The following is a 40703-nucleotide window of genomic DNA, read 5'->3' on the forward strand; positions in this document are numbered from 1 at the left end:
CCCCCGACATCACCGCCCCACCGGCCGAGCCGCACGTCGGCGACGAGGCCGAGACACCGCGCGACGAAGAGCGCCGGACCATAGAGGAGGTGGACCTTCCCGACGGCTCGACCGGGGTCGCCGTCGAGGAACCGCCCGTCGTCGAAGAGCTCCCGCCGACCGAGATCGAGGTCCCGGAGCCCACCGCCGGCCGCCTGATCCGCCTGCGCGCCCGGCTCTCCCGCTCGCAGACCGCCCTCGGCAAGGGGCTGCTCACGCTCCTGTCGCGGGAGCACCTCGACGAGGACACCTGGGAGGAGATCGAGGACACGCTGCTCACCGCCGACGTCGGCGTGGCCCCCACCCAGGAGCTCGTCGACGGCCTGCGCGAGCGCGTGAAGGTCCTCGGCACCCGCACCCCCGAGGAGCTGCGCGGCCTGCTGCGCGAGGAGCTGCTCAAGCTGGTCGGGACGGACATGGACCGTGTGGTCAAGACCGAACCCGAGACCAGCAAGCCCGGCATCGTGATGGTCGTCGGCGTCAACGGCACCGGCAAGACCACCACCACCGGCAAGCTCGCCCGCGTCCTCGTCGCCGACGGCCGCAGCGTCGTCCTCGGTGCCGCGGACACCTTCCGTGCCGCCGCCGCCGACCAGCTCCAGACCTGGGGCGAGCGCGTCGGCGCCTACACCGTGCGCGGACCGGAGGGCGGCGATCCCGCCTCCGTCGCCTTCGACGCGGTGAAGGAGGGCAAGGAGATGGGCTCCGACGTCGTCCTCATCGACACCGCGGGCCGGCTCCACACCAAGACCGGGCTCATGGACGAGCTCGGCAAGGTCAAGCGGGTCGTCGAGAAGCATGCTCCGCTGGACGAGGTACTGCTCGTGCTGGACGCGACGACCGGGCAGAACGGCCTGGTCCAGGCCCGTGTCTTCGCCGAGGTCGTCGACATCACCGGAATCGTCCTCACCAAGCTCGACGGCACGGCCAAGGGCGGCATCGTCGTCGCGGTCCAGCGCGAGCTGGGCGTGCCGGTGAAGCTGATCGGCCTGGGCGAGGGCGCCGACGATCTGGCGCCGTTCGAGCCGGAGGCGTTCGTTGACGCCCTTATCGGAGAGTGAGGACAGCACCTACGAAATTTCGTATGTGCTTCCGTTCGAAGAAGCGCCCGCCTCCCAAGGTGCAGTTGGGGGACGGGCGCTTCGCTGTGTACGTCTGTGACGGATGGGTCCCGCGTTACGCCCGCGACCGATGTGCCACGTACGCCAACGTCCCCAGCAGTAACCGTGCCGCCGGCGGCCTCGAAGCCGTGTCCAGCTCCGGTGGCCTCAGCCAGCGCACGGGGCCGAGGCCGCCCCGGTCGGAGGGCGGGGCGGTGATGGACGTGCCGGGGCCGAGGCCGCGCAGGTCGAGGTGGGTGGGGTCGTCCCAGCCCAGGCGGTAGAGGAGCTCGGGGAGCTCGGCGGCGGCGCCCGGGGCGACGAAGAAGTGGGCGCGGCCCTCGGGGGTGGCGATGACCGGGCCGAGGGGGAGTCCCATGCGTTCGAGCCGGGCCAGCGCGCGGCGCCCGGCGGGTTCGGCCACGTCGATCACATCGAACGCCTGCCCGACCGGCAGCATCACCGAGGCGCCCGGGAACTCCGACCACGCCTTGCTGACGTCATCGAGCGTGGCCCCGGCGGGGACGTGGGGTGCGAAGTCGAGGGGGTGTGCGCCGGGCGCGTCGCAGTCGGAGCGGCCGCACGAACAGGCGCCCGCCGCGGCCCGCGCGCCGGGCACCACGTCCCAGCCCCACAGTCCGGTGAACTCGGCGACGGCGGTGCACTCCGAGGAGCGGCCGCGTCGACGCGCGCCGGATCGGATCTCCCGGATGCCGCCGATCGTGAAGCCCATGCCCCCTCCAACGGGTCCAGCGCGCGGGTGGTTACGGCGCGGATGCGAGTCGTGACCCTGTGTGTTCCTGGGTGGCCGGTTACCCTCTGACGCCGCTCGGCTCACGCGGCGTTCGGAAGCACCCGGGGTTGTGGGCTCGGCGACACGCGCCTCTGAGTGCTTCGCTCCGCCCACTTCCGGCCGTCCTATGTCAAGTGAATCGCGCGGAGGCGGCCGTTAGTTCATCCGAAGGGGTGGCGAATGGTGGCGTTTCCGGGATCGCCATGGCTGGAGGCGTGATCGTAGGATTACCGTGTGTGCACGAACCCTCGGGGCACATGCGCTTGTGGGTATGCCGGGGGCAAGTCGGCTTTCCGTTCGAAGGGTGACAAGTGCCGGACGAGCGACCGTATTTACCGGCATTCTGATAGGGCTTGGCGCACTCGGTGACAAGTGGTCCAAGGGATGGGGGCGTTCCAGTGAGCGGCAACAGCGGAAGCGGTACGAGTGCTGGTGGCGCATCGCACGCTGACAAGCGCCCGAACGAGCTGCTCACGTCCTGGTTCGTGCGCAGCGGCTGGTCGAAGGGCGAACTCGCCCGCCAAGTCAACCGCCGCGCACGCCAGTTGGGCGCCAACCACATCTCGACCGACACCTCCCGGGTGCGCCGCTGGCTCGACGGTGAGAACCCCCGCGAGCCGATCCCGCGGATCCTGTCCGAGCTGTTCTCCGAGCGGTTCGGCTGTGTCGTATCCGTCGAGGACCTCGGTCTGCGCGCCGCCCGGCAGTCACCCTCCGTGTCCGGCATCGACCTGCCCTGGACGGGCCCGCAGGCGGTGGCCCTGCTCAGCGAGTTCTCGCGCAGCGACCTGATGCTGGCGCGGCGCGGCTTCCTCGGGAGCTCGCTGAGCCTGTCCGCGGGCCCGGCGCTCATCGAACCGATGCAGCGCTGGCTGGTCCCCGCTCCGCCCGCCCCGTACCAGGAGCCCCGGCCCGTCCCGTCCTCACGCGCGCGCGGCCGGCTGTCCAAGCCCGAGCTGGACCTGCTGGAGTCCACCACCGTGATGTTCCGGCAGTGGGACGCCCAGTGCGGCGGCGGCCTGCGCCGCAAGGCCGTCGTCGGCCAGCTGCACGAGGTGACCGATCTGCTCCAGGAGCCCCATCCCGAGGCCACCACCAGGAAGCTGTTCAAGGTCGCCGCCGAGCTGGCGGAGCTGGCCGGCTGGATGTCGTACGACGTGGGGCTCCAGCCCACCGCGCAGAAGTACTTCGTCCTCGCGCTGCACGCCGCCAAGGAGGCGGGCGACCGGCCGCTCGGCTCGTACGTCCTGTCCAGCATGAGCCGCCAGATGATCCACCTCGGCCGGCCCGACGACGCTCTGGAGCTGATCCACCTCGCGCAGTACGGCAGCCGGGACTGCGCCAGTCCGCGCACCCAGTCCATGCTGTATGCGATGGAGGCCCGCGCCTACGCCAACATGGGCCAGCCCGGCAAGTGCAAGCGGGCCGTCCGGATGGCCGAGGACACCTTCGCCGAGGCCGACGACTGGGACGAGCCGGACCCCGACTGGATCCGTTTCTTCTCCGAGGCCGAGCTCTACGGCGAGAACTCCCACTCCTACCGTGACCTCGCCTATGTCGCCGGCCGCAGCCCCACGTACGCCTCCCTCGCCGAGCCGCTGATGCAGCAGGCCGTCGACCTGTTCGCGAAGGACGGCGAGCACCAGCGGTCGTACGCGCTGAACCTCATCGGCATGGCCACGGTGCATCTGCTCCGGCAGGAGCCCGAGCAGAGCGCCGTCTATGCCGAGGACGCCATGCGCGTCGCCAAGAAGGTGCGCTCCGAGCGTGTCAACACTCGTATTCGAAAGACGGTCGACACGGCGGCACGCGACTTCGGGGAGCTCGCCGAGGTCGTGGACCTGACGGACAAGCTCGCCGTGGAGCTGCCGGAGACCGCGGAGGCGGTCTGAGCTTCGCATGCCATCGCGGGGCAACCCCTGAACCCCGGCCGCGGCCGGCCCTCCCGAACTGCCCGACTCGGCTCCCCCATGCCAGGTCATCGGAAGGCCCGCCGCGGCCGGCTCTGTGTCCCCCCATCGAAGGTTGCGCCAAGATAACGATCAGCCCGGCCGCAATCCGGCAGTTCATCGAGGCGTAACACACGAGGCGCCTTCGTCACGGCGGCGAAACAACGAGGGGCTTTCACCGAAACGGCGCTGCGCCAATCTCTTGGCGCATAACCGGCCCACCCCTCAATCCGCTCAGGCTTCGCCCGCACGGGGCCGTACCAATGACGAGGAGACGCCGATGGCTCCAGCCATCACGCTCGCGGCAGATGCTCCCGAGCTGTCCGCCGCCAACACAGGTTTCATGCTCATCTGTTCCGCCCTGGTGATGCTCATGACCCCGGGCCTGGCCTTCTTCTACGGAGGCATGGTCCGCGTCAAGAGCACCCTGAACATGCTGATGATGAGCTTCATCAGCCTGGGGATCGTCACCATCCTGTGGGTGTTGTACGGCTTCTCCATGGCGTTCGGCACCGACTCCGGCAGCCTCATCGGCTGGAACTCCGACTGGGTCGGCCTCAGCAACATCGGCCTCACGGAGCTGTGGGACGGCTACACCGTCCCGATCTTCGTGTTCCTGGTCTTCCAGCTGATGTTCGCGATCATCACGCCTGCCCTGATCAGCGGTGCGCTGGCCGACCGCGTGAAGTTCACCGCGTGGGCGCTGTTCGTCGCGCTGTGGGCCACGGTCGTCTACTTCCCGGTCGCGCACTGGGTCTGGGGCTCCGGTGGCTGGGCCTTCGAACTGGGCGTGATCGACTTCGCCGGCGGTACGGCGGTCCACATCAACGCCGGTGCCGCGGCGCTCGGCGTGATCCTCGTCATCGGCAAGCGCGTGGGCTTCAAGAAGGACCCGATGCGTCCGCACAGCCTGCCGCTGGTCATGCTCGGCGCGGGCCTGCTGTGGTTCGGCTGGTTCGGGTTCAACGCCGGTTCCTGGCTGGGCAACGACGACGGCGTCGGTGCGCTGATGTTCGTCAACACGCAGGTCGCCACCGCCGCCGCCATGCTGGCCTGGCTCATCTACGAGAAGATCCGCCACGGCGCGTTCACCACGCTGGGCGCCGCCTCCGGCGCGGTCGCCGGTCTGGTCGCCATCACCCCGTCCGGTGGTGCGGTCACCCCGGTCGGCGCCATCGCCGTCGGCGCCATCGCCGGTCTGCTGTGCGCCATGGCCGTGGGCCTGAAGTACAAGCTCGGCTACGACGACTCGCTCGACGTCGTCGGCGTCCACCTGGTCGGCGGTGTGATCGGCTCCCTGCTCGTCGGCTTCTTCGCCAGCGGTGAGGGCCAGTCCAAGGTCGAGGGCCTCTTCTACGGCGGCGGCATGACCCAGTTCTGGAAGCAGTGCGCCGGTGTCTTCGCGGTCCTGGCCTACTCCCTGGTGGTCTCCGCGCTCCTCGCCTTCATCCTCGACAAGACCATCGGCATGAGGGTCACGGAGGACGAGGAGGTGGCCGGTATCGACCAGGCCGAGCACGCCGAGACCGCATACGACTTCAGCGGCGCCGGCGGCGGTGCCGCCCGGACCGCAGCCCCGGCCCCGGTCGCGGCGGCCGCGAGCAAGAAGGTGGACGCATGAAGCTCATCACCGCAGTCGTCAAGCCCCACCGGCTCGACGAGATCAAGGAAGCCCTCCAGGCCTTCGGGGTCCACGGACTGACGGTCACCGAGGCGAGCGGCTACGGTCGTCAGCGGGGCCACACCGAGGTCTACCGCGGTGCCGAGTACACCGTCGACCTGGTCCCGAAGATCCGCATCGAGGTCCTGGCCGAGGACGACGACGCCGAGCAGCTGATCGACGTCATCGTCAAGGCCGCCCGCACCGGCAAGATCGGTGACGGCAAGGTCTGGTCCCTGCCGGTCGAGACGGCCGTACGGGTCCGGACCGGCGAGCGCGGGCCCGACGCGCTCTGAGGCAGGGAAACAGAACAGGAGTCGCTGGGTGACGAGCACGGACGTTTCCAAGGATGCAGAGGACTCGGGACCCAGCGGCTATGCGGCGGCCCGGCTGCGTCTCCTCACCGAGGAGGCGCGGTCCGGGCCGCCGCGCCGTTCCGCCCTCGCGGAACTGACCGACGAGTGGCTGACCGGCCTGTTCGCCGCCGGCGCCGAGGGGCTGCGCGGAGTTTCCCTGGTGGCCGTCGGCGGCTACGGCCGTGGCGAGCTGTCCCCGCGCAGCGACCTGGACCTGCTCCTGCTGCACGACAGCGGTGACCCCGGTGCGGTGGCCGCCCTGGCCGACCGCATCTGGTACCCGGTCTGGGACCTCGGCCTCGCCCTCGACCACTCCGTGCGCACGCCCGCCGAGGCCCGCAAGACCGCAGGCGAGGACCTCAAGGTCCAGCTCGGCCTGCTGGACGCCCGGCACATCGCGGGCGACCTCGGACTCACCGCCGGATTGCGTACGGCGGTGCTGGCCGACTGGCGCAACCAGGCGCCCAAGCGGCTGCCCGAACTGCAGGAGCTGTCCGCCGAGCGCGCCGAGCGCCAGGGCGAGCTGCAGTACCTCCTCGAACCCGACCTGAAGGAAGCGCGCGGCGGCCTGCGCGACGCCACCATCCTGCGCGCCGTCGCCGCCTCCTGGCTGGCCGACGCCCCGCGCGAGGGCCTCGACGACGCCCGGCGCCGGCTGCTCGACGTACGCGACGCCCTGCACCTGACCACCGGGCGCGCCACCGACCGGCTCTCGCTCCAGGAACAGGACCAGGTCGCCGCCGAGCTCGGCCTGCTCGACGCGGACACACTGCTGCGGCAGGTGTACGAGGCGGCGCGGGTCATCTCGTACGCCAGCGATGTCACCTGGCGTGAAGTGGGGCGCGTACTGCGCTCGCGCGCCGTGCGGCCGAGGCTGCGCGCCATGCTGGGCGGCGGGAAGCCCACTGCTGAAAGGTCCCCTCTCGCCGAGGGCGTGGTCGAGCAGGACGGCGAGGTGGTGCTCGCCCGCGCCGCGCGCCCCGAACGCGACCCCGTGCTCCCCTTGCGTGCCGCGGCCGCCGCCGCGCAGGCCGGGCTCCCGCTCTCCCTGCACGCCGTACGGCGCATGGCGGCCACCGTGCGCCCGCTGCCCACGCCCTGGCCCGCCGAGGCGCGCGAGCAGCTCGTGACCCTGCTCGGCTCCGGCCGCCCCACGGTCGACGTGTGGGAGGCGCTGGAGGCCGAAGGCCTGATCACGCGCCTCCTGCCCGACTGGGAGCGGGTCCGCTGCCGCCCGCAGCGCAACGCCGTGCACATCTGGACCGTCGACCGGCACCTGATCGAGACGGCCGTGCGCGCCTCCGAGTTCACCCGCCGCGTCCACCGCCCCGACCTCCTCCTGGTCGCCGCCCTGCTGCACGACATCGGCAAGGGCTGGCCCGGGGACCACTCGGTGGCCGGCGAGATCATCGCCAAGGACGTCGCCGCGCGGATCGGCTTCGACCGCGACGACGTGGCCGTGCTCTCCGCGCTCGTACGCCATCACCTGCTGCTCGTCGACACGGCCACCCGGCGCGACCTGGAGGACCCCGCCACCGTGCGCGCGGTCGCCGAGGCCGTCGGCTCGCAGGGCACGCTGGAGCTGCTGCACGCCCTGACCGAGGCCGACGCGCTGGCCACCGGACCGGCAGCCTGGTCGTCCTGGCGCGGTTCCCTCGTCGCCGACCTGGTGAAACGGGTCGCGGCCGTGCTCGCCGGGGACGATCTCGACGAGCCCGAGGCCGCCGCGCCCACCGCCGAGCAGGAGCGGCTCGCCATCGAGGCCATGGCGACCGGCAGCCCGGTGCTGTCCCTGCGCGCGCAGACCGAGCCACCGACCGAGGAGCACTCCGGCGATCCCGAGCCGCTCGGCGTGGAGCTCCTCATCGCCGTACCGGACCAGCCGGGCGTGCTGCCCGCGGTGGCCGGTGTCCTGGCGATGCACCGCCTGACCGTCCGCACCGCGGAACTGAGCGCCCTGGACCTCCCCGACGGCGTCGAGGGTTCCGTCCTGCTGCTGAACTGGCGGGTCGCCGCCGAGTACGGCTCCCTGCCGCAGGCCACCCGGCTGCGCGCCGACCTCGTACGCGCCCTGGACGGCACCCTGGACATCGCCGGCCGCCTCGCCGAGCGGGACGCGGCCTATCCGCGCCGCCGGGGTGTCGTGCCCCCGCCGCCCAGGGTGTCCGTCCATCCGGCCGCGTCCAGGCTGGCCACGGTCATCGAGGTCCGCGCCCAGGACGCCCCGGGGCTGCTGTTCCGGATCGGCCGGGCGCTGGAGGACGCGGCCGTGCGGATGCGTAGTGCGCATGTCAGCACGCTGGGCGCCAACGCCGTCGACGCGTTCTATGTCACAGGGCCCGAGGGAGCACCGCTGCCCAGCGAGGAGGCGGCCGCCGTGGCACGCAAGGTGGAGGAGACGTTGCGCGGCTGAGACCCTGTTCAAAGGCTCTGAACCGAGGGATCCCGGCAACCTGCACGGCCGGGATACCCTTGAGGGCGATTCCCAGCTGCCACCGACCCCGAGGACCGCGAGCGCCGTGTTCGATACTCTCTCCGATCGCCTCTCAGCGACTTTCAAGAACCTGCGCGGCAAGGGACGGCTCTCCGAGGCGGACATCGACGCCACCGCGCGCGAGATCCGTATCGCGCTCCTCGAAGCGGACGTGGCGCTCCCTGTCGTCCGGACGTTCATCAAGAACGTCAAGGAGCGTGCCCTCGGCGCCGAGGTCTCCAAGGCGCTGAACCCGGCCCAGCAGGTCCTGAAGATCGTCAACGACGAGCTCGTGACGATCCTCGGCGGCGAGACCCGGCGGCTGCGGTTCGCCAAGCAGCCGCCGACCGTGATCATGCTGGCGGGTCTGCAGGGTGCCGGTAAGACCACCCTCGCGGGCAAGCTCGGCGCCTGGCTGAAGGAGCAGGGCCACTCGCCGCTGCTGGTCGCCGCCGACCTCCAGCGCCCGAACGCGGTGAACCAGCTGAGCGTCGTCGCCGAGCGCGCGGGCGTGGCCGTGTACGCGCCCGAGCCGGGCAACGGCGTCGGTGACCCGGTCAAGGTCGCCAAGGACTCCATCGAGCACGCCAAGGCCAAGGTCCACGACATCGTGATCGTGGACACCGCCGGCCGCCTGGGCATCGACCAGGAGATGATGCAGCAGGCCGCGGACATCCGGGACGCGGTCTCGCCGGACGAGATCCTCTTCGTCGTCGACGCGATGATCGGTCAGGACGCCGTCAACACCGCGGAGGCCTTCCGCGACGGCGTCGGCTTCGACGGCGTGGTGCTCTCCAAGCTCGACGGTGACGCCCGCGGTGGCGCGGCCCTGTCGATCCGGCAGATCACCGGCAAGCCGATCATGTTCGCGTCGAACGGCGAGAAGCTCGACGACTTCGACGCCTTCCACCCGGACCGGATGGCCTCCCGCATCCTCGACATGGGTGACCTGCTCACCCTGATCGAGCAGGCGGAGAAGACCTTCGACCAGGCCGAGGCCGAGAAGATGGCCTCCAAGCTGGCGTCGAAGAAGGGCCAGGACTTCACCCTGGACGACTTCCTGTCCCAGATGGAGCAGGTCAGGAAGATGGGCTCCATCTCCAAGCTGCTCGGCATGCTCCCGGGCATGGGCCAGATCAAGGACCAGATCAACAACCTCGACGAGCGCGACGTCGACCGCACCGCCGCGATCATCAAGTCGATGACCCCGGCCGAGCGCCAGGAGCCGACGATCATCAACGGCTCGCGGCGCGCCCGTATCGCCCGCGGTTCCGGTGTCGAGGTCAGCGCGGTCAAGAACCTCGTCGAGCGGTTCTTCGAGGCCCGCAAGATGATGTCCCGCATGGCTCAGGGCGGCGGCATGCCCGGTATGCCGGGGATGCCGGGCATGGGTGGCGGTCCGGGCCGTACGAAGAAGCAGCCGAAGAAGGCCAAGGGCAAGCAGCGCTCCGGCAACCCGATGAAGCGCAAGCAGCAGGAGCAGGAGGAGGCCGCCCGTCGGGCCGCCGCGGCTCAGGCCGGCGGCGCCTTCGGGGTGCCGGGCCAGCAGTCCGGGCAGGACTTCGAGCTGCCGGACGAGTTCAAGAAGTTCATGGGCTGACGGTCCATCGCGTACGCCATCGAGGGCGCCCCCTTCCCCGGAGGGCGCCCTCAGCGCATGCCAGGGTCCGGCATCTGCCGTAACGTCCAGATATGAGCAATGCCGCGCCACCACGCAAGGCCCCTGACCAGCCGTGGCGCACCGAGGGCACACCGGACGAGCCGCCCGGGCGGCCCCGTGGCCGACGGATGCGCGGCCGCTGGTGGAGCCTGCTCCTCACCGCGGTGATCGTGTTCCTGCTCGCCTACGTGGGGCTGACTTACCTCGACCGGGGCAACGAGCCGACGATCTCCTACACGGAGTTCAGCAGACAGGTCGACGCCGGCAACGTCGACAAGATCTACTCCAAGGGCGACGCGATCCAGGGCGAGCTCAAGAGCGCCCGGGACAACCCCGAGGGCGACGGCGACTACACCCGGTTCAAGACCCAGCGGCCCGCCTTCGCGGACGACGACCTCTGGCGGCAACTGGACCGCCATGACGTGACCGTGACCGCCCAGCCGGTCGTACGGGAGCGCGGTGTCCTGTCGAACCTGCTGTTCTCCCTGATCCCGATCGTGCTCCTGCTCGCGGTCTGGATCTTCGTCGCCCGGCGAATGGGCGGAGGGCTCGGCGGCGCGGGCGGCATGCTCGGCCGCAAGGCACCCCCCAAGCCGGTCGAGCTCCAGCCCGGCAAGCAGCGCACGACATTCGCCGACGTGGCCGGCATCGACGAGGTCAAGGGCGAGCTGGACGACGTCGTCGACTTCCTGGAGCATCCCGACGCCTACCGCAGGATGGGCGCCAAGATGCCGCGCGGCGTGCTGCTCGCCGGTTCGCCCGGCACCGGCAAGACCCTGCTGGCGCGCGCGGTGGCGGGCGAGGCGGACGTGCCGTTCTTCTCCGCCTCCGCCTCCGAGTTCATCGAGATGATCGTCGGCGTCGGCGCCTCCCGCGTCCGGGAGCTGTTCGCCGAGGCGCGCAAAGTGGCACCCTCGATCATCTTCATCGACGAGATCGACACCATCGGACGAGCCCGCGGCGGCGGCGCCTCGGTGAGCGGCCACGACGAGCGCGAGCAGACGCTCAACCAGATCCTCACCGAGATGGACGGCTTCTCCGGCTCGGAGGGCGTGATCGTCATCGCGGCCACGAACCGCGCCGACATCCTGGACCCGGCCCTGACCCGCCCCGGCCGCTTCGACCGGGTCGTCAACGTCTCCCCGCCGGACCGCGGCGGCCGCGAGGCCATCCTGCGCATCCACACCCGCGCGATCCCGCTCGCCGAGGACGTGGACCTCACCCAGGTGGCCCGCACCACCCCGGGCATGACAGGTGCGGATCTGGCCAATCTCGCCAACGAGGCCGCCCTGCTCGCGGTCAAGCGCAAGCAGGACCAGGTCACCAACGCCGACCTGTCCGAGGCACTGGAGAAGGTCCAGCTCGGCGCCGAGCGCACCCTCGTGATGCCCGAGGAAGACCGCCGGCGCACCGCCTACCACGAGAGCGGACACGCCCTCCTCGGCATGCTCCAGCCGGGCGCCGACCCCGTACGCAAGATCACCATCGTGCCGCGCGGCCGCGCCCTGGGCGTGACGATGTCGACCCCAGAGGTCGAGCGGTACGCGCACTCCGAGGGCTATCTGCGCGGCCGCATCATCGGCGCCCTGGGCGGCATGGCGGCGGAACAGGTGGTCTACGGGGTCGTCACCACGGGCGCCGAGAACGACCTCGAACAGGTCAGCAACATCGCGCGCGCCATGGTCGCCCGCTGGGGCATGAGCGAGCGGGTGGGCCGGCTGTCCGCCCTGCCGAGCGACACCCAGCAGGCGTACGGGCTCGCGGCCGCCCCGCAGACCCTCGACGTGATCGACGCCGAGATGCGCCGGATCGTCGACGAGTGCTACGAGGAGGCCTGCCGCAAACTCCAGGACCACCGGGGGCAGTTGAACGCCCTCGCCGAGGCACTCCTGGAGAACGAGACGCTGGAGGAGGCGGACGCGTACCGCATCGCGGGGATCACGCGGCTGACGAAGGACGACGCCTAGACCCCGGCCTCACGGCACCCGGGCGATCAGGTACCGGAACACGTTCGGCATCCACACCGTCCCGTCCGGTCGCAGGTGCGGATGCAGGGCCTCCGCCACCTCCTTGTCGACCTGGGCCTGATCGGTCGCCGTGATCGCCGCGTCGAACAACCCCGTCGACAGCAGCCCCCGTACGGCACTGTCCACGTCCGCGTACCCGAACGGACAGGCCACCCGCCCCGAGCCGTCGGGCCTGAGCCCCGCGCGCTGGGCGACCTCCTCCAGGTCGTCGCGCAGCGCCGGACGCCAACTGCCCGCAGTGCGCAGGGGATCGGCCAGCTTCGTGGCGACCCGCAGCACGGACGAGGTGGCACAGCGCTCCGGCGGACCCCAGCCGGCCAGCACCACCGGCGCCCCCCGCTCGGCGAGCGGTGTCGCGGCCGCGAGCGCCTCGCCGAGCCCCTCCGAGTCGCCGGCGAGGCACCCGATGGGCTCGAACGCGGTCACCAGCGTGTACGCGGGTGCCTGCGGGTCGGCCGCGTCCCCGGGCGGGCCGTCGACGAGCCGCGTGCCGGCACGCGCGCGCGTGTCCCAGCTCTCGGGCAGCAGCCGCCGCCGGGCCAGGGCCAGCCGTTCGGGGGAGCAGGACTCGACTCCGGTGACGGCCGCGCCTCTGGACGCCGCCATCAGCAGGGCGAGCCCGCTGCCGCAGCCGAGGCCCAGCAGCCGGGTTCCCGGGCCGACCTCCACTCGTTCGTAGACGGCCTCGTAGAGCGGAACCAGCATCCGCTCCTGGATCTCGGACCAGTCACGCGCGCGTGCACACAGGTCCACACGGGCAGCAGCGCCCGCGTGAGGCAGGTGCTGCCGCACGAGCGTAGGTGTCATCTAAAGCGCCCCAATCCGCAGAGAGTTGCCTCTGAGTCCGATTCCGTGGCCCCCGTGACATGCGCTCACATCCCCACGTATGCCAGGAAACTCCGCACCCGACGTCGCGTCCAGGGGTCTCGGAGCCCCGCTTGAGGCTTCCCTGTGTCCATGGCCAAAATTCACATTCCGGCAACGTGGGCCCGTACCATCGCGCCATGGCAAAGGCACCCGTTCTGACGCCGCAGGCGGAGGACTTCCCGCGCTGGTACCAGGACCTGATCACCAAGGCCGAGCTGGCCGACAACGGTCCGGTGCGCGGCACGATGGTCATCCGGCCGTACGGGTACGGGCTGTGGGAGCGGATGCAGGCCGAGATGGACACCCGGATCAAGGAGACGGGCACGCAGAACGCGTACTTCCCGCTCCTGATCCCGCAGTCCTACCTCACGCGCGAGGCGGACCACGTCGAGGGCTTCGCTCCCGAGCTCGCGGTCGTCACGCACGGCGGCGGCAAGGAGCTGGAGGAGCCGGCGGTGGTCCGCCCCACCTCCGAGATGATCATCAACGACTACTTCTCGAAGTGGGTGCAGAGCTACCGCGACCTGCCGCTGCTGATCAACCAGTGGGCCAACGTGGTCCGTTGGGAACTCAGGCCGCGCCTGTTCCTGCGTACGACGGAATTCCTCTGGCAGGAGGGCCACACCGCGCACGCCACCTACGAGGACGCCCGGGACTTTGCCGCGCACATCCACCGCGAGGTCTACGAGGACTTCATGGTGAACGTCCTCGCCATGGACGTCGTCCCCGGCCGCAAGACCGCCGAGGAGCGCTTCGCCGGAGCCGTCAACACCCTCACGCTCGAAGGGATGATGGGCGACGGCAAGGCCCTGCAGATGGCCACCAGCCATGAGCTGGGCCAGAACTTCGCCAAGGCCTTCAACACCTCGTACCTGTCGAAGGACGGCACCCAGGAACTGGTCTGGCAGACCTCCTGGGGCTCGACCACCCGCATGATCGGCGCCCTCGTGATGATGCACGGCGACGACGACGGCCTGAGGGTCCCGCCGCGCCTGGCGCAGATCCAGGTCGTCGTCCTCGCCATCAAGGGCGACGAAGCGGTTCTGGCCAAGGTTCGCGAGATCGGCGACCAGCTCAAGGCGGCCGGCATCCGCGTCCACGTCGACGACCGCACCGACACCCCGTTCGGCCGCCGCGCCGTCGACTGGGAGCTCAAGGGCGTGCCCGTCCGCATCGAGGTCGGCCCCCGTGACCTGGAGAACGGCACCGCGATGCTGGCCCGCCGCATCCCCGGCGGCAAGGAACCGGTGCCCGTCGAGTCCCTCGTACGACTGCTGCCCACGGTTCTCGAAGAGGACCAGGCGCTGCTGCTGACCCAGGCGCGCGAGCGCCGCGAGTCCCGTACCGCCGACGTGACGACCATCGACGAGGCCGTCGAAGCGGCCGTCGGCGGCGGCTGGGCGCGCATCCCGTGGGCGACGCTCGGCGAAGAAGGCGAGGCCAGGCTGGCCGAGCACGCGGTGACCGTACGGTGTCTGGTCGCCGAGGACGGGTCGGTGCCGGACGCCGACGACGCGCCCGGTAACGTCGCGGTCGTGGCGCGCGCTTACTGAGTGGACGCGCGTGGGGAACGAGAGCGACCGAATCGCCTCTTGCGCATCCGCGAACCACAGCCGCACCGGCGCGTGGACAAGGCGTACGCGCCGGCGCGTACGTCAGACTACGCACCGGTTGGGTATGAGCTGTGAGGCTTCTCCGCAGATCGGCGCACCCGCCCTCGTCAGGGCGCATCATTCGCAACTGACGGGTACGTGCAAATTATTTGGGATGGCCCGGAATCGGAACACAGCGGCACTCCGGCTCGTTGTCATTACGTGAGCACGACACAGACACCACCTGTTCTCGCCGCAGAACTGGCGCAGGCGTGGGCCGACATTCAGCGGTACCACCCCGAGCTGCCGGATCTCGCCGCGCCAGAGTCCCTGATCGGGGAGTCGTCGTCCGCCTGCGGTCACGAGCTCTCCTTCGAGCGACTGCTTCATGAGGCAGTCCATGGCATCGCCGCCGCCCGCGGCGTTCGCGACACCTCCCGGGCCGGCCGCTACCACAACCGCAGATTCCTCGCCATCGCCGAGGAGCTGGGCCTGGACCACCCCGAGGAACCGCACCCGAGCAGCGGTTTCTCCCTGGTCACGCTCAACCCCGAGGCCAAGCGCCGCTACCGCCCGACCATCGAACGCCTCCAGCGCGCCCTGAAGGCCCACACCGCGGCCACCTCCGCCGACACCAGCCGGACCTTCCGGGGCCCGGCCGCCCGCCACGGCTCCTCCGGAGGCGGCGTCCGCGTCAAGGCGGTCTGCGACTGCGGCCGCAACGTCCGGGTCGTCCCGTCGGTCCTGGCCCAGGCCCCGATCGTGTGCGGCGGCTGCGGGAAGCCGTTCCGGATTCCCGAGGTGGTCGGAGCGGCGTAACGGCGCCACGTCGAGCACCGGCATCTCGTGGCTGCCGGTCGGGACGTAGGCGCGTCGGGCGCGTCGCATGTCGGTCGGCGTGACGCGCCGGTATGCGTGGCGCCGGGGTGCCGCTGTGGCCCGCGCAGGCGGCACCCCGCAGCGCCGGGCTGCACAACGCCGTGACGGCACCTGAAGCGCCCGGCGCCTCTCGGGCATGCCCAGCCCCGGTACCCTCACCGCCCCCGGCCGGAGGCGACCCGCGGGGTGTGGCACAATGGCTAGCTGTACTCGACAGCCGCACAGGACCCCTCTCTCCTCCGGCTGACGCGTCCATCGGGCACTCGGGTACCGCAACCCCACGCGGCTCTCTCGCCGTGCCCAACCACGTCAAATCCAGGAGAACCCACTCCCGTGGCAGTCAAGATCAAGCTGAAGCGTCTGGGCAAGATCCGTTCGCCTCACTACCGCATCGTCGTCGCCGACTCCCGTACCCGTCGTGACGGTCGTGCGATCGAGGAGATCGGCAAGTACCACCCGACGTACAACCCGTCGGTCATCGAGGTCGACGCGGACCGTGTCGCGTACTGGCTGGGTGTCGGCGCGCAGCCGACCGAGCCCGTGCTCGCCATCCTGAAGAAGACCGGCGACTGGCAGAAGTTCAAGGGCGAGCCCGCCCCGGCGCCCCTGCTCGTCGCCGAGCCGAAGAAGGCGCGCCCGTCGTTCGAGGCCCTCGGTGGCGACGACGAGGGCAAGGGTGAGGCGATCACCCAGAAGAAGAAGGCTGACAAGAAGGACGAGGCTGCGGCCGAGTCCGAGTCGACCGAGGCCTGAGCATGCTCGAGGAGGCTCTCGAGCACCTCGTGAAGGGCATCGTCGACAACCCGGACGATGTGCAGGTCGCCTCGCGCAACCTGCGTCGCGGACGCGTGCTCGAGGTCCGGGTCCACCCCGACGACCTCGGCAAGGTGATCGGCCGTAACGGCCGCACCGCACGCGCTCTGCGCACCGTCGTGGGCGCCATCGGCGGCCGCGGTGTCCGCGTCGACCTCGTCGACGTCGACCACGTCCGCTGACGCCGAACGCAGCACCGGCTCGGGCCGGGGAGGGCCACTGGGCCGTCCCCGGCCCGTAGTCGTATACGAAGTCATGCCGTAGGCACACGACAGGAGATCTGAACTCGTGCAGCTGGTAGTCGCACGGATCGGCCGCGCCCACGGCATCAAGGGCGAGGTCACCGTCGAGGTGCGTACCGACGAGCCCGAACTGCGGCTCGCCCCCGGCGCCGTCCTGGCCACCGACCCGGCCGCCACCGGGCCGCTCACCATCGAGACCGGCCGCGTCCACAGCGGCCGGCTCCTCCTGCGCTTCGAGGGGGTCAAGGACCGCACCGGCGCCGAGGCGCTGCGCAACACCCTCCTCATCGCCGAGATCGACCCGGACGAGCTGCCCGAGGAGGAGGACGAGTACTACGACCACCAGCTCATGGACCTCGACGTGGTCACCGCTGACGGGGTCGAGGTCGGTCGTATCACCGAGATCTCGCACCTGCCCTCCCAGGACCTCTTCATCGTCGAGCGGCCTGACGGGAGCGAGGTGATGATCCCGTTCGTCTCGGAGATCGTCACCGAGATCGACCTGGAGGAGCAGCGCGCGGTCATCACGCCGCCGCCGGGTCTGATCGACGACCGCGCGGAGGTCGCCTCGACGCGCGACACGGAGGCCGAGAGCTGATGCGGCTCGACGTCGTCACGATCTTCCCCGAGTACCTGGAGCCCCTGAACGTCTCCCTCGTCGGCAAGGCACGCGCGCGTGGACAGCTGAACGTCCATGTGCACGACCTGCGCGGCTGGACGTACGACCGCCACAACACGGTCGACGACACGCCGTACGGCGGCGGTCCGGGCATGGTCATGAAGACCGACCCCTGGGGAGACGCCCTGGACTCCGTGCTGGCGGACGGCTACGAGACGGGCTCCGGCACGCCCGCCCTGATCGTCCCCACCCCCAGCGGACGCCCCTTCACCCAGGAACTCGCCGTCGAACTCTCCGAGCGGCCCTGGCTGATCTTCACGCCGGCCCGCTACGAGGGCATCGACCGCCGGGTCATCGACGAGTACGCGACCCGGATGCCCGTGTACGAGGTGTCCATCGGCGACTACGTCCTCGCCGGCGGCGAGGCGGCCGTACTGGTCATCACGGAGGCCGTGGCCCGGCTGCTGCCCGGCGTCCTGGGCAACGCCGAGTCCCACCGGGACGACTCCTTCGCGCCCGGCGCGATGGCGAGCCTCCTGGAGGGCCCCGTCTACACCAAGCCGCCCGAGTGGCGCGGCCGGGACATCCCCGACGTGCTGCTCAGCGGCCATCACGGCAAGATCGCCCGCTGGCGCAGGGACGAGGCGCTACGGCGTACGACAGCCAACCGGCCCGACCTGATCGAGCGCTGCGACCCCAAGGCCTTCGACAAGAAGGACCGCGAGATGCTCTCCATCCTGGGCTGGATGCCCGACCCGGAGGGGGAGCGGTTCGGTCGATTTTGGCGCAGGACAGAGAGCGTGGAAGAATAGACCGCTGTTGTGCGTCGTCCGGCGTGCGCCCCTGCCACAGGGGGACACGACGCCCGCCCCGACACGGACAGCATCCTCACGAAGCACCTAGCTCCCGCCTATGACCTGTGGCATGGGCGAAGAAAGCAGACGAAATGTCTCACCTGCTCGACTCCGTCGACGCCGCGTCGCTGCGCAGCGACGTCCCGGCCTTCCGCCCGGGCGACACCGTCAACGTCCACGTCCGCGTCATCGAGGGCAACCGCTCCCGTGTGCAGCAGTTCAAGGGCGTTGTGATCCGCCGCCAGGGCGCCGGTGTCCGCGAGACCTTCACGGTCCGCAAGGTCTCGTTCTCCGTCGGCGTCGAGCGCACCTTCCCGGTGCACACCCCGATCGTCGAGAAGATCGAGCTCGTCACCAAGGGTGATGTCCGCCGCGCCAAGCTGTACTACCTGCGCGACCTGCGCGGCAAGGCGGCGAAGATCAAGGAGAAGCGCGAGAACTGAGCGCTTTCGGGGGCTCGCCCCCGCGGGGTCCGAAGCGGGGCCGGATAACATCTGGCCCCGATGGACACCGAAGCACAGCAGACGGAGCGCGACCGCTCCTCCCGCCCTTCCGACTCCGAGGACATCTCGGACACCGAGGGACAGGAGGGACGGTCGCGTTTCGCGTTGGTGTCGCGGATCACCGAGTGGCTCCCGGGCGGGCGGATCAGTCTGACCCTGCTGGTCTTCCTGGTCTTTCTGCTGCTGCTCAACACGTTCGTACTACGGCCGTTCGAGATTCCCAGCGGATCCATGGAGTCCGGATTGAGGATCGGCGACCGCGTTCTCGTAAATAAGTTGGCGTACCGTTTCGGTGCCGAACCGCGCCGCGGTGATGTTGTCGTGTTCGACGGAACTGGGTATTTCGGGGATGCCGACTACATCAAACGCGTTGTGGGTGTGGGGGGAGACCGCGTGGTCTGCTGTGACAAGGAGGGGAGGATCCAGGTGAACGGCCGGTCGGTCGACGAGTCGACGTTCCTGTTCGCCGGAGACAGCCCGTCCACGGTGCGCTTCGACGTCGTCGTGCCCGACGGCAGGCTGTTCGTCCTCGGTGACCACCGCAGCGCGTCCAGCGACTCCCGCGACCACCTGGGCTCGCCCGGCGGCGGGATGGTCCCGGTCGACGACGTCATCGGCCGCGCCGACTGGATCGTATGGCCGACCGCCCACTGGACCCGGCTGCACCGTCCGGACGCCTACGCGCGCGTGCCCGCAGCCGCAGCGGAGGGCACGCATGGGTAATCGTGGCAAGCCGCGTGGCGTACCCAGCAGTGCCGCCGACAATCTGCTGCCCACCGGATCCCGGCGTGCCGCCAGCCCCGCCGGCGGGCGCACCCGCGCGGAGCGGCGCAAGCTCCAGCGCAAGGTCAAGCGGCGCCGCAGGCGCTCGGCGATGAAGGAGATACCCCTCCTCGTCGGCGTCGCCGTGCTCATAGCGCTCGTCCTGAAGACGTTCCTCGTCCAGGCCTTCGTGATCCCGTCCGGCTCCATGGAGCAGACGATCCAGATCGGCGACCGCGTCCTGGTCGACAAGCTCACCCCCTGGTTCGGCTCCAAGCCGCAGCGCGGGGACGTCGTCGTCTTCAAGGACCCCGGCGGCTGGCTCCAGGACGAGCAGACGACGGTGAAGAAGGAGGACCCCGTCGTCATCAAGCAGGTCAAGGAGGCACTCACCTTCATCGGCCTGCTGCCGTCCGACGACGAGAAGGACCTCATCAAGCGCGTCGTCGGCGTCGGCGGGGACCGCGTCAAGTGCTGTGACACGCAGGGCAGGGTCACCGTCAACGGCGTTCCCCTGAACGAGGACTATCTGTATCCCGGCAACGCCCCCTCGAACGCCCAGTTCGACATCACCGTCCCGCAGGGCCGGCTCTGGGTGATGGGCGACCACCGGGCCAACTCCGCGGACTCCCGGGCCCATCAGGACCAGGACTACGGCGGCACGGTCTCCGAGGAGGAGGTGGTCGGCCGCGCCATGTGGATCGCCTGGCCGTTCGGCCACTGGAGCTCCCTGGACGAGCCGAACACCTACGCTTCCGTGTCCGACTCGGCCACCGGGTCGACCGCCTCCGACCCGCTGTCGCATAGGGTTGCTTCCGACGATTCGAACGGAACGATCCAACTCCCGACCCCTGCGGAACTCCCGCTCGTTATGGGAGTGGTGGGCCTGCGCCGCGCATGGGGCAGGCAGCGGCACAGAGTGAGGAGTTGGCGTGGGGGATGTGGCGGTTGGCGCACGGTCGGGGCACGACGGCGAGGAGCACCGCGGACGCCCCGTGGACGCAGCCGACCCGGCCGCGGACGGCGCCGTGACCTCCGGGAATGACTCCGGAGGCGACGGCGGCGAAGGAGGGTCGGGCGGCGAGCCCCCGACCGGCGGCGAGGGGTCGGGAGCGGTCCCCAAGCCCAAGAAGCAGCGCTCCTTCTGGAAGGAGCTGCCCATTCTCATCGGCATCGCGCTCGTCCTCGCGCTGCTGATCAAGACGTTCCTGGTGCAGGCGTTCTCGATCCCGTCCGACTCGATGCAGAACACCCTCCAGCAGGGTGACCGCGTCCTGGTGGACAAGCTCACCCCCTGGTTCGGCTCCGAGCCCGAGCGCGGCGAGGTCGTGGTCTTCCACGACCCCGACAACTGGCTGGCCGGCGAGCCCACTCCCGACCCGAACGCCCTGCAGACCTTCCTCAGCTGGATCGGCCTGATGCCGTCGGCGGAGGAGAAGGACCTCATCAAGCGCGTCATCGGCGTCGGCGGCGACACGATCGAGTGCGAGGGCACCGGCCCGCTGAAGGTCAACGGCAAGGCGCTGAGCGAGGCGTCGTACGTCTACCCCGGCAACACGCCGTGCAGCCAGGACGACCAGGGCGGCCAGTTCAAGGTCAAGGTGCCCGAGGGCTTCATCTGGGTCATGGGCGACCACCGGCAGAACTCCCGTGACTCCCGCTACAACCAGGCCGACAAGAACCACGGCATGGTCCCCGTCGACGAGGTCGTCGGCCGCGCCATCGTGATCGCCTGGCCGGTCAACCGCTGGGACAACCTGCCGGTTCCGGACACCTTCGAGCAGAACCTGAGCGCCCGGTCCGCCGCTCTGACGGTGGCGCCGCAGGGGCTGGCCCTGGCCGGCGCGGTGCCGCTGGTGCTGTGGCGCCGGCGTCGGATCGAGGCGGCCGAGACCCGCTGACGGGCTGAGCGCCTGCCGGGGAAGCGGCGCGGACCTCGCCGCGCCCGCCCGGTGCCGGGAGCTTGGAAAACCTTTGCCGAGCCTGTGACCCAGGAGGTCTCGGGAGGGGCTGCCCGGTGTCGGTACCGCCGGGTAGGGTGCGGACCCATGGGTGGCGAGAGCACGACACGTACGGCGCCGCGTAGCGGTGGCGCGAGCAGGGGCCCGGCGGGCAGCCGGACCGGACAGCGGCTGTCCGGGCTGGCCGTGGCGCTGGGCCTGGTGCTGTTCCTGGGCGGGTTCGTCTGGGGAGCGGTGATCTACCGGCCGTACACCGTGCCCACCAGTTCGATGGCGCCGACGATCGGCGCGGGCGACCGGGTGCTGGCCCAGCGCGTCGACGGCGACGAGATACGCCGGGGCGACGTCGTCGTCTTCACCGACAAGACCTGGGTGAGCAACGCGCCCGTCGTCAAGCGCGTGGTCGCGATCGGCGGCGACACGGTGGCCTGCTGCACGGACGGCAAGCTGACCGTCAACGGCAAGCAGATCGACGAGCCGTATCTGGCCAAGGACGGCCTGGAAGACCTCCAGAACTTCCCCACGGTGACGGTCCCCAAGGGCAGGCTCTTCCTGCTCGGCGACGAGCGCAGCGGCTCCCTGGACTCCACGGCCCACCTCACGGACGCCGCCCGCGGCACCGTCGCGCGAAGCGCCGTGTCGGCCCGGGTGGACGCCGTCGTCTGGCCCATGGACGGCATGCTGGAGCCCCCCACGAGCTTCGAACAGCTCGGCGCGCTGTCGTCGCCCGGGCCGCTGCGGACGATGGTCGCGCTGATCGTCGGCGGCGGCGTGCTCGTCCTCGGCGGCGGTGCCTACGGCCCGATCGCGAACCGGCGGAGCAGGCGGGCCCGGCCGGGCCCGGAGGCCGCGCGTGTCCGCTGAGCCGACGGACATGAGTACGAACCCTCACGGCGACTCGTACGACGGCGGGCTGCGCAAGGTCGCCCGAGTCGTCCTGCTGGACCCGCAGGACCGCATTCTGCTGCTGCACGGGCATGAGCCGGAGAATCCCGCCGACGACTGGTGGTTCACCCCGGGCGGCGGCGTCGAGGGCGACGAGAGCCGCGCACAGGCCGCGCTGCGGGAACTCGCCGAGGAGACCGGCATCACGGAGGTCGAACTCGGCCCCGTGCTGTGGCGGCGGATGTGCTCCTTCCCGTTCGCGGGGCGTCGCTGGGACCAGGACGAGTGGTACTACCTGGCCCGCACGACGCAGACGGAGACCCGGGCCGTGGCGCTCACCGAACTGGAGCGGCGCAGCGTCGCCGGAGCGCGCTGGTGGACGTGTGAGGAACTTGCCCAGGCCCATGAGACGGTGTATCCGACCAGACTCGCCGAGCTGCTGCGCACACTGCTCGACGAAGGTCCCCCCGCCGGGCCCGTGACCCTTGACGCCGAAATTGTCTAGGTGCTGACGGGACTGGCGCACAATGGTGGGATCGCACGGCTGAAGGGGAACATGCCATGAGCGCCGAGGACCTCGAAAAGTACGAGACCGAGATGGAGCTCAAGCTCTATCGGGAGTACCGCGATGTCGTCGGTCTGTTCAAGTATGTGATCGAGACTGAGCGCCGCTTCTACCTGACCAACGACTACGAGATGCAGGTGCACTCGGTTCAGGGTGAGGTGTTCTTCGAGGTGTCCATGGCGGATGCCTGGGTGTGGGACATGTACCGGCCGGCGCGGTTCGTGAAGCAGGTGCGCGTGCTGACGTTCAAGGACGTGAACATCGAGGAGCTGAACAAGAGCGATCTGGAGCTTCCCGGCGGGTGACGCTCGGTGACGTGGACCGGTGACGTGCACTGATGACGTGCACGGTGACGTTCACTCGCAGGGGTGAGGAAGTTATCCACAGACGCGGACTTGTCCACCAAGATCCAATAGCTCGCTGAGCTGCCCTCATCGTTGGCGCCGGAGGTGGTGCCGACATGAACGCACGCAGCGCACTCGGCAGGTACGGCGAGGATCTGGCCGCGCGGCGGCTGACCGAGGCCGGGATGACGGTTCTGGAGCGCAACTGGCGCTGTGGCAGGACCGGAGAGATCGACATCGTCGCCAGGGACGGCGACACGCTGGTCGTGTGCGAGGTGAAGACCCGCAGGACCAGCGACTACGAGCATCCGATGGCCGCGGTCACCCCCGAGAAGGCCCAGCGCCTGCGGGGCCTCGCGGAACACTGGATCCACGCACACGGCGGCGCCCCACCCGGAGGCGTCCGCATCGACCTGGTCGGCATCGTCCTGCCCGACCGCGGCGCGCCCGTGGTCGAGCACGCGCGGGGGGTGGCCTGACATGGGGTTCGCACGGACGTGTTCGGTGGCCCTGGTGGGCGTCGAGGGAGTCGTGGTCGAGGTCCAGGCGGACCTGGAGCCGGGAGTGGCGGCGTTCACGCTGGTGGGCCTGCCGGACAAGAGCCTGACGGAGAGCCGGGACCGGGTACGGGCGGCCGTCGTCAACTCGGGCGGCGAGTGGCCGCAGAAGAAGCTCACCGTCGGGCTCAGCCCGGCATCGGTGCCCAAGGCGGGCAGCGGCTTCGACCTGGCCGTCGCGTGCGCCGTCCTCGGCGCCTCCGAGCGGATCGACCCGAAGGTCCTCGCCGACATCGTGATGATCGGTGAGCTGGGCCTGGACGGACGCGTGCGTCCCGTACGGGGCATCCTGCCCGCGGTGCTGGCGGCGGCGGACGCCGGCTACGAGCAGGTCGTCGTGCCGGAGTGCGCCGCGGCCGAGGCCTCGCTGGTGCCGGGCGTCTCCGTCCTGGGCGTGCGCAGCCTGCGCCAGCTCATCGCCGTCCTCGCGGACGAACCCGTACCCGACGAGGAACCCGACGACCAGGGCCGCCCCGACCCGCTGCTAGCGGGTCTGCGCATGCCGGGGACGGGCGCGGCCACGGGCATCCACAGCATGGGCGCCGCCCAGCCCGACCACGGGCACGACCTGGCCGATGTGGTGGGCCAGATGTCGGCGCGTACGGCCGTGGAGGTCGCCGCGGCCGGCGGGCACCACCTGTTCCTGGAGGGGCCGCCCGGCGCCGGCAAGACGATGCTCGCGGAGCGGCTGCCGGCCATCCTGCCCCGGCTCGCCAGGGAGGAGTCACTGGAGGTCACGGCGGTGCACTCGGTGGCGGGACTGCTGCCCCCGGGCAAGCCCCTGATCGACGTCGCCCCCTACTGCGCCCCGCACCACTCCGCGACGATGCAGGCGCTCGTCGGTGGCGGCCAGGGCATCGCGCGGCCCGGCGCGGTGTCCCTGTCCCACCGGGGCGTCCTCTTCTTGGACGAGACCCCCGAGTTCAGCGGCCAGGCCCTCGACGCCCTGCGGCAGCCCCTGGAGGGCGGGCACGTCGTCATCGCGCGCAGCGCGGGCGTCGTGCGCTTCCCGGCGAAGTTCCTGATGGTGCTGGCCGCGAACCCGTGCCCGTGCGGTCGCTTCTCCCGGACGGACGAGTCATGCGAGTGCCCGCCCTCGGCGATCCGCCGCTATCAGGCCAGGCTGTCCGGGCCGCTGCTCGACCGGGTCGACCTCCGCGTCGAGGTGGACCGGGTCACCCGGGCCCAGCTGACCGAGCGCGGCGCCCGGGGCGAGTCCACGGCGACGGTCGCCGACCGGGTGCGCGCGGCCCGGGAGCGGGCGTCGGCCCGGCTCGTCGGCACGCCCTGGCGGACCAACAGCGAGATCCCCGGACGGGAGCTGCGCAGCCGCTGGTACGCAGCGATCGGCGCCATGGACGAGGCGGAACGGAACCTGGAGCGCGGTGTGCTGACCGCCCGCGGACTCGACCGCGTCCTGCGCGTCGCCTGGACCGTCGCCGACCTCGTCGGCCACGACCGGCCCGACGCGACGGACGTCGCCCTCGCACTCCAGCTGCGCACAGGTGTCCCGCGCGGTGTGCCCATGGCCATCGGGGCGCTGACATGACGGGCAGCGGCACTCCGGACGACGAGGAACTGCTCGGTCGGGTCTTCCTCAGCAGGGTCGTCGAGCCCGGCGACGAGGTCGCGGGGCGGTGGGTGCGGGAGTACGGCGTGGAGGAAGTGGTACGGCGGTTACGGGAGGGGACGGAGGCACTGCCCGGGGTGAGCTACAAGCGGTGGGACGGGCTGCGGGCACGCGGGCAGCGGGCCGACCCGGATCGGGATCTCGCCGTCGCCCGGGAAGCGGGGGTGCGGTTTCTCTGTCCGGGGGACGTCGAGTGGCCGGGGCAGCTCGACGATCTCGGGGGTGCCCGGCCGATCGGGTTGTGGGTGCGAGGGCGGGCCAGCCTGCGGATGTGGGCGTTGCGCTCCGTGGCCGTCGTCGGCGCCCGGGCCTGCACCGAGTACGGCGCGCACATGGCGGCCACGCTGGCCGGCGGGCTCGCCGAGCGGGGCTGGGTGGTCGTCTCCGGCGGCGCCTACGGTGTCGACGGCGCCGCGCACCGGGGTTCCCTCGGCGCCGGGGGAGCGACCGTCGCGGTGCTCGCCTGCGGGGTCGACCGGCCCTATCCGCGCGGACACACCCAGCTGATCAACAGGATCGCCGACCAGGGGCTCGTGATCGGAGAGCTGCCGCCGGGGGACCATCCCACGCCCAGCAGATTCATCGTGCGGAACCGGGTGATCGCGGCCCTGACCCGGGGCACGGTCGTCGTGGAGGCCGCCCATCGCAGCGGCTCACTGGTCACCGCCCGGGCCGCACAGCGGCTCGGACGTCACACCATAGGGGTCCCCGGCCCGGCCACCAGCGGCCTCTCCGCAGGGGTGCACGAACTCCTGCGCGGTGACGCCGTGCTGGTCACCGACGCCGCCGAGGTCGTCGAACTCGTGGGCGACATGGGAGAACTCGCGCCGGAGAGACGCGGGCCCGTCCTGCCGCGCGACCTTCTGGAGCCGAGGGCGCGCAGAGTCCTGGCCGCGCTGCCCGGCCGTCGCGCGGCCGGAGCGGACGAGGTGGCACGCGGCGCGCAGACCACCGAGGACGACGCCGTCGCGCGACTGTACGAACTCCGCTCACTTGGTTACGTCGAACGACACGGCGACGGCTGGAAGTTGACACGCCAGGCGATGATCTCCGTTCGGGCCGGTCGGAGTGGATGTTGACCGAGCGTGTTCGGCCGTACGGGGGAACACGGACGCCCTTGTGAATTCCCCCAGTTGGGGTGTTCGGATGATCACGTAGAGCGACCGTGATGCCCTGGCGGGGCGTCCAGCGGAACGTATCTGCGCACGGCTGACGCTCCGCCCTTCGCGCGCCGCGACACCGCAGTCACGCTACGCTCACGTGAATTCCGACTCAGACCGGCACCTCGACACCGGAAGGTTCCCAGAACGGCACCAGCGCGACATCAGACCGACAGCTCCCCCAGGAACCCCCACTTCACGGCAGAACGGCACAAGGCAACGAATGCCCCAGCACACCTCCGGGTCCGACCGGGCGGCCATCCCCCCAGCCGCCCGTGACGGTGGCAGCGTGCGGCCGCCCGCTCCCTCGACGCTCGACGAGCTGTGGCGGTCGTACAAGGCGACGGGGGACGAGCGGCTGCGCGAGCAGCTGATCCTGCACTACTCGCCGCTCGTCAAGTACGTGGCGGGCCGGGTGAGCGTCGGCCTGCCGCCCAACGTGGAGCAGGCCGACTTCGTGTCCTCCGGGGTCTTCGGGCTCATCGACGCGATCGAGAAGTTCGACATCGACCGGGAGATCAAGTTCGAGACGTACGCGATCACGCGGATCCGGGGCGCGATGATCGACGAGCTCAGGGCGCTGGACTGGATTCCGCGGTCGGTGCGGCAGAAGGCGCGGAACGTGGAGCGGGCGTACGCGACGCTGGAGGCGCGGCTGCGGCGCACGCCGACGGAGGCGGAGGTGGCCGTCGAGATGGGCATCGCGGTGGACGAACTCCACGCGGTGTTCAGCCAGTTGTCGCTGGCCAACGTGGTGGCACTGGAGGAGTTGCTGCACGTCGGGGGCGAGGGCGGCGATGGGCTCAGCGTCATGGACACGCTGGAGGACACCGCCGCGGACAACCCGGTCGAGGTGGCCGAGGACCGGGAGCTGCGGCGGTTTCTGGCGCGGGCGATCAACACGCTGCCCGAGCGGGAGAAGACCGTGGTGACGCTGTACTACTACGAGGGACTCACGCTCGCCGAGATCGGGAACGTGCTGGGTGTGACCGAGAGCCGGGTCAGTCAGATCCACACCAAGTCCGTGCTCCAGCTGCGGGCGAAGCTGGCCGGCTTCGGTCGTTGACCTGGCGGGACGTGTGTGGGGTTGCGCGGAGTGACTCCCGTCGGCGGGGGTGCGTCCGTACAGTGGTTGACGTGCCAAGGATTCGAGCGGCCTCCGTGGCCGAGCACCGGTCGATGCAGCGAGCCGCCCTGCTGGACGCGGCTCGTTCCCTGTTGTCCGAGGGTGGGACGGAGGCGCTGACCTTCCCGGCCCTCGCCGAGCGGACGGGCCTCGCGCGGTCGTCCGTGTACGAGTACTTCCGCTCCCGGGCCGCCGTGGTCGAGGAACTCTGCGAGGTCGACTTCCCGGTGTGGGCCGCGGAGGTGTCGGCGGCGATGGAGCGGGAGGCCACGGCCGAGGGGAAGGTCGAGGCGTATGTGCGCCGGCAGCTCGCGCTGGTCGGGGACCGGCGGCATCGGGCTGTCGTGGCGATCTCGGCGAGTGAGCTGGACGCGGGGGCCCGGGAGAAGATCCGGGCGGCGCACGGCGGACTGGTCGCGATGATCGTCGAGGCGCTGCGGGAGATGGGGCACGCGGAGCCTCGGCTGGCGGCGATGTTGTTGCAGGGCGTGGTGGACGCGGCTGTGCGGCGGATTGAGCTGGGGGCGGCGGAGGAGCCTTCGGCGATTACGGATGCGGCTGTCTCCATGGCGTTGCGGGGGGTTCGGGGCTGAGCCCTGCCGGGCTGGGCGGGGGTCTTGCTGCCCGGAGCTGCTGGGTGCCCCGGCGTTTGGGTCCCGACAGGGATGTCACGCTGCCCGGCGCTGGTGAGCACCCGGCGTTGGGCTGAACCCGGGGCGTCGCGCGGCCCGGCGCTCACGGGGTGCCGCCGCGCCCACCCGTGCCGCCCCAGCGGCACGACTGCCCGCGGTTGTGGTGGCTGCTACGGCAGAGGGACCCCCAGTACCGGCAGCAGTCTCGATGGGCCCCTGTGGAGTAGCCACGGGGGGAGGAGGGACAGCGGGTCCAGGTAGGTGTCGGCTCTTCTCAGGCCCCAGTGGAGGCATGTCGTCGTGCAGTGTGAGCCCGTGGGCTCGACCGTCCCCACGGTCTGCCCGGCTGCCACCTCGTCGCCTTCCTTCACCGTCGCCCGTACCGGCTCGTACGTCACCCGCAGTGGTGGATCTCCCGTCCCGGTCAGCTCCACCGACACGACCCCCTTTCCCGCGACCACGCCCGCGAACGACACCCGTCCGGCCGTCACGGCCCGTACCGGCGCCCCGGCAGGTGCCGTCAGGTCCACGCCGCGGTGGCCGGGGCCGTACGGTGTCGTCGGGGGTTCCCAGCCGCGGAGGACCGGTGGGCGGGAGCCCACGGGCCAGGCCCGGCCGATCGCCGGCACCGGCGGGTCCGGTGCGGCAGCGGGCGTGGTCAGGGCGGTCGTGGTCAGCCGGGGGACCGGTGCCAGCAGGGCGGTGGCCGTCAGGAGCAGCAGCAACATCAGCCGCCCGCATGTCCTCACCGGCCCCGGCCGTCGTTTCTCTCGCATGGCGCAACCGTCCCGCACCCCCGCCGATCATGGCCGGGATCTGTGGACAACTCACCGGTTGTGGACAGCGGCGTCACCCGGGGCCTCGCGGGTCCCGTACACTTCTTCTGGCGATCCGGGTCACCGGGTCGACTTCGCACGCCCCGACACCAGGTGATCAAAAGCCGGTGTCAGCGCCCCTCGGTCCTTCGTGGCACGGCGCATGCGGGCGTCAGGCGCGGAAGCCGTCCGGCATCTGCGGCACAACCGAGAACATTCAAGGAGATACGGCCATGGCCGTCGTCACGATGCGGGAGCTGCTGGAAAGCGGCGTCCACTTCGGTCACCAGACCCGTCGTTGGAACCCGAAGATGAAGCGCTTCATCTTCACGGAGCGCAACGGCATCTACATCATCGACCTGCTCCAGTCGCTGTCGTACATCGACCGCGCCTACGAGTTCGTCAAGGAGACCGTCGCCCACGGCGGCACGGTCATGTTCGTCGGTACGAAGAAGCAGGCGCAGGAGGCCATCGCCGAGCAGGCCACCCGCGTCGGCATGCCCTACGTCAACCAGCGCTGGCTGGGCGGCATGCTCACCAACTTCTCGACCGTCTACAAGCGTCTGCAGCGCCTCAAGGAGCTCGAGCAGATCGACTTCGAGGACGTCGCGGCCTCCGGTCTGACCAAGAAGGAGCTGCTGGTCCTCTCCCGCGAGAAGGCCAAGCTGGAGAAGACCCTCGGCGGTATCCGCGAGATGCAGAAGGTGCCCAGCGCCGTCTGGATCGTGGACACCAAGAAGGAGCACATCGCGGTCGGTGAGGCCCGGAAGCTCAACATCCCGGTCGTCGCCATCCTCGACACCAACTGCGACCCCGACGAGGTCGACTACAAGATCCCGGGCAACGACGACGCGATCCGCTCCGTCACCCTGCTCACCCGCGTGATCGCCGACGCCGTCGCCGAGGGCCTCATCGCCCGCTCCGGCGTCGCCACCGGCGACAAGGGTGAGAAGGCCGCGGGCGAGCCGCTCGCCGAGTGGGAGCGCGACCTGCTCGAGGGTGAGAAGAAGGCCGAGGAGGCCCCGGCCGCCGCCGAGGCCCCCGCAGCCGAGGCCCCCGCTGCCGAGGCTCCGGCCGCAGAGACCCCCGCCGCCGAGGCCCCGGCCGCCGAGGGCGAGCAGGGCTGACAACGCCGGCGCTGACGGCGGGAGCGGTGACATGAAGTCCGCTCCCGCCGTTCACCCGTAGGTCAGCGGCGAGTCGGAGATCTACATCTACATGTAGATCGCAGACCCGCAGATCTCCGATCCTCCAGACTTCGAGAAAGATTCACAGACTCATGGCGAACTACACCGCCGCCGACGTCAAGAAGCTCCGCGAGCTCACCGGCGCCGGCATGATGGACTGCAAGAAGGCGCTGGACGAGGCCGAGGGCAACGTCGAGAAGGCCGTCGAGGCGCTCCGCATCAAGGGCCAGAAGGGCGTCGCCAAGCGCGAGGGCCGCTCCGCCGAGAACGGCGCCGTGGTCTCGATCATCGCCGACGACAACTCCTCCGGTGTCATCGTCGAGCTGAAGTGCGAGACGGACTTCGTCGCCAAGGGCGAGAAGTTCCAGGCCGTGGCCAACACCATCGCCGAGCACGTCGCGAAGACCTCCCCGGCCGACATCGACGCCCTGCTCGCCTCCGAGATCGAGGCCGGCAAGACCGTCCAGGCGTTCGTGGACGAGGCCAACGCCAACCTCGGTGAGAAGATCGTCCTGGACCGCTTCGCGCAGTTCGCCGACGGCTTCGTGCTCGCCTACATGCACCGCACGATGCCCGACCTGCCCCCGCAGATCGGTGTCCTGGTCGAGCTCGACAAGCCCAACGCCGAGGTCGCCAAGGGCGTCGCCCAGCACATCGCCGCCTTCGCGCCGAAGTACCTCTCCAAGGAGGACGTGCCGGCCGAGGTCGTCGAGTCCGAGCGCCGCGTCGCCGAGGAGACCACCCGCGCCGAGGGCAAGCCCGAGGCCGCCCTGCCGAAGATCGTCGAGGGTCGCCTCAACGGCTTCTTCAAGGACGCCACGCTGCTCGGCCAGCCGTACGCGCTCGACAACAAGAAGTCCGTCCAGAAGATCCTGGACGAGGCCGGTGTCACCCTGAAGCGCTTCTCGCGCATCAAGGTCGGCATCTGAGTCCGTGCCGCGATCGGTGCCCGGTCCCTATAGGGTCGAGGGCAGTCGTTGGCGGACTCCGTCACCGCGCACGCGTGCGTGACGGACGACAACAGATCTGACGAGGAGGCCATTGCCGCGCATGGGATGCGAAACACGCCCCAACCGGCAGTGGCCTTCTTCGTATGTGCACCACGTAACAAAGGCGGGATCTCGATGACCACCAAGGCCCAGAAGAGCGACGACGGCAAAGTACGCGGCCGGTTTCTGCTGAAGCTGTCCGGAGAGGCCTTCTCCGGCGGTGGCGGCCTCGGCGTCGACCCGGACGTGGTGCACAAGATCGCCCGCGAGATCGCGGCCGTCGTACGCGACGGCGCGCAGGTCGCGGTCGTCATCGGCGGCGGCAACTTCTTCCGCGGCGCCGAACTCCAGCAGCGCGGCATGGACCGGGCCCGCTCCGACTACATGGGCATGCTCGGCACCGTGATGAACTGCCTCGCCCTCCAGGACTTCCTGGAGAAGGAGGGCATCGACTCCCGGGTGCAGACCGCCATCACCATGGGGCAGGTCGCCGAGCCGTACATCCCGCTGCGCGCCGTACGGCACCTGGAGAAGGGCCGCGTGGTCATCTTCGGCGCCGGTATGGGCATGCCGTACTTCTCCACCGACACCACCGCCGCCCAGCGTGCCCTGGAGATCGACGCCGAGGCGCTGCTCATGGGCAAGAACGGGGTGGACGGGGTCTACGACTCCGACCCCAAGCGCAACCCGGACGCCGTCAAGTTCGACTCCCTCGGCTACGGCGAGGTCATCACCCGCGACCTCAAGGTCGCCGACGCCACGGCCATCACCCTGTGCCGCGACAACAAGCTCCCGATCCTCGTCTTCGAGCTCCTGGCGGAGGGCAATATCGCGCGCGCCGTCAAGGGTGAGAAGATCGGCACGCTTGTGGGTGAGCAGGGCGGTCGGGGCTGACGCTCCGACAACTCAGACGACAAACCCGTCCGGGGGACGGACGGGACGGACCCTGACCGGGGGATGGACAATGTCCTGCCGGTCGGGAACCGTGCAGGAAGAAGACGCGACGCAGCCGGCCGCCGCCCCCACCCAGGAACCGCAGCCGGGCCTTTACTCAAGACACGCAGGAGCAAGTGGTGATCGAAGAGACCCTCCTCGAGGCCGAGGAGAAGATGGAGAAGGCCGTCGTGGTCGCCAAGGAGGACTTCGCCGCGATCCGCACCGGCCGTGCGCACCCGGCGATGTTCAACAAGATCGTGGCCGACTACTACGGTGCGCCGACGCCGATCAACCAGCTGGCTTCGTTCTCCGTGCCGGAGCCGCGCATGGCCGTCGTGACCCCGTTCGACAAGAGCGCGCTGCGCAACATCGAGCAGGCGATCCGCGACTCCGACCTCGGCGTCAACCCGAGCAACGACGGCAACATCATCCGAGTGGTGTTCCCCGAGCTCACCGAGGAGCGCCGCCGCGACTACATCAAGGTCGCCAAGGGCAAGGCCGAGGACGCGCGCGTGTCCATCCGCTCCGTGCGCCGCAAGGCCAAGGACGCCATCGACAAGCTGATCAAGGACGGCGAGATCGGCGAGGACGAGGGCCGTCGTGCGGAGAAGGAGCTCGACGACACCACGCACAAGTACGTCGCGCAGGTGGACGAGCTCCTGAAGCACAAGGAAGCGGAGCTGCTCGAGGTCTGATGAACGACTCTTCCTGGGGGGCACCGCCACAAGCCGGACAAGCCGGTTACTGGGGGGCCGCCGCACGTGGACCTGTCCAGGGGGCTGCCCCGGCGGGTCCCGCGTACGATGCGCCTGAGGCGCAGCAGACTCGCCCCATGCCCATCGTGCCCGACGGACCCGCGTATGGCGGAGACCAGGATGACGATCGGGGGGCCGCTCGGCTGAGCGGCCCCTTGTTCCGCGAACAGCCGCCGCACGCGCGGCCGTACGACACGCCGCAGGCGCGGCCCTCCCAGGCGGCGCCGCAGAATCCGGAGCCCATGCCCGACGCCCCACAGCCGGCGCCCCAGCCGCAGAAGAAGAGCGCGGGGCGCGACCTGGGTGCGGCCATAGGAGTCGGCGTCGCGCTCGGTGTGGTGATCGTCGCTTCGCTGTTCGTGGTCAAGGCCGTGTTCGTCGGAGTGGTCGCGGTCGCCGTCGTCGTGGGCCTGTGGGAGCTGACCCGGCGGCTGGAGGAGCGCAAGGGCATCAAGGCGCCCCTCGTCCCGCTGGCGCTCGGCGGTGCGGCCATGGTGATCGCCGGGTACGTCCGGGGTGCCGAGGGCGCCTGGGTGTCGATGGCGCTGACCGCGCTGGCCGTACTGGTCTGGCGGATGACCGAGCCACCGGAGGGCTACCTCAAGGACGTCACCGCCGGTGTGTTCGCGGCGTTCTACGTGCCGTTCCTGGCGACGTTCGTCGCGATGATGCTGACCGCCGACGACGGCGCCTGGCGGGTCCTGACCTTCCTGCTGCTGACGGTCGTCAGCGACACCGGCGCGTACGCCGTCGGCTGGCGCTTCGGCAAGCACAAGCTCGCCCCGCGCATCAGCCCCGGCAAGACCCGTGAGGGCCTGCTCGGCGCGGTGAGCTTCGCGATGGTGGCGGGCGCGCTGTGCATGCAGTTCCTGATCGACGACGGCACGTGGTGGCAGGGGCTGCTGCTGGGCCTCGCGGTCGCCGCCAGCGCCACGCTCGGCGACCTCGGCGAGTCGATGATCAAGCGGGACCTGGGCATCAAGGACATGGGCACGCTGCTGCCGGGGCACGGCGGCATCATGGACCGGCTGGACTCGCTGCTGCCCACGGCGCCGGTGGTGTGGCTGCTGATGGTGCTGTTCGTGGGGTCGGGCTGACAGGTCGGTCGAACGTCCGGAGGCCCCCGTTCTCGCAGAGCGGGGGCTTCTTGATGTGTGGGACGATTCCGGTGTACGCCCTCACAGCGTCGCGAAGGGGGCCGTCATGGCCATCATCCGCGAATCCATCGACGTCGACCGGCCACCCGGCGAGGTCTACGCGTATATCACCGACCCGTCCCATCTGCCCGAGTGGCAGCTGAGCGCCGTCGCCGCAGAACCCCTCGACGAAGGGCCGATCCACACCGGCTCCCGGGTCCGGGTCACCCGGCGCGTCGGCAGCCGCGAGGTCGCGATGACCGTGCAGTTCGACGAGCTCGACCCTCCGCACAGCTGGGATCTGCACGGGGTCGACGGCCCCGTCAGGCCCCGTACCCACGGGGAGATCGAGCCGCTCGACGACGGTCGCCGCTCCCGCGTGACGATCGACCTCGACTTCGAAGGGCACGGCCTCGGCAAGGTCCTGGTACCCCTCGTCGTCCGCCCGCAGGTCCGCAAGGAACTCCCGCGCGACGAGCAACTCCTCAAGGACAGGCTGGAACGCTCGACCGACTAGTGATCATCCCGGGCGTGGATTCCGTCGCAAGTTGATCTGCGACACTGGTACAGCCATGCCTAAGCCCGGAGAACTCACTTTCGTCGCCCCGCGCGGAGCCAAGAAGCCGCCGCGGCATCTTGCCGATCTCACGCCCGGTGAGCGTAAGGACGCTGTCGCCGCGATCGGGGAGAAGCCGTTTCGTGCCAAGCAGCTCTCGCAGCACTACTTCGCGCGGTACGCGCACGACCCGGAGCAGTGGACCGACATCCCGGCCGGTTCGCGGGACAAGCTGCGCGAGGAGCTGTTTCCCGAGCTGATGACCGTCGTACGGCATCTGTCGACGGACCAGGGCGACACGCGCAAGACGCTGTGGCGGCTGTTCGACGGGACGCTCGTCGAGTCCGTGCTGATGCGGTATCCGGACCGGGTGACCATGTGCATCAGTTCGCAGGCCGGGTGCGGGATGAACTGTCCGTTCTGCGCCACCGGGCAGGCGGGGCTGGACCGGAATCTGTCGACCGCCGAGATCGTGCATCAGATCGTGGACGGGATGCGGGCGCTGCGGGACGGGGAGGTCCCCGGGGGGCCTGCTCGGCTGTCCAACATCGTCTTCATGGGGATGGGCGAGCCGCTCGCCAACTACAACCGGGTCGTGGGGGCCATCCGGCGGCTGACCGATCCCGAGCCTGACGGGCTCGGGCTGTCGCAGCGCGGGATCACCGTCTCGACCGTCGGTCTCGTCCCGGCCATCCACCGGTTCGCCGACGAGGGCTTCAAGTGCCGGCTCGCGATCTCGCTGCACGCCCCCGACGACGAGCTGCGCGACACCCTCGTCCCCGTCAACACGCGGTGGAAGGTGCGGGAGGTCCTCGACGCCGGGTTCGAGTACGTCGGCAAGAGCGGACGGCGGCTGTCGATCGAGTACGCCCTCATCCGGGACATCAACGACCAGGCCTGGCGTGGTGACCGGCTCGGGCGGCTGCTCAAGGGCAAGCCGGTGCATGTGAACCTGATTCCGCTGAACCCGACGCCGGGGTCGAAGTGGACCGCGTCCCGGCCCGAGGACGAGAAGGCGTTCGTCGAGGCCATCGCCGCCCATGGTGTGCCGGTGACGATCCGGGACACCCGTGGTCAGGAGATCGACGGAGCGTGCGGACAGCTCGCCGCGACCGAGCGGTAGTCTGGCCACCGTAAGACCGCCGTAAGTACATCTTCATATTCCGACAGGGGAGCGCCACAGCGCTGAGAGTGCGGCGATCGGGCCGCAGACCCTCTGAACCTCGCCCAGGTCATTCTGGGTAGGAAGTTCGGTCACTACTCAAGCTGTTGCGCCCTGCCCGGGACCCCTCAGGGGTCGTGGGCAGGGCCGCGTCTCTTCCTGGTCACCCAGGAGGAATTCAGTGAGCAACACCCATAAGAGGATCACCCGTCAGCGGTGCGCGGCCGTTGTCGTGGGCCTCGGCATGGTCGGACTGTCCGCGTGCGGGTCGTCCGACTCCCAGGGCTCCGACACCGGCGGCTCCGGCTCCGGCTCCAAGACCGTCACGCTCGTCGCCCATGACTCGTGGGCCGTCTCGAAGGACGTCATCGCCGCCTTCGAGAAGCAGTCCGGGTACAAGGTCAAGGTCCTGGAGGACGGTGACGCCGGGCAGGCCGTCAACAAGGCCATCCTCACCAAGGACAACCCGCAGGGCGACGTCTTCTTCGGCGTCGACAACACCCTGCTCTCGCGGGCTCTCGACAACGACCTGTTCCAGTCGTACGAGCCGAAGGGCTCCGATCTCGTACTGCCCGAGTACCGGGCCGACCAGGACCAGCACCGGGTCACTCCGATCGACACCGGCGACATCTGCGTCAACTACGACAGGGCGTACTTCAGCGAGCACAAGCTGGCCCCGCCGACGTCGTACGACGACCTGGTCAAGCCCGCCTACAAGGATCTCCTCGTCACCGAGAACGCCTCCACCTCCTCGCCCGGGCTCGGCTTCCTGCTCGGGACCGCCGCCAAGTACGGCGACGACGGTTGGGAGGACTACTGGAAGAAGCTCAAGGCGAACGGCGTGAAGGTCGTCGACGGCTGGGAGCAGGCCTACAATGAGGAGTTCTCCGGGTCCGCCGGCGGCAAGAAGGCGGGGGCCGACCGGCCGCTCGTCGTGTCGTACGCCTCCTCGCCGCCCGCCGAGGTGATCTACGGCGACCCGAAGCCGACGACCGCGCCGACGGGGGTCGCGACGGGCACCTGCTTCCGGCAGGTCGAGTACGCCGGTCTGCTGAGCAACGCCGAGAACGCGGCGGGCGGCAAGGCGCTCCTCGACTTCATGCTCACCAAGACCTTCCAGGACGACATGCCGCTGAACATGTTCGTCTACCCGGTGCGGGAGGGCGCCCAGGTGCCCGAGGAGTTCACGAAGTTCGGGCCGCAGGCCAAGGATCCCGAGACGATGGACCCGGCGAAGATCGCCGACAACCGTGACGACTGGGTCAAGTCGTGGACCTCGCTCGTACTGAAGTAGCGGCCTCGCGCAAGAGGGGCGCGGCGGTGCGGCTCGGCCTCATCGCCGTGCCCGTCGCGTTCTTCGCGCTCTTCTTCGCCTACCCCGTCACCGCGATCGTCGCGCGCGGTCTCCAGGTCGACGGGGTCTGGCAGTTCGGGCGGCTGTGGGACGTGCTCGGGGAGTCCGACATCCGGCACGTCCTGTGGTTCACCACGTGGCAGGCGCTCGCCTCCACCGCGCTGACCCTGCTGATCGCACTGCCCGGCGCCTACGTCTTCGCCCGCTTCGACTTCCCCGGCAAACAGATCCTGCGTGCCGTCGTCACCATCCCCTTCGTGCTGCCGACGGTCGTCGTCGGCACGGCGTTCCTGGCGCTTCTCGGCCGCGGCGGACTCCTCGACGAGCTGTGGGGCGTACGGCTCGACACGACGGTGTGGGCCATCCTGCTGGCGCACGTCTTCTTCAACTACGCCGTCGTCGTACGGACCGTCGGCGGCCTGTGGGCACAGCTCGACCCGCGGCAGGAGGAGGCCGCGCGGATGCTCGGGGCGTCCCGCCTCACCGCGTGGCGTACCGTCACCCTGCCGGCCCTCGGGCCCGCCGTGGCCGCCGCCGCGCTCATGGTCTTCCTGTTCACCTTCACCTCCTTCGGCGTGGTGCAGATCCTCGGCGGCCCGACCTTCTCCACCCTCGAAGTGGAGATCTACCGGCAGACCTCCGAGATCTTCGACCTGTCCACCGCCGCCGTCCTGACGATCATCCAGTTCCTCGCGGTGGGCGCGATCCTCGCCGTGCACGCCTGGACGGTACGGCGGCGGGAGAGCGCCCTGCGCCTGGTGGACGCCTCGGTCACCGCGCGGCGGCCGCGCGGGGCGGGGCAGTGGGCGCTGCTGGCCGGCGTCCTGGCCGTCATCGTCGTACTCCTGCTGCTGCCGCTCGCCGTGCTGGTGCAACGGTCGCTGGACGCGCCCGACTTCGGCTACTACCGGGCGCTGACCGACGCCGACGGCGGGGTCTTCCTCGTCGCGCCGATCGAGGCGATCGGCAACTCGCTGCAGTACGCCGTCGTCGCCACGCTCATCGCCGTGCTGATCGGCGGTCTTGCGGCGGCCGCGCTGACCCGGCGGGACGCGGGGCGGTTCGTACGGGGCTTCGACGCGCTGTTGATGCTGCCGCTCGGGGTGTCCGCGGTGACGGTCGGGTTCGGGTTCCTGATCGCCCTGGACGAGCCGCCACTCGATCTGAGAAGTACGTGGATCCTGGTGCCGCTGGCCCAGGCGCTGGTCGGGGTGCCCTTCGTCGTACGGACCATGCTGCCCGTGCTGCGGGCCGTGGACCAGCGGCTGCGCGAGGCGGCGTCGGTGCTGGGGGCCTCGCCGTGGCGGGTCTGGCGGGAGGTGGATCTGCCCATGGTGCGGCGGGCGCTGCTGATCGCGGCCGGGTTCGCCTTCGCGGTGTCGCTCGGGGAGTTCGGCGCGACCGTGTTCATCGCGCGGCCCGACAACCCGACACTGCCGGTCGCCGTGGCCCGCCTGCTGGGGCGGGCCGGTGAACTCAACTACGGGCAGGCGATGGCCCTTTCGACGGTACTGATGGTGGTGTGCGCGGTGGCGCTGCTGGTGCTGGAGCGGCTGCGTACGGATCGGACGGGGGAGTTCTAGATGGCACAGGGGCCGCGGGATCCGCAGGGTCCGCACAGTCTGTTGAGTCTGGCGGGTGCGACCGTACGGTTCGACGGACGACCCGTGCTGGACCGCGTCGACCTCGAAGTCGCCGAGCACGAGATCGTGTGCGTGCTCGGGCCGAGCGGCAGCGGCAAGTCGACGCTGCTCAGGGCGGTGGCGGGACTGCAGTCCCTGGACGCCGGGCGGGTGTCGCTCGACGGGCGGGACCAGGCGGCGGTGCCCGCGCACAAGCGGGGCGTCGGGCTGATGTTCCAGGACCATCAGCTCTTCCCGCAGCGCGACGTCGGCGGCAATGTCGCCTTCGGGGCGCGGATGCACGGTGCCTCGAAGGGCGAACAGGCCGAGCGGGTACGGGAGTTGCTCGACCTGGTCGGGCTGCCGGGCGCCGCCCGTCGTGCCGTCGCCTCCCTCTCGGGCGGGGAACAGCAGCGGGTGGCGCTGGCCCGTGCGCTCGCGCCCCGGCCGCGGCTGCTGATGCTGGACGAGCCGCTGGGCCAGCTCGACCGCTCGCTGCGGGAGCGGCTCGTCGTCGAACTCCGGGAGCTGTTCGGACGGTTGGGCACCACCGTGCTGGCCGTGACGCACGACCAAGGCGAGGCCTTCGCGCTGGCCGACCGGGTCGTGGTGATGCGGGACGGGCGGATCGCCCAGAGCGGCACGCCGCTGGAGGTGTGGCAGCGGCCCGTGGACGAGTTCGTGGCGCGTTTCCTCGGGTTCGACAACGTGGTCGAGGCGACCGTCGCCGGGGAGGCCGCGGACACGCCCTGGGGCAAGCTGCCGGTCGGCGAGGGCGCCGCACAGGGGCCGCGGACGCTGCTCGTACGGCCGGCCGGTGTACGGCTCGTGGCCCCCGACGCGGGACTGCGCTGCACGGTCACGGCCCGCACCTTCAAGGGCACGCATGTCGCCGTGCACCTTCAGCCGGAGGACGCGCCGCGCCTCGAAGCGGCGTGTGCGCTGCGGGACGCGCCGGGGGTCGGGGACGAGGTCGGGGTGGAGTTCGACGCGGCGGAAATTGTCGTGCTGGGCTGATCGTCCGGCGCATAGGGTGCGGGGCATGACGTCGCTCCCGCATGATCGCTACTGTGCCGAAATCGCCCACCAGGTCGGACTGTTGAGGGCCGTGGTGACTTCCGGCGCCGATCTGTCCGCCACCGTGCCGACCTGCCCGGACTGGTCACTGGAGCAGCTCGTACGGCATACGGGCGGCGCCCTGCGCTGGGTGGAGCTGATGGTGCGGACGCGGGCGCAGGAGGAGATCGAGGAGGAGCAGGTGCCGGGGGCCGCCGGCCCCGACGGCGAGGGCGACGCCGCCGCGCTCGACGCGTGGCTCGCGGAGACCGGAGAAATGATCGTCGCCGCGCTGCGGGAGGCCGGTCCGGACGCCAAGGTGTGGAGCTGGACCGGGGAGTGCGACGCCGGGTTCTGGGCCCGCCGTATGACCCACGAGATCACGATCCATCGCGCGGACGCGACGCTCGCCGCCGGACTGCCCTACGAGGTCGCGCCGGACATCGCCGCCGACGCGATCGACGAGTGGCTGGAGATCGTCGAGTGGGCCCAGCGGACCCTGCCGGACGATCCGGCGCGGGAGCTTCGGCGGCCGGGCAGCAGCATCCATCTGCATGCCACCGACAACACCCCCGAGGTGAACGCGGAGTGGTTCGTCGACCTCTCCGAGGAGGTCATCGCCTGGCGGCGCGGCCACGAGAAGGCGACCGTCGCGCTTCGGGGCGACCTCACCGCCGTACTCCTCGCCTTCTACCGTCGACTGCCGCTGGACAGCGCCGAGTTGGAGGTCCTTGGCGAGCGGGAGCTGCTGGAGTTCTGGCTGGAGCGGGCGACCTTCGGCTGACAGGCAGAGGCACGCACCTCCGGCAGCCGTACGGCATGCGAATGGCCCGCCCCCGGGGGAAGGGGACGGGCCACAAGGGTGTCGCTGTGTGCGGGCGGGTCAGCGGTCGCTGCTCGCCCCGCGACGGCGCAGGCCGAAGAAGACGGCGCCGCCACCGACCGCGACCAGGGCGACCGCGATGCCGGCGATCAGGCCGGTGTTGGAGTTCGCACCGGTCTCGGCGAGGTTGGAGTCGTCGTTCGCCGGGGACGGGGCGCTGCTGGCCGTGTCCGCGGGGGCGGTGCTCTCGCTCTGGGAGGGGGT

General features: G+C 70.5%; 40 protein-coding genes. 36 read left to right on the plus strand and 4 right to left on the minus strand.

The window, feature by feature from the left end; all coding sequences use genetic code 11:
* The coding region (gene ftsY / locus L0P92_RS15890) for a signal recognition particle-docking protein FtsY (protein ID WP_234763361.1) at positions 1–1100 on the plus strand (1100 nt) is incomplete at its 5' end.
* Between the two features lie 115 nt (positions 1101–1215).
* Here the strand turns inward: ftsY and L0P92_RS15895 are convergent.
* Complete coding sequence (locus tag L0P92_RS15895; RefSeq protein ID WP_234763362.1) at positions 1216–1872, minus strand: bifunctional DNA primase/polymerase; 657 nt, start codon at positions 1870–1872, stop codon at positions 1216–1218.
* A gap of 458 nt (positions 1873–2330) precedes the next feature.
* Here L0P92_RS15895 and nsdA point away from each other — a divergent pair, with 458 nt between their 5' ends.
* The 6 genes from nsdA to ftsH all read left to right on the plus strand — a co-directional run bounded on the left by nsdA (position 2331) and on the right by ftsH (position 11997).
* The gene (nsdA, locus tag L0P92_RS15900; RefSeq protein WP_234763363.1) at positions 2331–3824 is read left to right on the plus strand and encodes a transcriptional repressor NsdA; all 1494 of its coding nucleotides are present in this window, start codon (positions 2331–2333) and stop codon (positions 3822–3824) included.
* A gap of 337 nt (positions 3825–4161) precedes the next feature.
* Entirely contained in the window at positions 4162–5502 is a 1341-nt protein-coding gene (locus tag L0P92_RS15905; protein WP_234763364.1) for an ammonium transporter, read from the plus strand.
* Positions 5499–5837: a P-II family nitrogen regulator gene (locus L0P92_RS15910; protein ID WP_003997576.1), complete on the plus strand. Its 339-nt coding sequence runs from the start codon at positions 5499–5501 to the stop codon at positions 5835–5837. The genes L0P92_RS15905 and L0P92_RS15910 overlap by 4 nt, the downstream gene beginning before the upstream one ends.
* A 28-nt stretch (positions 5838–5865) precedes the next feature.
* Entirely contained in the window at positions 5866–8310 is a 2445-nt protein-coding gene (locus tag L0P92_RS15915) for a [protein-PII] uridylyltransferase (RefSeq protein WP_234763365.1), read from the plus strand.
* 106 nt (positions 8311–8416) lie between these two features.
* On the plus strand, positions 8417–9970 hold the full coding sequence (gene ffh / locus L0P92_RS15920; RefSeq protein WP_234763366.1) for a signal recognition particle protein: 1554 nt from the start codon (positions 8417–8419) through the stop codon (positions 9968–9970).
* Positions 9971–10062: 92 nt separating this feature from the next.
* Positions 10063–11997 carry an ATP-dependent zinc metalloprotease FtsH gene (gene ftsH, locus L0P92_RS15925; RefSeq protein ID WP_234763367.1) on the plus strand — a complete coding sequence of 645 codons (1935 nt, stop codon included), beginning with the start codon at positions 10063–10065 and terminating at the stop codon, positions 11995–11997.
* 9 nt (positions 11998–12006) lie between these two features.
* Here ftsH and L0P92_RS15930 read toward each other — a convergent pair whose 3' ends face one another.
* Positions 12007–12864, minus strand: a complete 858-nt coding sequence (locus tag L0P92_RS15930) for an SAM-dependent methyltransferase (RefSeq protein WP_234763368.1) — start codon at positions 12862–12864, stop codon at positions 12007–12009.
* A 197-nt stretch (positions 12865–13061) separates the two neighbouring features.
* On the opposite strand from L0P92_RS15930, the gene proS reads away from it, so the two are divergent.
* From proS to L0P92_RS16020, 18 genes are all read left to right on the plus strand, one after another.
* Entirely contained in the window at positions 13062–14477 is a 1416-nt protein-coding gene (proS, locus tag L0P92_RS15935) for a proline--tRNA ligase (RefSeq protein WP_234763369.1), read from the plus strand.
* Between the two features lie 261 nt (positions 14478–14738).
* Positions 14739–15335: a hypothetical protein gene (locus tag L0P92_RS15940; protein WP_003997568.1), complete on the plus strand. Its 597-nt coding sequence runs from the start codon at positions 14739–14741 to the stop codon at positions 15333–15335.
* Positions 15336–15728: 393 nt separating this feature from the next.
* Positions 15729–16148 carry a 30S ribosomal protein S16 gene (gene rpsP / locus L0P92_RS15945; RefSeq protein WP_062709179.1) on the plus strand — a complete coding sequence of 140 codons (420 nt, stop codon included), beginning with the start codon at positions 15729–15731 and terminating at the stop codon, positions 16146–16148.
* A 2-nt stretch (positions 16149–16150) separates the two neighbouring features.
* On the plus strand, positions 16151–16390 hold the full coding sequence (locus L0P92_RS15950) for an RNA-binding protein (RefSeq protein WP_003973401.1): 240 nt from the start codon (positions 16151–16153) through the stop codon (positions 16388–16390).
* Between the two features lie 106 nt (positions 16391–16496).
* A complete protein-coding gene (gene rimM / locus L0P92_RS15955) occupies positions 16497–17048 on the plus strand; it encodes a ribosome maturation factor RimM (RefSeq protein WP_234763370.1) in 552 nt (183 codons plus the stop codon).
* Positions 17048–17881, plus strand: coding sequence for a tRNA (guanosine(37)-N1)-methyltransferase TrmD (trmD, locus tag L0P92_RS15960; RefSeq protein ID WP_234763371.1), 834 nt, complete (start codon positions 17048–17050; stop codon positions 17879–17881). The genes rimM and trmD overlap by 1 nt, the downstream gene beginning before the upstream one ends.
* Before the next feature lie 134 nt (positions 17882–18015).
* Complete coding sequence (gene rplS, locus L0P92_RS15965) at positions 18016–18366, plus strand: 50S ribosomal protein L19 (protein WP_031485105.1); 351 nt, start codon at positions 18016–18018, stop codon at positions 18364–18366.
* A gap of 60 nt (positions 18367–18426) precedes the next feature.
* The gene (lepB, locus tag L0P92_RS15970) at positions 18427–19149 is read left to right on the plus strand and encodes a signal peptidase I (protein WP_234763372.1); all 723 of its coding nucleotides are present in this window, start codon (positions 18427–18429) and stop codon (positions 19147–19149) included.
* Positions 19142–20233, plus strand: coding sequence for a signal peptidase I (lepB, locus tag L0P92_RS15975; RefSeq protein ID WP_234763373.1), 1092 nt, complete (start codon positions 19142–19144; stop codon positions 20231–20233). The genes lepB (L0P92_RS15970) and lepB (L0P92_RS15975) overlap by 8 nt, the downstream gene beginning before the upstream one ends.
* On the plus strand, positions 20121–21089 hold the full coding sequence (gene lepB, locus L0P92_RS15980) for a signal peptidase I (RefSeq protein WP_234763374.1): 969 nt from the start codon (positions 20121–20123) through the stop codon (positions 21087–21089). Before lepB (L0P92_RS15975) ends, lepB (L0P92_RS15980) begins: the two co-directional genes overlap by 113 nt.
* 147 nt (positions 21090–21236) lie before the next feature.
* A complete protein-coding gene (gene lepB, locus L0P92_RS15985) occupies positions 21237–22013 on the plus strand; it encodes a signal peptidase I (protein ID WP_234763375.1) in 777 nt (258 codons plus the stop codon).
* Between the two features lie 10 nt (positions 22014–22023).
* Positions 22024–22539, plus strand: coding sequence for an NUDIX hydrolase (locus tag L0P92_RS15990; RefSeq protein WP_234763376.1), 516 nt, complete (start codon positions 22024–22026; stop codon positions 22537–22539).
* A gap of 56 nt (positions 22540–22595) precedes the next feature.
* Entirely contained in the window at positions 22596–22904 is a 309-nt protein-coding gene (locus L0P92_RS15995) for a DUF2469 domain-containing protein (RefSeq protein WP_003965949.1), read from the plus strand.
* 155 nt (positions 22905–23059) lie between these two features.
* Positions 23060–23422 carry a YraN family protein gene (locus L0P92_RS16000; RefSeq protein ID WP_234763377.1) on the plus strand — a complete coding sequence of 121 codons (363 nt, stop codon included), beginning with the start codon at positions 23060–23062 and terminating at the stop codon, positions 23420–23422.
* 1 nt (position 23423) lies between these two features.
* Positions 23424–25049, plus strand: coding sequence for a YifB family Mg chelatase-like AAA ATPase (locus L0P92_RS16005; RefSeq protein WP_234763378.1), 1626 nt, complete (start codon positions 23424–23426; stop codon positions 25047–25049).
* Positions 25046–26209, plus strand: a complete 1164-nt coding sequence (gene dprA, locus L0P92_RS16010; protein ID WP_234763379.1) for a DNA-processing protein DprA — start codon at positions 25046–25048, stop codon at positions 26207–26209. The genes L0P92_RS16005 and dprA overlap by 4 nt, the downstream gene beginning before the upstream one ends.
* Positions 26210–26513: 304 nt before the next feature.
* On the plus strand, positions 26514–27356 hold the full coding sequence (gene whiG / locus L0P92_RS16015; RefSeq protein WP_003997555.1) for an RNA polymerase sigma factor WhiG: 843 nt from the start codon (positions 26514–26516) through the stop codon (positions 27354–27356).
* A gap of 95 nt (positions 27357–27451) precedes the next feature.
* Positions 27452–28009: a TetR/AcrR family transcriptional regulator gene (locus L0P92_RS16020; protein ID WP_234763389.1), complete on the plus strand. Its 558-nt coding sequence runs from the start codon at positions 27452–27454 to the stop codon at positions 28007–28009.
* 209 nt (positions 28010–28218) lie between these two features.
* Here the strand turns inward: L0P92_RS16020 and L0P92_RS16025 are convergent, their stop codons facing one another.
* A complete protein-coding gene (locus L0P92_RS16025; RefSeq protein ID WP_234763380.1) occupies positions 28219–28776 on the minus strand; it encodes a murein hydrolase activator EnvC family protein in 558 nt (185 codons plus the stop codon).
* A 320-nt stretch (positions 28777–29096) separates the two neighbouring features.
* Here L0P92_RS16025 and rpsB point away from each other — a divergent pair, with 320 nt between their 5' ends.
* The 11 genes from rpsB (at position 29097) to L0P92_RS16080 (ending at position 40400) form a co-directional block, all read left to right on the plus strand.
* On the plus strand, positions 29097–29990 hold the full coding sequence (rpsB, locus tag L0P92_RS16030) for a 30S ribosomal protein S2 (RefSeq protein WP_234763381.1): 894 nt from the start codon (positions 29097–29099) through the stop codon (positions 29988–29990).
* Positions 29991–30142: 152 nt separating this feature from the next.
* On the plus strand, positions 30143–30979 hold the full coding sequence (gene tsf / locus L0P92_RS16035) for a translation elongation factor Ts (protein ID WP_234763382.1): 837 nt from the start codon (positions 30143–30145) through the stop codon (positions 30977–30979).
* Positions 30980–31174: 195 nt separating this feature from the next.
* The gene (gene pyrH / locus L0P92_RS16040) at positions 31175–31933 is read left to right on the plus strand and encodes a UMP kinase (protein ID WP_062723113.1); all 759 of its coding nucleotides are present in this window, start codon (positions 31175–31177) and stop codon (positions 31931–31933) included.
* A 179-nt stretch (positions 31934–32112) separates the two neighbouring features.
* Positions 32113–32670: a ribosome recycling factor gene (gene frr / locus L0P92_RS16045; protein WP_147994035.1), complete on the plus strand. Its 558-nt coding sequence runs from the start codon at positions 32113–32115 to the stop codon at positions 32668–32670.
* On the plus strand, positions 32670–33827 hold the full coding sequence (locus L0P92_RS16050) for a phosphatidate cytidylyltransferase (RefSeq protein ID WP_234763383.1): 1158 nt from the start codon (positions 32670–32672) through the stop codon (positions 33825–33827). Before frr ends, L0P92_RS16050 begins: the two co-directional genes overlap by 1 nt.
* A gap of 106 nt (positions 33828–33933) precedes the next feature.
* Positions 33934–34383 (plus strand): SRPBCC family protein, encoded by a 450-nt coding sequence (locus L0P92_RS16055; RefSeq protein ID WP_234763384.1) that lies wholly within the window; start codon positions 33934–33936, stop codon positions 34381–34383.
* A gap of 55 nt (positions 34384–34438) precedes the next feature.
* A complete protein-coding gene (gene rlmN, locus L0P92_RS16060; protein ID WP_019754694.1) occupies positions 34439–35545 on the plus strand; it encodes a dual-specificity RNA methyltransferase RlmN in 1107 nt (368 codons plus the stop codon).
* Between the two features lie 283 nt (positions 35546–35828).
* Positions 35829–36878 (plus strand): thiamine ABC transporter substrate-binding protein, encoded by a 1050-nt coding sequence (locus L0P92_RS16065; protein WP_234763390.1) that lies wholly within the window; start codon positions 35829–35831, stop codon positions 36876–36878.
* Positions 36854–38521 carry an ABC transporter permease gene (locus L0P92_RS16070; protein ID WP_234763385.1) on the plus strand — a complete coding sequence of 556 codons (1668 nt, stop codon included), beginning with the start codon at positions 36854–36856 and terminating at the stop codon, positions 38519–38521. The genes L0P92_RS16065 and L0P92_RS16070 overlap by 25 nt, the downstream gene beginning before the upstream one ends.
* The gene (locus L0P92_RS16075) at positions 38522–39577 is read left to right on the plus strand and encodes an ABC transporter ATP-binding protein (RefSeq protein ID WP_234763386.1); all 1056 of its coding nucleotides are present in this window, start codon (positions 38522–38524) and stop codon (positions 39575–39577) included. It abuts the gene before it with no gap.
* Positions 39578–39602: 25 nt separating this feature from the next.
* Positions 39603–40400 (plus strand): maleylpyruvate isomerase family mycothiol-dependent enzyme, encoded by a 798-nt coding sequence (locus tag L0P92_RS16080; protein WP_234763387.1) that lies wholly within the window; start codon positions 39603–39605, stop codon positions 40398–40400.
* 99 nt (positions 40401–40499) lie between these two features.
* Here the strand turns inward: L0P92_RS16080 and L0P92_RS16085 are convergent.
* A partial coding sequence (locus tag L0P92_RS16085; RefSeq protein WP_234763388.1) for an LAETG motif-containing sortase-dependent surface protein occupies positions 40500–40703 on the minus strand: 204 nt, incomplete at its 5' end.

This window comes from Streptomyces muensis (assembly GCF_021474425.1).
Classification (GTDB): domain Bacteria; phylum Actinomycetota; class Actinomycetes; order Streptomycetales; family Streptomycetaceae; genus Streptomyces; species Streptomyces muensis.

Excerpts from the sequence above, each read along its gene's own strand:
- L0P92_RS15895 (WP_234763362.1), bottom strand. The coding sequence starts at position 1,872 with ATGGGCTTCACGATCGGCGGCATCCGGGAGATCCGATCCGGCGCGCGT.
- L0P92_RS15905 (WP_234763364.1), top strand. The coding sequence starts at position 4,162 with ATGGCTCCAGCCATCACGCTCGCGGCAGATGCTCCCGAGCTGTCCGCC.
- L0P92_RS15910 (WP_003997576.1), top strand. The coding sequence starts at position 5,499 with ATGAAGCTCATCACCGCAGTCGTCAAGCCCCACCGGCTCGACGAGATC.
- ftsH (WP_234763367.1), top strand. The coding sequence starts at position 10,063 with ATGAGCAATGCCGCGCCACCACGCAAGGCCCCTGACCAGCCGTGGCGC.
- L0P92_RS15930 (WP_234763368.1), bottom strand. The coding sequence starts at position 12,864 with ATGACACCTACGCTCGTGCGGCAGCACCTGCCTCACGCGGGCGCTGCT.
- proS (WP_234763369.1), top strand. The coding sequence starts at position 13,062 with ATGGCAAAGGCACCCGTTCTGACGCCGCAGGCGGAGGACTTCCCGCGC.
- L0P92_RS15950 (WP_003973401.1), top strand. The coding sequence starts at position 16,151 with ATGCTCGAGGAGGCTCTCGAGCACCTCGTGAAGGGCATCGTCGACAAC.
- trmD (WP_234763371.1), top strand. The coding sequence starts at position 17,048 with ATGCGGCTCGACGTCGTCACGATCTTCCCCGAGTACCTGGAGCCCCTG.
- rplS (WP_031485105.1), top strand. The coding sequence starts at position 18,016 with ATGTCTCACCTGCTCGACTCCGTCGACGCCGCGTCGCTGCGCAGCGAC.
- lepB (WP_234763372.1), top strand. The coding sequence starts at position 18,427 with ATGGACACCGAAGCACAGCAGACGGAGCGCGACCGCTCCTCCCGCCCT.
- lepB (WP_234763373.1), top strand. The coding sequence starts at position 19,142 with ATGGGTAATCGTGGCAAGCCGCGTGGCGTACCCAGCAGTGCCGCCGAC.
- lepB (WP_234763375.1), top strand. The coding sequence starts at position 21,237 with ATGGGTGGCGAGAGCACGACACGTACGGCGCCGCGTAGCGGTGGCGCG.
- L0P92_RS15990 (WP_234763376.1), top strand. The coding sequence starts at position 22,024 with ATGAGTACGAACCCTCACGGCGACTCGTACGACGGCGGGCTGCGCAAG.
- L0P92_RS15995 (WP_003965949.1), top strand. The coding sequence starts at position 22,596 with ATGAGCGCCGAGGACCTCGAAAAGTACGAGACCGAGATGGAGCTCAAG.
- L0P92_RS16000 (WP_234763377.1), top strand. The coding sequence starts at position 23,060 with ATGAACGCACGCAGCGCACTCGGCAGGTACGGCGAGGATCTGGCCGCG.
- L0P92_RS16005 (WP_234763378.1), top strand. The coding sequence starts at position 23,424 with ATGGGGTTCGCACGGACGTGTTCGGTGGCCCTGGTGGGCGTCGAGGGA.
- dprA (WP_234763379.1), top strand. The coding sequence starts at position 25,046 with ATGACGGGCAGCGGCACTCCGGACGACGAGGAACTGCTCGGTCGGGTC.
- whiG (WP_003997555.1), top strand. The coding sequence starts at position 26,514 with ATGCCCCAGCACACCTCCGGGTCCGACCGGGCGGCCATCCCCCCAGCC.
- L0P92_RS16025 (WP_234763380.1), bottom strand. The coding sequence starts at position 28,776 with ATGTTGCTGCTGCTCCTGACGGCCACCGCCCTGCTGGCACCGGTCCCC.
- rpsB (WP_234763381.1), top strand. The coding sequence starts at position 29,097 with ATGGCCGTCGTCACGATGCGGGAGCTGCTGGAAAGCGGCGTCCACTTC.
- tsf (WP_234763382.1), top strand. The coding sequence starts at position 30,143 with ATGGCGAACTACACCGCCGCCGACGTCAAGAAGCTCCGCGAGCTCACC.
- pyrH (WP_062723113.1), top strand. The coding sequence starts at position 31,175 with ATGACCACCAAGGCCCAGAAGAGCGACGACGGCAAAGTACGCGGCCGG.
- L0P92_RS16050 (WP_234763383.1), top strand. The coding sequence starts at position 32,670 with ATGAACGACTCTTCCTGGGGGGCACCGCCACAAGCCGGACAAGCCGGT.
- L0P92_RS16055 (WP_234763384.1), top strand. The coding sequence starts at position 33,934 with ATGGCCATCATCCGCGAATCCATCGACGTCGACCGGCCACCCGGCGAG.
- rlmN (WP_019754694.1), top strand. The coding sequence starts at position 34,439 with ATGCCTAAGCCCGGAGAACTCACTTTCGTCGCCCCGCGCGGAGCCAAG.
- L0P92_RS16065 (WP_234763390.1), top strand. The coding sequence starts at position 35,829 with ATGGTCGGACTGTCCGCGTGCGGGTCGTCCGACTCCCAGGGCTCCGAC.
- L0P92_RS16075 (WP_234763386.1), top strand. The coding sequence starts at position 38,522 with ATGGCACAGGGGCCGCGGGATCCGCAGGGTCCGCACAGTCTGTTGAGT.
- L0P92_RS16080 (WP_234763387.1), top strand. The coding sequence starts at position 39,603 with ATGACGTCGCTCCCGCATGATCGCTACTGTGCCGAAATCGCCCACCAG.